This window comes from Cohnella sp. 56 (assembly GCF_037963805.1).
Lineage (GTDB): Bacteria > Bacillota > Bacilli > Paenibacillales > Paenibacillaceae > Cohnella.
Map to the genome: position 1 here is coordinate 173,015 of NZ_JAZDQE010000010.1, position 57,671 is coordinate 230,685.

The 57,671-nt window shown below is 58.0% G+C and carries 43 protein-coding genes and 1 pseudogene (2 of these 44 running past the window's edge); 33 read left to right on the plus strand and 11 right to left on the minus strand.

Features of this window, described 5'->3' with window-relative positions:
- From glpX to VQ071_RS18065, 3 genes are all read left to right on the plus strand, one after another.
- A protein-coding gene (gene glpX, locus VQ071_RS18055) for a class II fructose-bisphosphatase (RefSeq protein WP_340515509.1) crosses the window boundary here: on the plus strand, nucleotides 1-550 show its 3' portion. The gene continues 470 nt to the left of window position 1, outside the view; 550 of the gene's 1,020 nt are visible here — the last part of the coding sequence; the start codon falls outside the window, past its left edge; its stop codon occupies nucleotides 548-550.
- Nucleotides 551-712: 162 nt separating this feature from the next.
- A complete protein-coding gene (locus VQ071_RS18060; protein WP_340515510.1) occupies nucleotides 713-1,450 on the plus strand; it encodes a helix-turn-helix transcriptional regulator in 738 nt (245 codons plus the stop codon).
- 23 nt (nucleotides 1,451-1,473) lie between these two features.
- Nucleotides 1,474-2,280, plus strand: coding sequence for a pyruvate, water dikinase regulatory protein (locus VQ071_RS18065; protein ID WP_340515511.1), 807 nt, complete (start codon nucleotides 1,474-1,476; stop codon nucleotides 2,278-2,280).
- Between the two features lie 1,000 nt (nucleotides 2,281-3,280).
- Here VQ071_RS18065 and VQ071_RS18070 read toward each other — a convergent pair.
- Entirely contained in the window at nucleotides 3,281-3,433 is a 153-nt protein-coding gene (locus VQ071_RS18070) for a DUF1540 domain-containing protein (RefSeq protein WP_340515512.1), read from the minus strand.
- 272 nt (nucleotides 3,434-3,705) lie between these two features.
- On the opposite strand from VQ071_RS18070, the gene VQ071_RS18075 reads away from it, so the two are divergent.
- From VQ071_RS18075 to VQ071_RS18090, 4 genes are all read left to right on the plus strand, one after another.
- Nucleotides 3,706-4,152, plus strand: coding sequence for a MarR family winged helix-turn-helix transcriptional regulator (locus VQ071_RS18075; RefSeq protein ID WP_340515513.1), 447 nt, complete (start codon nucleotides 3,706-3,708; stop codon nucleotides 4,150-4,152).
- 177 nt (nucleotides 4,153-4,329) lie between these two features.
- Entirely contained in the window at nucleotides 4,330-5,307 is a 978-nt protein-coding gene (locus VQ071_RS18080) for a ring-cleaving dioxygenase (protein WP_340515593.1), read from the plus strand.
- 39 nt (nucleotides 5,308-5,346) lie between these two features.
- Nucleotides 5,347-5,955, plus strand: a complete 609-nt coding sequence (locus VQ071_RS18085; RefSeq protein WP_340515514.1) for an alpha/beta hydrolase — start codon at nucleotides 5,347-5,349, stop codon at nucleotides 5,953-5,955.
- Nucleotides 5,956-6,038: 83 nt separating this feature from the next.
- The gene (locus tag VQ071_RS18090) at nucleotides 6,039-6,392 is read left to right on the plus strand and encodes a VOC family protein (RefSeq protein WP_340515594.1); all 354 of its coding nucleotides are present in this window, start codon (nucleotides 6,039-6,041) and stop codon (nucleotides 6,390-6,392) included.
- 277 nt (nucleotides 6,393-6,669) lie between these two features.
- Here VQ071_RS18090 and VQ071_RS18095 read toward each other — a convergent pair whose 3' ends face one another.
- Entirely contained in the window at nucleotides 6,670-6,912 is a 243-nt protein-coding gene (locus tag VQ071_RS18095; RefSeq protein ID WP_340515515.1) for a hypothetical protein, read from the minus strand.
- Between the two features lie 82 nt (nucleotides 6,913-6,994).
- A complete protein-coding gene (locus VQ071_RS18100; RefSeq protein ID WP_340515595.1) occupies nucleotides 6,995-7,567 on the minus strand; it encodes a xanthine phosphoribosyltransferase in 573 nt (190 codons plus the stop codon).
- Between the two features lie 148 nt (nucleotides 7,568-7,715).
- On the opposite strand from VQ071_RS18100, the gene VQ071_RS18105 reads away from it, so the two are divergent.
- A complete protein-coding gene (locus VQ071_RS18105) occupies nucleotides 7,716-8,582 on the plus strand; it encodes a divergent polysaccharide deacetylase family protein (protein WP_340515517.1) in 867 nt (288 codons plus the stop codon).
- Here VQ071_RS18105 and VQ071_RS18110 read toward each other — a convergent pair.
- The gene (locus VQ071_RS18110) at nucleotides 8,528-9,298 is read right to left on the minus strand and encodes an N-acetylmuramoyl-L-alanine amidase family protein (RefSeq protein ID WP_340515519.1); all 771 of its coding nucleotides are present in this window, start codon (nucleotides 9,296-9,298) and stop codon (nucleotides 8,528-8,530) included. The genes VQ071_RS18105 and VQ071_RS18110 overlap by 55 nt on opposite strands.
- Before the next feature lie 181 nt (nucleotides 9,299-9,479).
- Between VQ071_RS18110 and VQ071_RS18115 the strand changes: the two genes are divergently transcribed.
- Complete coding sequence (locus tag VQ071_RS18115) at nucleotides 9,480-9,686, plus strand: YqzE family protein (protein WP_340515520.1); 207 nt, start codon at nucleotides 9,480-9,482, stop codon at nucleotides 9,684-9,686.
- A gap of 26 nt (nucleotides 9,687-9,712) precedes the next feature.
- Here VQ071_RS18115 and VQ071_RS18120 read toward each other — a convergent pair whose 3' ends face one another.
- The 3 genes from VQ071_RS18120 to VQ071_RS18130 form a co-directional block, all read right to left on the minus strand.
- On the minus strand, nucleotides 9,713-10,645 hold the full coding sequence (locus tag VQ071_RS18120) for a hypothetical protein (RefSeq protein ID WP_340515521.1): 933 nt from the start codon (nucleotides 10,643-10,645) through the stop codon (nucleotides 9,713-9,715).
- A gap of 123 nt (nucleotides 10,646-10,768) precedes the next feature.
- Entirely contained in the window at nucleotides 10,769-11,707 is a 939-nt protein-coding gene (locus VQ071_RS18125) for a YqhG family protein (protein ID WP_340515522.1), read from the minus strand.
- Complete coding sequence (locus VQ071_RS18130; RefSeq protein WP_340515596.1) at nucleotides 11,704-13,392, minus strand: DEAD/DEAH box helicase; 1,689 nt, start codon at nucleotides 13,390-13,392, stop codon at nucleotides 11,704-11,706. Before VQ071_RS18130 ends, VQ071_RS18125 begins: the two co-directional genes overlap by 4 nt.
- A gap of 423 nt (nucleotides 13,393-13,815) precedes the next feature.
- On the opposite strand from VQ071_RS18130, the gene VQ071_RS18135 reads away from it, so the two are divergent.
- The 4 genes from VQ071_RS18135 (at nucleotide 13,816) to pepF (ending at nucleotide 20,307) form a co-directional block, all read left to right on the plus strand.
- Complete coding sequence (locus VQ071_RS18135) at nucleotides 13,816-16,446, plus strand: adenosylcobalamin-dependent ribonucleoside-diphosphate reductase (RefSeq protein ID WP_340515523.1); 2,631 nt, start codon at nucleotides 13,816-13,818, stop codon at nucleotides 16,444-16,446.
- A gap of 285 nt (nucleotides 16,447-16,731) precedes the next feature.
- The gene (locus tag VQ071_RS18140) at nucleotides 16,732-17,331 is read left to right on the plus strand and encodes a TetR/AcrR family transcriptional regulator (protein ID WP_340515524.1); all 600 of its coding nucleotides are present in this window, start codon (nucleotides 16,732-16,734) and stop codon (nucleotides 17,329-17,331) included.
- Nucleotides 17,332-17,337: 6 nt separating this feature from the next.
- The gene (locus VQ071_RS18145) at nucleotides 17,338-18,108 is read left to right on the plus strand and encodes a glycosyltransferase (protein ID WP_445293307.1); all 771 of its coding nucleotides are present in this window, start codon (nucleotides 17,338-17,340) and stop codon (nucleotides 18,106-18,108) included.
- Between the two features lie 393 nt (nucleotides 18,109-18,501).
- Complete coding sequence (gene pepF / locus VQ071_RS18150; protein ID WP_340515526.1) at nucleotides 18,502-20,307, plus strand: oligoendopeptidase F; 1,806 nt, start codon at nucleotides 18,502-18,504, stop codon at nucleotides 20,305-20,307.
- 185 nt (nucleotides 20,308-20,492) lie between these two features.
- On the opposite strand, the gene VQ071_RS18155 is transcribed toward pepF, so the two are convergent.
- Nucleotides 20,493-21,251: a ThiF family adenylyltransferase gene (locus tag VQ071_RS18155; protein ID WP_340515529.1), complete on the minus strand. Its 759-nt coding sequence runs from the start codon at nucleotides 21,249-21,251 to the stop codon at nucleotides 20,493-20,495.
- A complete protein-coding gene (locus tag VQ071_RS18160) occupies nucleotides 21,248-21,859 on the minus strand; it encodes an N-acyl amino acid synthase FeeM domain-containing protein (RefSeq protein WP_340515530.1) in 612 nt (203 codons plus the stop codon). The genes VQ071_RS18155 and VQ071_RS18160 overlap by 4 nt, the downstream gene beginning before the upstream one ends.
- 157 nt (nucleotides 21,860-22,016) lie before the next feature.
- Here VQ071_RS18160 and VQ071_RS18165 point away from each other — a divergent pair, with 157 nt between their 5' ends.
- From VQ071_RS18165 to VQ071_RS18200, 8 genes are all read left to right on the plus strand, one after another.
- Nucleotides 22,017-23,216: an HD-GYP domain-containing protein gene (locus VQ071_RS18165; protein WP_340515531.1), complete on the plus strand. Its 1,200-nt coding sequence runs from the start codon at nucleotides 22,017-22,019 to the stop codon at nucleotides 23,214-23,216.
- Between the two features lie 490 nt (nucleotides 23,217-23,706).
- Entirely contained in the window at nucleotides 23,707-29,088 is a 5,382-nt protein-coding gene (locus VQ071_RS18170; RefSeq protein WP_340515532.1) for an InlB B-repeat-containing protein, read from the plus strand.
- A gap of 108 nt (nucleotides 29,089-29,196) precedes the next feature.
- Nucleotides 29,197-30,936 carry a sensor histidine kinase gene (locus VQ071_RS18175; protein ID WP_340515533.1) on the plus strand — a complete coding sequence of 580 codons (1,740 nt, stop codon included), beginning with the start codon at nucleotides 29,197-29,199 and terminating at the stop codon, nucleotides 30,934-30,936.
- Nucleotides 30,933-32,288, plus strand: coding sequence for a response regulator transcription factor (locus tag VQ071_RS18180; protein WP_340515535.1), 1,356 nt, complete (start codon nucleotides 30,933-30,935; stop codon nucleotides 32,286-32,288). Before VQ071_RS18175 ends, VQ071_RS18180 begins: the two co-directional genes overlap by 4 nt.
- 183 nt (nucleotides 32,289-32,471) lie before the next feature.
- Nucleotides 32,472-34,187: a sugar ABC transporter substrate-binding protein gene (locus tag VQ071_RS18185; protein WP_340515537.1), complete on the plus strand. Its 1,716-nt coding sequence runs from the start codon at nucleotides 32,472-32,474 to the stop codon at nucleotides 34,185-34,187.
- A gap of 65 nt (nucleotides 34,188-34,252) precedes the next feature.
- Complete coding sequence (locus VQ071_RS18190; protein ID WP_340515538.1) at nucleotides 34,253-35,143, plus strand: ABC transporter permease; 891 nt, start codon at nucleotides 34,253-34,255, stop codon at nucleotides 35,141-35,143.
- Nucleotides 35,144-35,161: 18 nt separating this feature from the next.
- Nucleotides 35,162-36,046, plus strand: coding sequence for a carbohydrate ABC transporter permease (locus VQ071_RS18195; RefSeq protein ID WP_340515597.1), 885 nt, complete (start codon nucleotides 35,162-35,164; stop codon nucleotides 36,044-36,046).
- 37 nt (nucleotides 36,047-36,083) lie between these two features.
- Nucleotides 36,084-38,513, plus strand: coding sequence for a glycoside hydrolase family 31 protein (locus VQ071_RS18200; protein WP_340515539.1), 2,430 nt, complete (start codon nucleotides 36,084-36,086; stop codon nucleotides 38,511-38,513).
- A 94-nt stretch (nucleotides 38,514-38,607) separates the two neighbouring features.
- On the opposite strand, the gene VQ071_RS18205 is transcribed toward VQ071_RS18200, so the two are convergent.
- Together VQ071_RS18205 and VQ071_RS18210 are read right to left on the minus strand one after the other, a co-directional pair.
- On the minus strand, nucleotides 38,608-38,886 hold the full coding sequence (locus VQ071_RS18205; protein WP_340515541.1) for an AraC family transcriptional regulator: 279 nt from the start codon (nucleotides 38,884-38,886) through the stop codon (nucleotides 38,608-38,610).
- A gap of 326 nt (nucleotides 38,887-39,212) precedes the next feature.
- A pseudogene (locus VQ071_RS18210) lies at nucleotides 39,213-39,614 on the minus strand (YeeE/YedE thiosulfate transporter family protein); the annotation flags it as partial.
- A 196-nt stretch (nucleotides 39,615-39,810) separates the two neighbouring features.
- On the opposite strand from VQ071_RS18210, the gene VQ071_RS18215 reads away from it, so the two are divergent.
- From VQ071_RS18215 to VQ071_RS18270, 12 genes are all read left to right on the plus strand, one after another.
- Nucleotides 39,811-41,325: a malate:quinone oxidoreductase gene (locus VQ071_RS18215; RefSeq protein ID WP_340515542.1), complete on the plus strand. Its 1,515-nt coding sequence runs from the start codon at nucleotides 39,811-39,813 to the stop codon at nucleotides 41,323-41,325.
- A 186-nt stretch (nucleotides 41,326-41,511) separates the two neighbouring features.
- A complete protein-coding gene (locus tag VQ071_RS18220; protein WP_340515544.1) occupies nucleotides 41,512-42,780 on the plus strand; it encodes an FAD-binding protein in 1,269 nt (422 codons plus the stop codon).
- 119 nt (nucleotides 42,781-42,899) lie between these two features.
- Nucleotides 42,900-43,802 (plus strand): glycoside hydrolase family 43 protein, encoded by a 903-nt coding sequence (locus VQ071_RS18225; protein ID WP_340515545.1) that lies wholly within the window; start codon nucleotides 42,900-42,902, stop codon nucleotides 43,800-43,802.
- Between the two features lie 154 nt (nucleotides 43,803-43,956).
- Nucleotides 43,957-45,678: a glycoside hydrolase family 2 protein gene (locus tag VQ071_RS18230; RefSeq protein WP_340515598.1), complete on the plus strand. Its 1,722-nt coding sequence runs from the start codon at nucleotides 43,957-43,959 to the stop codon at nucleotides 45,676-45,678.
- Nucleotides 45,679-46,462: 784 nt separating this feature from the next.
- Nucleotides 46,463-47,485, plus strand: a complete 1,023-nt coding sequence (locus VQ071_RS18235; RefSeq protein ID WP_340515546.1) for a LacI family DNA-binding transcriptional regulator — start codon at nucleotides 46,463-46,465, stop codon at nucleotides 47,483-47,485.
- A gap of 568 nt (nucleotides 47,486-48,053) precedes the next feature.
- Complete coding sequence (locus VQ071_RS18240; protein WP_340515547.1) at nucleotides 48,054-49,460, plus strand: extracellular solute-binding protein; 1,407 nt, start codon at nucleotides 48,054-48,056, stop codon at nucleotides 49,458-49,460.
- A 94-nt stretch (nucleotides 49,461-49,554) separates the two neighbouring features.
- On the plus strand, nucleotides 49,555-52,578 hold the full coding sequence (locus VQ071_RS18245) for an extracellular solute-binding protein (RefSeq protein WP_340515548.1): 3,024 nt from the start codon (nucleotides 49,555-49,557) through the stop codon (nucleotides 52,576-52,578).
- A 143-nt stretch (nucleotides 52,579-52,721) separates the two neighbouring features.
- Entirely contained in the window at nucleotides 52,722-53,594 is an 873-nt protein-coding gene (locus VQ071_RS18250; RefSeq protein WP_340515600.1) for a carbohydrate ABC transporter permease, read from the plus strand.
- 2 nt (nucleotides 53,595-53,596) lie between these two features.
- Nucleotides 53,597-54,469, plus strand: a complete 873-nt coding sequence (locus VQ071_RS18255) for a carbohydrate ABC transporter permease (RefSeq protein ID WP_340515550.1) — start codon at nucleotides 53,597-53,599, stop codon at nucleotides 54,467-54,469.
- 11 nt (nucleotides 54,470-54,480) lie between these two features.
- On the plus strand, nucleotides 54,481-55,962 hold the full coding sequence (locus tag VQ071_RS18260) for an NHL repeat-containing protein (RefSeq protein ID WP_340515551.1): 1,482 nt from the start codon (nucleotides 54,481-54,483) through the stop codon (nucleotides 55,960-55,962).
- Nucleotides 55,943-56,563 carry a Yip1 family protein gene (locus VQ071_RS18265; RefSeq protein WP_340515552.1) on the plus strand — a complete coding sequence of 207 codons (621 nt, stop codon included), beginning with the start codon at nucleotides 55,943-55,945 and terminating at the stop codon, nucleotides 56,561-56,563. The genes VQ071_RS18260 and VQ071_RS18265 overlap by 20 nt, the downstream gene beginning before the upstream one ends.
- 36 nt (nucleotides 56,564-56,599) lie before the next feature.
- Nucleotides 56,600-57,671 carry the beginning of a DUF5696 domain-containing protein gene (locus VQ071_RS18270; RefSeq protein WP_340515553.1) on the plus strand. 1,538 nt of this gene lie beyond the right edge of the window, so only the first 1,072 of its 2,610 coding nucleotides appear in the window; the start codon lies at nucleotides 56,600-56,602; its stop codon lies off the right edge, out of view.

The window sequence follows — 57,671 nt, forward strand, 5'->3', positions numbered from 1 at the left end:
GACGGTCATGCTGCTCGACCGCGAGCGGCACGCGAGTATCGTCAGGACGCTGCGCGACGTCGGCGTACGCATCAAATTCCTGTCGGACGGAGACGTGGCCGGCGCGCTGGCGCCTTCGTTCCCCGAAGCGGGCATCGACTTGTACGTCGGCTCGGGCGGGGCGCCCGAGGGCGTGCTGGCGGCAGCGGCGCTCCGCTGCCTGGGCGGGGAGATTCAGGGCCGTCTGATGCCTGCGGACGAGCGCGAATACGGCCGCTGTCTCGATATGGGACTGGCCGACCCGGGCAAGGTGCTGACGATGGACGACATGGTCGGCACCGGCGACGTCATCTTCGCCGCGACTGGCGTGACGCCCGGCGAGTTCATGGGCGGCGTGCGTTATCTGCCGGGCGACCGGGCGGAGACGCACTCGATCGTGATGCGGGCGAGGACGCGGACGATCAGGCATATCCGCTCGCTCCATCATCTGCCGAGCAAGCCGCTGCTGCGCGAGTTGACGGAGCGGGCCTCGCAGGAGGAGGCATCCGCTACGAATATTGCGTCATATTAATCATTCCTGTACACTATTCGTAGCCTCCGTTCCGAAGCCCGGGCTTCTCCAGGCTCGCATTATCGCGATGCGCATACGCTGGAGCATGGAGCATGGAGCATGGAGCATGGAGCATGGAGCATGGAGCATGGAGCATGGAGCATGGAGCATGGAGCATGGAGCATGGAGCATGGAGCATGGAGCATGGAGCATGGAGCAGGTGCCGCAGGGCGGAATTTGCAAACAAGCAAGGACTGCGGGGAGGGAGCACACATCGAACTGACGCCAAGGCAGTTAGCCATCATCGAACGCGTGCGCAGCCATGCCCCGATCACCGGGGATCAGATCGCAGAATTCCTCGGCGTCAGCCGTCCGACCATACGTTCGGACTTGTCCGTGCTGGTCATGCTCGGCTACCTCGACGCCAAGCCCAAGGTCGGCTACTTCCCGGGACGCCAGCTGTCCGCCGACAGCAATGTCAGAGACAAGCTCGCCGCCCTGAAGGTCAAGGATGTCATGAACAGGCCGATCGTCATCACGGAGTCGGCGAACGTGAACGACGCGGTCATCTCGTTGTTCGTTGAGAACACGGGCATTCTGTCGGTGATCGATGCGGACGGATATCTCGTCGGACTGGTCACGATCAAGGACCTGCTGAAGGTGACGCTGGGCAATCCGACCGCATCCACGATTCCGGTGAGCATGGTGATGACCCGCATCCCGCGGGTCGTGACCGTGACGCCGGACGATTCGCTGCGGGATGCGGCCAAAAAGCTGCTCGACCATCAGATCAGCGGCATGCCGGTCGTGCGTCCGGTCGACGGGGAGAGAGAGGGGCCGCGCACGCGTCTGGAAGTGCTGGGGCGAGTGTCCAAGACGACGATGACGCAGGCGCTGGTCGAGCTGACCGCTATTACATAGAAGGCAAGGATGGGGGAACCGGAATGTCTGAACAAGCGGAGCACACGATTTTCGTATGTTCGGATGCGCTCGGAGATACGGCGGAGGCGGTCGCGCGGGCGACGCTTCGCCAGTTCGCGGCCGACAAGGCGGTCATCCGGCGCTTCGGACATATCAAGTCCGAGGACGAGGTGAAGGCGATTCTGCAGGAAGCGACAGGCGGCCGGATACTCGTCGCCTACACGCTCGTACAGCCGGAGCTGCGGGACACGATGCGCGAGGAGGCCGTCAGGCTGGGCATTCGGGCCGTCGATGTGATGGGGCCGATGATGCAGGCGTTCGCCGACACGTTCAACGACGCGCCCAAGTATCAGCCGGGCCTGCTGCACGAGATGGACGAATCGTACTTCCGCAAGATCGAGGCGATCGAGTTCGCCGTGAAGTACGACGACGGCAAGGACGCGCGCGGACTGCTCAAGGCGCAGGTCGTGCTCGTCGGCGTGTCGCGGACGTCCAAGACGCCGCTCAGCATCTATCTGGCGCACAAGGGCATCCGCACGGCGAACTACCCGCTCACGATCGAAGTGAAGCCGCCCGAAGAGCTGTTCATGAAGACACCGGGCCGTCTGATGGTCGGCCTCACGATGGATCCCGAGCGCCTCACGCGCATCCGGTCCGAACGGCTCAAGGCGCTCGGTCTGCCGAGCCAGGCGAACTATGCGTCGATGGACCGGATTCGCAGCGAGATCGAGTTCGCGGACAAGATCATGGACCGGCTCGCATGTCCGGTCATCGACGTGACGGAGCGGGCGATCGAGGAGACGGCGGGATTGATACTGGAAATGCTGTAGTCGCTGGGTACCGGAGAGCGGGAGCGAGCGGTGTGGCGAGGGCGTGCGGATGGAGCGGGCAAGTGAACGCCGGCGTATCGCGCCTAAGCGCCGCGCGGCGGGAGACCGTGGCCGATAGCGGAAAAAAGTGCCGCTATGGGCGCCGCACGACGGGAGGCAGCGGCCGATAGCGGAAAAAAATTCCGCTAAGGACGCCGCACGGCGGGAGAACGTGGCCGATAGCGGAAAAAAGTTCCGCTACGGGCACCGCGCAGCGGGAAACCGCAGCCGATAGCGGAAAAAAGTTCCGCTATGGGCGCCGCGCGGCGGGAGACCGCAGCCGATAGCGGAAAAAAGTTCCGCTATGGGCGCCGTGCGGCGGGAGGCAGCGGCCGATAGCGGAAAAAAGTGCCGCTATGGGCGCCGCGCGGCGGGAGGCAGCAGCCGATAGCGGAAAAAAGTTCCGCTACGGGCACCGCGCAGCGGGAAACCGCAGCCGATAGCGGAAAAAAGTTCCGCTATGGGCGCCGCGCGGAGGGTGGCAGCAGCCGATAGCGGAAAAAAGTGCCGCTATGGGCGCCGCGCGGCGGGAGGCAGCGGCCGATAGCGGAAAAAAGTTCCGCTATCGGCGCCGCGCGGCGGGAGAACCGTGGCCGATAGCGGAAAAAAGTTCCGCTAAGGGCGCCGCGCGGCGGGAGGCAGCAGCCGATAGCGGAAAAAAGTTCCGCTAAGGGCGCCGCGCGGCGGGAGGCAGCAGCCGATAGCGGAAAAAAGTTCCGCTAAGGGCGCCGCGCGGCGGGAGGCAGCAGCCGATAGCGGAAAAAAGTGCCGCTATACATCGCGCTGACATCGCGCCGAGCGCGCGAGGAAGCGACCGGAGAACGCGGCGGGGCGCCGAGAAGACTTTTCTGCATCCGATCGCAATTAAGCTTGATAATCATTATCAGCCCTGTTATAATTCAAAAAGAAAAGAAGGAACCGGCGAAGTTCCTTCTCATCTTCAAGCGATTATTGAATTTACTTACTTAACTTCGAATGTGCCGCAGTCCGTCTCTTCGGACTTGGCAGGCTCCTTGCGGCTGTGCATAGTGACGAAGATCGTCTCTGCGCTGCAGCGGTTCTCTTCCGCCCAGAAGCGGCAGGAGTTGACTTCACAACGAACGTCCTTAGCCATGTTGTTCACCTCGCTCTCGCGAGCCGACACATCGAATATGAACGTACCCGGTCAAGTTGGCGCTTGTCCGTGATCGCGACCTCCTTCGCAGAAGGGGGATATTCGACTATCGACGGGATTTATTCTTTTATATACTACCAGATATGCTCGTCCGAATCAATTTATGTGTTGCGACGAGATCGGATGATGGAATATTGACAAATATAGTTGCGGATGATATCTTTAAATCAAGAATTATGAAATAAAGAGTAATCGCGCTCGGGGTGAATAAAATGACGGATAATCAAACGCCAAACAAAGACGTATCGCTCAAATTGTTCGTCGTATTGTCCAAGGCTTATCGGAGTCTGATGGACAAGGCGATGCGGGATATGCGGGACAATGGTCTCAGTCCGTCGGAGTTCGGTATTCTCGAGGTGCTCTACGCCAAGGGCCGCACGCCGATCCAGCAGATCGCGGGCAAGATTCTGCTCACGAGCGGGACGATGACCTACAATATAGACAAGCTGGAGAGCAAAGGTCTGATCCGAAGAGTGCTTAGCAAGGAGGACCGCCGTGTGGTGTTCGCAGAGCTGACCGGGCAGGGAGAAGCGTTGTTCGACGATATTTTCCCGAGGCATGCGGACAAAATACAGGGCATGATGGGTGTCTTGACCGAAAATGAGCAGCAAGAGGCGATCAGACTGCTGAAGCGGCTCGGCAAGGGCGGCGCGGACTAGCGCGGACTGCCCGCAACCGCGCAGTACATGCTGGCTGCCGGAGCGCCTGTCGTCTCATCTGGCCGACCACGCTCTACCCGCGATAGTCAGCCGCACTGCGTGCCCTAGTCCGCATTCGTCGCAATATTTTCCGAAGATCCACATTCTACTCAATCCGGGAGGTCGAACGATATGGAACTGAAGCTCAAGGGTATTCACCACGTGTCCGCCATCACGGGGACCGCGGCAGGCAATGTCGACTTCTACACGAAGGTGCTCGGCATGCGGCTGGTCAAAAAGACGGTGAACCAGGACGACACGTCGGTCTATCATTTGTTCTACGGGGACGAGCGGGGGAATCCGGGCACGGAGCTTACCTTCTTCGAATTCCCGAACGCCTGGCGCAGCCGGCCGGGCACGAGCAGCATCTCGTCGGTCTCGCTGCGCGTGCCGGGCGATGCAGCGCTGAATTATTGGCATCATCGCTTCGTGCAATACGAAGTGGACCACGACGATATTACGGAGCGCGCCGGGCGTCTGACGCTGGCGTTCCGCGATCCGGAGGGGCAGCGACTGATGCTCGTCTCGGACGAGCACGACACGGGCATCGCCGGCGGCAAGCCTTGGGTCAAGGCCGATGTGCCGGCGGAGTACGGCATCGTGGGTCTCGGCCCCGTGCAGCTCACCGTCTCGCGCGCCGAGCGCACGGAGCGGGTGCTGACACAGCTGATGGGCTATACGAAAAAGGGGCAATACGCCTCGGCGATTGCCGGCCAGCCTGACATCGTCGTCTACGAGACGGGCGAAGGCGGCAGCGGCACGGAGATCCATCTGGAGGAGCGCAGCGACCTGCCGCAGGAGCGGCAGGGCATCGGAGCGGTCCACCATGTCGCCTTCCGCGTCGACGACGAAGCGGAGCTGCGCGCCTGGATCGACCGGGTGGGTGCGGCCGGCCTCGCCCATTCGGGCTTCGTGGACCGGTTTTACTTCAAATCGCTCTACTTCAGAGAGGCCAGCGGCATTCTGTTCGAGCTGGCGACGGACGGACCGGGCTTCGATACGGACGAATCGCTGGACGCGCTCGGCGAGTCGCTCGCGCTGCCGCCGTTCCTCGAGCCGCACCGCGCGCGCATCGAAGCGGGACTCAGGCCGATCGGCACGGGAAGCCCGAGCTGAATCTGTATCGACATTCCGAGAGAGAGGGAGGGATTGCGTATGATTCACTTTTATGAGCCGGGAAGCCGTCAAGATGCGCCGACGCTGCTGCTGCTGCACGGTACGGGCGGCTCGGAGCGGGATCTGGTCGGCATAGGCCGGATGCTCGACCCCGAAGCCGGACTGCTGGGCGTCCGCGGCAACGTATCCGAGCGCGGCATGGCCCGCTTTTTCCGCCGGATCGCCGAGGGCGTATTCGACGAGGAGGATCTGATTGCCCGCACGGCGGAGCTGAACGCCTTCGTGGACGAGAGCGCGGAGCGCTACGGCTTCGACAGGCGCGGCGTCGTGGCCGTGGGCTATTCCAACGGCGCGAACATCGCCGCCAGCCTGCTGTACCATCATCCGGACGCGCTGAAGGCAGCCGTCCTGTTCCACCCGATGGTGCCGCGCAGAGGCGTCGTGCTGCCGGATCTGACAGGCGTGCCCGTATTCATCGGCGCCGGCCTCAGCGACCCGCTGTGCACGGTGGCCGAGAGCGAGGAGCTCGCGGCTGCGCTAGGCGCCGTAGGAGCGGGCGTCGAGACCCACTGGGAGCCGGGCGGCCACCAGCTGTCGAGGTCCGAGCTCGAAGCGGCGGCCCGATGGCTGCGGGAAGCGATGGCTTGAGCGAAGCAAGCAGGAAGGCAGCGAGCAGTTAGCGAATATTGAACGAGCTGGCATCCAACATGCGAAGGCGAGGGAGAATGGACTTGCAGGTGAAGCGGATTGTCTCAAACATTGGGGCTGCAGATGTGACGGCGGCCAAGCGGTTCTACGAGGAGGCGCTCGGCCTCGAGCTGCTGATGGATCACGGCTGGATCGCGACCTACGGCGCCGAGGCGCGGATGCAGGTGCAGGTCAGCGTCGCGACGGAGGGCGGCTCGGGCACGCCCGTGCCGGATCTGTCGATCGAGGTGGACGATGTCGACGCCGCGCTCGCGCGGATGCAGTCGGCGGGATTCGAGATCGCGTACGGACCGGTGGACGAGCCCTGGGGCGTGCGGAGATTTTATGTACGCGATCCGTTCGGCAAGCTCGTCAACATATTGGCCCATCGGCAATGACCGGCAGAGGCTGCTCCAAAGCCATGCTAAAAGTTAAAGCAGAAACCTGAAATGAAGCCAAAATTGCCAAACGGGACGAAGCGGGGGAATTTCCTGCTTCGTTCCGTTTGGCAATTTTTTCGATGCTGCCTTCCTCGACGCAGCAAGTGCCGGAATCACCGGTTGTTTGTCAGCCGGCCGATTGCGCGCAGCGCGCCGCAAACTGAAGCGGCTGCCCCTCGGGTCATTGTCATGACCCTGTCGGGACAGCCCGCTCTCTCATGTCTGCGGAGCCAAGTTACCGGCGGCGCTGAGCGCCGGCCGAGCGGGTCGCGCCGCGGAAGCCGCCTTCGAAGTCGTCGGAGTATACGTCCTTGGTCGTGCACACGGTGACATGGTGATAGACGGGGACGCAGTGATGGCGCCGGACGACCTCGACCGTCTGCACGACTTCGACGTGCTGCGGATGGTAATAGTCCTCATATACCGTTTGCGGCGGATCGTATACGGTCTTGCTTACGCATTTAGGGCAATCCGACATGCCTGCCAACTCCTTTGCTCGGGATGTCGTACAGTATACGGGTCGATCGCCCTCTTGGCCTGTTCATACGCCTATAATTCGATTATTCCTCGAAGTCGATGCCGTCCTCGGACAGCCGGGCGATCCGTGCGAGCGATTCGACGCGGTATCCTGCGTCCAGCAGCAGCTGCCGGCCGGGCTGGAACGATTTTTCGATGACGATGCCGATGCCCGCCACCTTCGCCCCCGCCTTCAGCACGATGCCGGCCATCGCCTGCGCGGCTTGTCCGTTCGCGAGGAAGTCGTCGATGACGAGCACGACGTCGCCGGCGGAGATGAACTGCCTGGACACGGACACCTCGCTCTCCTCCTGCTTCGTGAAGGAGAACGAGCGCTCGGTCCACAGATCGTCCTTGAGCGTCAGCGACTTGCGCTTCTTGGCGAAGATGAGCGGCACCCGCAGACCCAGCGCGGTCATGAGCGCAGGCGCGATGCCGGAGGATTCGAGCGTGAGCACCTTGGTGACGCCGGCGTCCGCGAACAGGGCGGCGAATGTCTCGCCGATATCGGCCATGAGGATGGGATCGACCTGATGATTGAGGAAGGCGTCGACCTTCAGCACTTCCGAGCCGAGCACGCGGCCTTCCGAGCGGATTTTTGACTTTAGCTTTTCGATGACTGGCAGCCCCTTTGACGCGAAGATTCCCTCATTATATAGGATATATTCCGATTTTTCTTGTTCGGATGCGCATAATGGCTGTAATTTCCACGCAAAATGAGACAGCCGAATGAACTAACGGACTGGAGAAAGGCGGGTGGCCGACATGAAAAAGAGCTTGCGGTGGAGAAAGCGACTGCTGATTAGAGGGGGCATTCGGCTGGCGACGGTCACGGCGGCGGCGGTGTTCGCCCTGTCGGCGGCCGGCGGCCGCGCCTGGGCGGAGGAAGGAGGAGCGACGGGGAGCGTCGTCGCAATCGTCATCGACGACTTCGGCAACCGCATGAAGGGGACGGACGAGATGCTGCGCCTGCCGATCCCGATCACGGCTGCGGTCATGCCGTTCCTGCCGACCTCGAGGGCGGATGCCGAAGCCGCCCATGCCAAGGGGCGCGAGGTCATCGTCCATCTGCCGATGGAGCCGGTCAGAGGCAAGGCGAGCTGGCTCGGACCGCGGGCGATACTTACCTCGCTGTCGGACGAAGAGATCCGCTTGCGGACCGAGGCTGCGATTGCGGACGTTCCCCACGCGGTAGGGATGAACAATCATATGGGCTCGCGCGCGACGGCGGACGAGCGCGTGATGCGGATCGTCCTTCAAGTTTGCAAGGAGCGCGGCCTGTTTTTCCTGGACAGCCGCACCTCCCACAAATCCGTCGTGCCCCGGATCGCGCAGGAGCTGGGCGTCCCGCTGCTGCAGAACGATCTGTTCCTGGACGACGTCTATACGGATCGCCATGTGGCAGGCCAGGTCGCTCTGCTCAAGGAGCGCGTGCGCAAGCATGAGCGGACCGTCGTCATCGGACATGTGGGCCCGCCCGGCTTGATCACGTCGGGACAGCTGGCGTCGTCGATTCCGGCGCTGCGGGCGGAGACGAAGTTCGTCAGACTGTCAGAGCTGCTGCCGCCGCAGACGCCTTATTCGGTGCCTGTGCCGCCCGTCGAGCGCGGGGACAAGTCGACCAGCCGGTAGGCAGCGATCCCGTTGGCGATGGCGGTGGCGACCGCCGTCTGGCCGGCCGAATCGGTCAGCATGCGCAGATCGCCGGCATTGCTGATGAATCCGGTCTCCACGATGACGCTTGGCGGCCCGGCTTGCTTGAGCACATAGAACTGGTCGCCGGCGACCGGCGGAATGTTCGTGTGCTGCTGCCGGTTCAGGCTGTCCTGAATCAACGACGCGAGCAACGCGCTCCTGGCCTCGAGCCGATGCAGGACGACGGGACCGTGCACTTGCTTTCTTTTCGACCAGTTGACATGCACGCTGACGAAGATGCCGGCGCCGATGTCGCTCGCCAGCGACTTGCGCTGGGACAGATCGCGCTGATGCCGCGAAGATCGGAGCCACCGATTGTCATCGCTCAGCGCATAGTCGCCCGTCCGGTTCAGTACCGCATGCATGCCTCTGCTCTTCAGAATCAGGTACAGCTTGCGCGAGATCGCCAGATTGATATCTTTTTCCATGATGTCCCCGCTATGTGTGCCTCCGTCGATACCGCCGTGTCCGGCATCGATCAGCACGTCGGCGGCGGGCAGCGCATGCCTGGCCGGAGGACTGCTCGCAGAGGCGTGAGGATCGCCGTGGGGCGCAGCCGCCGTCCCGGCCGAAGCGTCGTGGGGGGGAGTCCCGTACGCTGTGAGCAGGCACAAGATCGCAGCGCAAAGACCGTAACGACAAGATTGAAGCATATACGCGTCCGGCTCCCTTCCAACTAAAGTTGAACAACTTGTGGTTAGCGTGGCTCGGGAGGAACGATCTCATTCACGGTCTCCGCCGCTGCCGCCATGACGCTGTTTGCGATGCGGGCATAGCGGGAGGCACGAGCGGGCATACTGATGGCATCAGCTCCAACAGGGAGGGAAGCCGCCGATGAGCGATACGACGGATTATATCAAGTTTGTCGCCGACCGTACGGTCGCCTATCTGAGCCTGCCGGCCGAGGAGAGGCGCCAGCGCCGGCACAGGAGGCGGGAGCCGTGGATCGTTCGCTGGTTCGGGCTGCTGCTGCCGCTGGGCATCCGGATCTGGTGGAGCGGCCGCAAAAAAAACGAAAAGCCTGCAGCGCCGGGTCAATGACCGGAGCTGGCAGGCTTATTTTCTTATTAGCGATAAAAAAGGCCGTTGGAGGGGGCGACCAGCGATTGAAGCGGGACAAAGCGTTGACCGTACATATCGAGCGCGAGATCGAGTCGTCCGTCCTGCCAGCGGTGATAGCCGACGACGGACAAGGCGTACAGCATTTTGTCTCCGAGCGGCTCGGTGACATAGACGAGATGGGACTTGGCGCGCAGGCGGGCGACCAGCTTGTCGGGCTGCGGCGCGAACGGCTTGTCGCCGAGCAGCCATGACAGCCGCTCGTACGGATCGAACGTCTCCGCTGCGGCCAGCAGCCGAATCTCGCCGGGCTTGCCCGCGGTTGCCCCGCCGTCCGGCGCCGTCTTCACGGGGACAGCGGTCGCCTGCAGCCACTCGGCTTCGTCGCGGATGGGGAGCAGCTCCGCTGACTTGGCGTCGAGCCAGATCGTCTCGTCCGGCAGCCGGACCTCCCACGCAGCGGCGAACGGATGAACATAATGCTTGACGGCCCGATAGCCGTCCGCGCCGGCCTTGCGGAGCCAGCCTCCCGCAGTGAGCGCCTGCCGCAGCGCCGCGGTGTCGAACAGCGTCTGCGCGCCGAGCCCGTATTCGCCCAAGCGGCATTCGCCGTTGTCGGCGGCGTAGAGGACGAGGTAGCCGAGCGGCTTGCCCTTGGCTCTGTCCGGGAGGATGGTCGCCAGCCAGCCGTGCGTCCCGGGGCCGAGCGCCTCCAGACGGACGGTGCCTGACTTCCAGGCCTCGAAGCCCGGCTTGGCCGAGAGGGCGGACATATAGTCGGAGGCGCAGCGCGACAGCAGGGCGCGGGCTGCGCCGTCTGCGGCGGGCGCGGCTGCCACGGCGGACGACCGGGCGGCTGCCAGTCCGTTCAGGATGGAGAGCAGCAGGACGAGCAGCAGCAGCTTGCGAGTTGCCGGACGCGGACGAGGCTCCTTGCGCATCTTGTCACCTTCTTATCGGAAATGTATGCTTGTCCGTTTATTGTACCGAAGCCGGTTCGCCGATGGTGCCGGATGGTGTACCGCGCCGGGCCGGTTCGCGCTTCTATTTTTGTCGGATACGCGCTAATGAATGCCCGGCAGATGGAACAGCCCGCAGTTCATGACGGATAACGTCACACGCGGACGGTACTGCCAGTCGATCTCCGATTCGCGCTGCGCCAGCCGCTGCGTGAGCGCTGCTTTTTCTTCCTCCGTCACGGCCCTGCCGATCATCGGCTCGTAGTAGGCGCGAATCCGCTGCAGCTCGTCCTGCCTGCGCTCCTCGGCTTCGGACGCCCAGACGAAGTCGCCGCCCTTGAGCTTGCGCTCGAGGGCGTGCTCGAGCTGGGTCATCGCTTTCTTGAGCGAGAGACCGTTCGGCAGCAGATGAATGTTGGAGGGCAGGCGCGGCGTCAGCTTGCGATCGCGCAGCCCGTCGAGAAACCGCTCGTCGATATATCCGGTCGCCAGCGAGATGCCCCACCCGTATATCTCCTCGCGCTTCATGTCGCATTCGTAGTCGACCTTGAAGTTGACCCCGAGCCAGGCCGTGTACGGGTTGGACCCGAGCCGGTCGGCACTGGCGCGGCCGCGGGGCGGCTCCTCGAACATGGCGACACAGCGGCCGCCGTCGTATACCGCGCCGAAGATCTGGGCGAGCCGGCCCGAGCCGAAGTACAGCTCCTCGCGCAGCACGCGCACCGGCGGGGCGCCGAACGGCGCAGGCTGTGCCGGCGCGCTGCCCACCGCGCTGCCCGCCGCCTGCTGTCCGCCGTTCGCCGGGGCGCCCGCGTCTGCTTCGTCCGCCGCATCCTCCTGGGCGAACTGCCAGTGAAACGTCAGCGTCTCGGGCGGCGTGCCCGTGCGCTCGACGAAGCCCCAATAATACGGCCGATTCGTCAGCCGTTTGTCGGCTTCGGGCGACAATCGGACGGTTACGCCGCCTTTCGATTTCTCGATGATGCTGCAGCCCGTCGCCTCCAGGTAGGACATGACGAATTTTTCAACCTGTCTGGCGTTCATGTCTCGCCCTCCGTTTCGACCTGCGCCTTGGTGCGCAGCAGCGATTCGCCGAGATTGTCGATGCCCGCGCGCAGCTCGCCCTCGTCCTTGGCGCCGATCAGCATTTTGGCGAGCCGCTTCTCGAGCGATTCCTCGCGTTCCATCCGTTCCACGATCTCGTCCAGCTCGCCGATGACCGTCTCGAACATGTTGATTTTCTCATGCAGCAGATGCACGATATGCTCCTCAATCGTTCCGTACGTGCACAGATTGTAAATTTTCACATCCTCCGTCTGTCCTAGCCGGTGCACCCGGCCGATCCGCTGCTCGACGCGCATCGGGTTCCACGGCAAGTCGAAGTTGATGATGTGGTGGCAGAACTGCAGGTTGATGCCTTCGCCGCCGGCCTCGGTCGCGACCATCACCTGCGCGCGTCTGCGGAACAGGTCCATCATCCAGTCCTTCTTGCCCCGGTTCATCCCGCCCCGATAGGGAACGGCGATCAGCCCGTGCTCCTGGAAGAAGCGGAGCAGATACTCCTGCGTCTGGCGGTACTCGGTGAACACGATCACCTTGTCGCCGATCTCGCGGATCAGCTCCATCGTCGCCTCCGCTTTCGTATTGGCCTTCACCTGGCGGATGAATTCGACGAGCTCCCAGATCTTGGCGCGGCGCGGCGAATCCTCCGGCGTTTTTTTGAACAAATTCACGAGTGTCAGAAAGACGGCGTCCCGGCTCGAGCATACCTCGCGCTGCAGGGTGACAAGCGACAGCATGCTGGACATGTCCACGCCCTCCACGGTCGCATTCTCGCGCACGTAGCGGGTGACGGCTTCGTAGAGCGCCTGCTCCTCGGGCGACAGCGTGAGCGGGACGTTGGCGACGAAGCGCCTCGTGAACTCGACGCCGCCGTCCGAGCGCCGGTTGCGGATCATGACCTGGCCGAGCGCCGCCTGGAGCTTGTCCTCATTCTTCGCGATGCGCTTGCCCGCCACATAGTTGGCCGAAAAGTCGCCTTCTCCGCCGAGCTGGCCCGGCTTAAGCAGCGTGATCAGGTTGTACAGCTCGTTCATATCGTTCTGGACAGGCGTCGCCGTCAGCAGCAGGCAGTACTTTTTGCGGATGTCGCTGACGAACTGGTAGTTGCCCGTCTTCTTGTTTTTGAGCTTGTGGGCCTCGTCGATGATGAGCATGTCGTACTCGGCATCGAGCAGCAGCTCCCGGTGCGGGTCGCGCTTGGCCGTGTCGATCGAGGCGACGACGATGTCGTTGTTCCAGTGATACGCCTTTTTTTGCGCGATCGCCGGGATGCCGAACTTGGCGTTCAGCTCGCGAACCCACTGCAGCACGAGGGAAGCGGGCACGAGGATGAGCGTACGCCTGACGAGTCCCCGCACGATATATTCCTTGAGGATGAGCCCGGCTTCGATCGTCTTGCCGAGCCCGACCTCGTCGGCCAGAATCGCCCGGCCGCGCATCTCGTGCAGTACACGTCTTGCCGTATCCTCCTGGTGAGGCAGCGGCGTGAGTCCGGGCAGCACGCGCATGCATTGCAGCTCGTGGAAGTCGGTTACGAGCTGGGCTTCCTCGGCTTCCCACGACATTTTGTACAGCGTCCAGTCGTCCCACGGCCCGCCCCGGTCCGCGCGTCGCTCCAGCTCCTCGAAGGCGGAGCGGTCGATGTGCAGATCGACGAGCGGATGCAGCTTGCGGGCGGCGGGGGCGCGTGTCGCGCCGACGGCGTTCTGCGTGGCATCGGCGGACGAAGATAAGCCCGGCGGCCGGACTTCATCCGGCTGGGCGGGAGCGCCCGCGCCGGCAGCCGGCAATGCGAAGGCTTCGGGGACGGCCGGAGATATTTGCAGTTCGGCCTCGGAGCCGTGCGGATGGTGGAATGGGGGGCGCAGACGTTTCTCCTCCTCTGGTCGGTCTATCCTTCTAGTATGAGCAAGCGCGGCATTTTCATAACCTGTTGGCGGGAATCGCCGGCTCGCGGTCGCTTGCGACGAAGGATCGAACTTTTTGAGACAATTGGCGGAATTCGATTCAGTCCTACTCGAATATCAATATTTCGTAGAGTATAATGGGGAAAGTCGCAATATATTGTGTCCTATGGGGAGAGTGGCGAAGTGAGCGTCCAATTGGAGAATAACGGGGCGAACAAGGCTGCGGGCCGTCGTCTCGAAGGCTTAAGCGAGAAAATATTCCTCGACCGCTACGCGTGGAAAAACGCCGACACGAATGCCGTCAAGGTCGGCGACACCGTGCTGGCGCTGACGAAGGACGATCCGAAGTTCCCGGCCAAGGAAGTCGGCGAAGTCATCGCGCGCGAGGGCAAGCGCGTGACGGTGCGCACGCGCGCCGGCGAGCTCGTCGAGACGTCGCCCGAGAAGCTGACGCTGACGATCGAGCAGACGCCGGAGGAGATGTGGGACCGGCTGGCCGGCGCCATGGCGTCGGTCGAAGCGCCGGAGCGCCAGGAGCTGTGGCACGAGCGGTTCCGCTGGCTGCTCGACGACTGGAAGCTCGTGCCGGGCGGCCGGATCGCTGCAGGCGCCGGAGCGAGCGACGAGCTGACGCTGTTCAACTGCTACGTCATCCCGTCGCCCAAGGACAGCCGCGGCGGCATCATGGAGACGCTCTCCGAGATGACGGAGATCATGTCGCGCGGCGGCGGCGTCGGGATCAATCTGTCGTCGCTGCGCCCGCGCCGCTCGATCGTGCGCGGCGTCAACGGCTCCTCGAGCGGCGCCGTCTCGTGGGGCGGCCTGTTCAGCTACACGACCGGCCTCATCGAGCAGGGCGGCAGCCGGCGCGGCGCGCTCATGCTGATGATCAACGACTGGCATCCGGACGTCGTCGACTTCATCACCGTCAAGCAGACGATGGGTCAAGTCACGAACGCCAACCTGTCGGTGTGCGTGAGCAACGGCTTCATGAAGGCGGTCAAGGAGGACCTCGATTGGGAGCTGGTGTTCCCGGATACGTCCGACGCCGAATACGACGCGCTGTGGGACGGCGATCTCGACAAGTGGCGGTCGCTCGGCAAGAACGTCATCCCTTACCGCACCGTCCGCGCGCGCGAAGTATGGCGCACGATCATCGAGTCGGCCTGGAAGTCGGCCGAGCCGGGCGTCGTGTTCATGGAATACTACAATCAGATGTCGAATAGCTGGTATTTCAATCGGATTATATGTACTAATCCGTGCGGGGAGCAAGGACTGCCGGCCTGGGGCGTCTGCAATCTGTCCGCGATCAATCTGTCGCGCTTCTATGACGAGGAGAAGCATGACGTCGCATGGGAGGAGCTCGGCCGGGTCGTCCGCTACTCGACGCGTTTCCTGGACAATGTCATCGACAAGACGCCGTACCACTTCCCCGAGAACGAAGCGAACCAGAAGCTCGAGCGCCGCGTCGGCCTCGGCTCGATGGGGCTGGCCGAGCTGATGATCCGGCTCGAGGTTCGCTACGGCAGTCCGGAGAGCCTGGAGTTCCTCGACAAGCTGTACGGCTTCATGGCGAAGGAGGCTTACCTTGCTTCGACCGAGATCGCGGCGGAGAAAGGGTCGTTCCCGGCGTTCGACGCCGAGCCGTTCCTGCAGAGCGGCTTCATGCGGAACATGACGGAAGCTTATCCGGAAGTCGGCGCGGCGGTGCGCGAGCGGGGCATCCGCAACGTCACCGTGCTGACGCAGGCGCCGACCGGCTCGACCGGCACGATGGTCGGCACATCGACGGGTATCGAGCCGTACTTTGCGTTCGAGTTTTTCCGGCAGAGCCGGCTCGGCTACGACAAGCAGCTCGTGCCGATCGCGCAGGAGTGGCAGGATGCGCATCCGGGCGAGCAGCTGCCGCCATGGTTCGTCACGGCGATGGATCTGTCGGCCAAGGATCATATCCGTGCGCAGGCCGCCATCCAGCGCTGGGTAGACAGCTCGATCTCCAAGACGGCGAACTGCCCGTCGGACTTCACGGTGGAGGAGACGGCCGAGCTGTACGAGCTGGCGTTCGAGCTGGGCTGCAAGGGCGTCACGATCTACCGCGACGGGAGCCGCGACGTGCAGGTGCTGAGCACGGCCAAGGACGACAAGAAGGAAGAGAAGAAGGACGAGGCGGCGCCGATCGCCGAAGCTGTGGCGGCCGTGGAGGCCGTACTGCCGACGGCGGCTGCGGCTGCGTCGGCAGTGCCGGCTGTCTCGGCACCGGTCGACAAGGCTTACAAGAGTCGGCCGAAGATTTTGCGCGGCGCGACATACAAGTTCAACACGCCGTTCGGCATGGCCTATATCACGGTCAACGACCTCGACGGCACGCCGGGCGAGATCTTCCTGAACGTGGGCAAGGCCGGCTCCGACGTATTCGCGATGGCCGAGGCGCTCGGACGCGTCTGCTCGCTGTTCCTCCGCTACGGCGACCACGGGGACAAGGTGCAGCTGCTCGTCAAGCACCTCAAGGGCATCGGCGGCTCCGGCGCCGTCGGCTTCGGGCCGAACCGCGTCGAGTCGATCGCCGACGCCGTCGCCAAGGCGCTCGAGCTGCATGCAGGCATGCTGGCCGAGGAAGCGGCGGCATCCGAAGAAGTCGGCGGCGAAGCTGACGTCGCGATCGCTGCGCCAGCCGCGGTATCGCCGCCGGCGAACGGCTACGGCAAGTCCGGTCACACCTCGACCGACCTGTGCCCGTCCTGCGGCTCGGCGTCGCTGATCAACGTCGAAGGCTGCAAGACCTGCGCGAACTGCGGTTACAGCAAGTGCAGCTGATGTAGCGCCAGTCGGGTGACGGCTGTTGAGGGTCGCATCCGGGCTCGCAACTGCGAGAACAACGTAGGTGGACGGTCTACGTAACCGAAGTCGACGCGTTGGTTTACTAGGCTGCGCTCGGGCCACAACTTTCTCTGAAAAAGCATACGGCGAATGGGCTGTCCGTTCGGTCATGCAACATGACCGAACAGACAGCCCGTTTATTTTGTTGCATATTCCACAGTTTTCCATTATACTAAAAATACCGAACGTTCGGTTTAATTCCAAAGGCCAGGAGCAGGAACAATGACCCCTAGAAGCTATGATGCAGAACGCACCAAGAATTTGATTATTCAGGAAGCGAAGAACCTCTTCGGGAAAAAGGGCTATGCCGCTACTTCGATCGAGGATATTTGCGAGGCTGCCGGATGCAGCAGAGGCAGTGTGTACTACCATTTTAAAAGCAAAGAGGACATCTTCGTAAACCTGGCCGAGCAATCGTTCGGGGATGCTGCCGCCGCTTGGTCCGAACTGGCCGGCACCTTTGCCAGCGCCACCGACAAGCTGTACGGCTACGCCGAGTACTTCGTCGCGAGCCACAATCGGCCTTTGAACAAGGCTGGAGAGGAGTTCATCGCCAAGGTAGGCGCGGAGTCCGAGATCGGCATGCGCTTCTTCGGCATCGTCATGGGCGCGATGGACAGCATGGAGGCCATTGCGACCGAAGGCATAGCCAGCGGCGAATTCAAAGCAGAGAATCCGAAGGAGCTCGCCTTTACGATCATGAGCTATTATTCCGGGTTAAGCGACAGCCGCATGTTCATGGACGAGGACGGCATGAAGGCACTATTCCGCAGAGCAACCACCCTCCTCCTAGAAGGCTTGAGCGCCGGCAAACCAAACTAGGGAGTGATGAAGTTGAGAGGAAACGTATTCGTACCGCCAAGCGATACAAGTCCGGTTCGTTTTTCCGTGTTGGTCCCTGCTCGCAATGAAGAGCATTACATCGGGAAATGCCTGGATTCTCTCGAGGAAGCCGCAGCGTCGTATCAAGCGAGCGTCGAGGTCATCGTCATCGTCAACCGCTGCACGGACCGTACTGAGGAGATTGCCAGATCGTACGGATGCGTCGTGGTGCAGAGCGAGGAGCGCAATCTGTCCATGCTGCGCAATGCCGGCGCGCGGGCAACGCGCGGCGAAGTGCTGCTGACCATCGATGCCGACAGCCGGGTAGAAGGTCCTCTCTTCTCGGAGATCGACGAGCACCTTCATACCGGCCGATTCGTAGGCGGCGGCACGATGACCAAGTTCGAACGCATGTCGCTCGGCATCGCCTGCTCGGCCATCATACTGATCGTACCGCTGCTCTTCAAATATGGTCCCGTGTCGGTCGGCCTCCTCTGGTGCCGGAAGACAGACTTCGATACCATCGGCGGCTTCGACGAAGCGATGCTCATGGCCGAAGACGCAGACTTCGCCTCTCGCCTCAAGTCCCTGGGCAAGCGAAGCGGACGGAAGTACGGAACGCTGCGCAAGACGAAGATGATCACTTCCTGCAGAAAGTTCGATGCGGGCGGCGATTGGGTGCTCGTGAAGAGACCCAGCATCGTACGCGCTTATCTGAACGGCAAAGACACTCAGCAAGCCGAGGAAGCCTATTATGGAGAGAACGCGCCGAGATGACGAGACGCTCCCTCGTGTCCCGGGGAGAGCGTATTTGATCGACATTCCTTGTTGCGAAAATACAACAAACAGACTTTTGATGATACAGTTGATGTCATTTAGATCTTACAATAGCGGGGTAAAAGGCATTCATTTAGTGACAAAAAGAAGATACAACGGACACGATAAATTTCCGACAGCCGGTCAAAGCCGGTTGTCGTTTTTTTTGTGATCAAAAACCATTGGGCCGTTGCTAACCCACCTTCAGAACCGCAAATGAATAGGAATGTCTCATAAGACTTAAAAGCAGACATATATTCCGAACGGGATGTTTCCAATACACTGTATTCATGAGCATGGGTCCGTCTTCACGCGAGGGAAATTCGAGCAGCGTTCGAATATCGGAGGTATGTTATGCACGGACGGATGAGGCGAGACGAAGTTCCGGAGTCTGGCACATGGGATTTGAGCGACTTGTTCCCGAATGCTGAAGCGTGGGAGCAGGAGCGGATTCGGGTACAGCGTCTATTGGATGAGCCGGCTCCGTGGAAAAGGCATGAAGCCTGGGATGCGCAAGCGCTGCTGGCTGCGCTGACTGCATCCGAGGCGTTGGGCCTGCGGGTCAGTCACTTGGCGGCGTATGCCCGCCTTCGTCTCTCGGAAGACAGCAGCGATGCCGAATCGCAAAGTATGGCCGGGAAAATCGGGGAAGTTACAGCTCGGTATCAGGCCCATACGGCCGATTTACAATCGCATGTGCTCCGAATGGAGGACGGCAGCATCGAGCAGGCAATACGGGAGGAAGAGGCGCTGGCGCCTTTTCGCAAATATTTGCACGACATGCGGGCGGCAAAACCGTACCGCCTGTCGGAGGAAAGCGAATACGTGCTGGCTTCGCTACAGGAAGTGCTCCACCTGCCGTATCAATTTTATCAGCGCAGCAAGCTGTCCGATATGGCCTTCTCCGCTGTTCGTGACAGCGAAGGCGCCGTTCGTCCTGTGTCGTTTGCGTTGTTCGAGAACGATTGCGAATTGAACCGTGATCCGGTCCTGAGACGGGAAGCTTATCGATCTTTTACAGCTACGCTCGGGGCCCACAAGCATGGCATCGCCGCGGCCTATGCCGGAGAAGTAAAGCGGCAGACGGTTATCGCCCGGCTCCGCGGGTACGACTCCGCGACACATATGCTGCTTCATTCCCAGCAAGTCAGCGTGGACCTGTACCATCGGATCGTCGGCACCCTCTTCAACGAATTGGCGCCGCCTATGCGCCGCTTCGTCCGTCTCAAGCAGAGAGCGCTTGGGTTGGAGCAGCTTTCATTTTGTGACTTGAAGGTCCCGTTCGACGACGCTTCCTTCATGGCGGCCATTTCCTTTGAAGAAGCGGGTCAATTTATCGTCGAAGCCAACCGGGTGATGGGAACGGAATATACGGAGCTGATGAAGCAGGGCGTATCCCGTCGGTGGGTCGATTGCGTCGATAACATAGGCAAAACCACCGGAGCTTTTTGCCTTACGCCCTATGGGAAACATGCGCGCATCCTGCTGACTTGGGCCGGCAATATGAGCAATGCGTTCTTGCTGGCTCACGAGCTCGGCCATGCGGGCCATTTCATGCTCGCCGGGCGTCATCAGCGCTTCGTGAACTACCGTCCGTCGTTATTGTTCATTGAAGCGCCGTCGACGCTGGGCGAGCTTCTCCTCGCCGAACATCTGCGCAATCGGACGGACAGTCGGGCAATGAAGCGTTCGGTCTTGATGTATCAGTTAAATCATACGTTCTATCATAACTTTGTGACGCATCTGCTCGAAGCCGAGATGCAAAGACGCGTATATGCGGCGGCGGATAAAGGCGTGCCGCTCACAGCGGATTCGTTGTCCGCGATGAAGGGCAGCGTGTTATCCGACTTTTGGGGAGATGCCGTGCAGCTCGATGAAGGCGCCCGATTGACCTGGATGCGGCAGCCTCATTACTACATGGGCTTATATCCGTATACCTACGGGGCGGGGTTGACTGCTGCGACGGTCATGATGGCTCAAATTCGCGAGGAAGGGAGCGCTGCCGTAGCGCGCTGGCTTCGTGCGCTGAAGGCGGGCGGGTCGATGGGACCGCTTGAGCTGCTCCAATCGGCCGGCATAGACTTCTCGGATGCTCGGCCGCTGCACAACGCGGCGGCATTCGTCGGCAGTCTCGTAGACGAACTGGCAGCCTTATCGTAACATAAGAACAATCAGGGCAGAAAAGGAGAAATTTTGAGGGTTTGCCGGAAATGTATCGAGCAGAACGAGGGCTCTCGTTCACGTTCCGGCAGACGAGACCTTCTGGAGCTGCTCAGAGCGCCCAAAAAGGCCGCCGTTCGCATGGACGGCGGCTTCTTGGCGACGCTCGAAGGCAGGACCGACCGTTAATCCTCGAATTGAATGCGATATGAATCCGGCACGAGGATCGGTGTCTTCCTGCCGAGCAGGTGAAGCACGAGCTGAGACACGAGTACGCCCGGTCCGAGCGCTTGTCCGACGCTGATCGTAGGGATGGAGCGATTGTCTAGCCAGGTGCGCACATGCTCCATCGTGACATATGAAGGCAGCTGACTGGCATAGCCGGAAGGAGGGAACGCCGCCCCCTTCAACGCCTCGATCGGCATGTCTTCGGGGATGCCGGCCATCTGCTCGATCGTCACGCCGTCCGGGGCGAACGTCAGCACGGTTGTGCCGAAGCCGAGCGCAGCGGCGGTCATGACATACAGGCCATGCCGGCGCGCCGCCCGGTGCAACGCGACCGCATCGTGGAATGCAAAATAGTCGATACCGTCGATCACGTAATCCGCGCCGGCGACGAATTCATCGGCGTTGCTCTCGTTGACACCGCTGTCATATTCGCTCACTTCCAGCTCCGGATTAATCGTCAGCAGATGATCCCGCAGCGCGGCGACCTTCGGTCTGCCTACGGTCAGATGCGTAGCCGCGCATTGCCGATTGATGTTGGTTAGATCGAACGTATCGGGATCCGACAGCCGCACCTTGCCGATGCCCATCCGGACGAGCAGCTCGGCAGCGAAGCCGCCGATGCACCCGCAGCCGGCGATCGCGATGGTCGCACCTTGCAGCTTGTCGATATCTTCCTCGGACATAATGCCCAGATTACGGGAAAATTGCTCTTTCATTGTTGACCGACCTCCAAATAGCGAGATTGACGATCTACGAAATATTCGTAGAGAGGGACGCGTTCGACTTGGATGGTGGCGAGAATATCTTCGAGGATCAGCACGCAAGGAATGGAATTCGAGCCAAGATACACTTTGGGATCGCCGATCTTGCGGAACGGAAACTTGAACACGCGGTTCATGTAGTTGAACACACGCTCGTCGACGCAGCATACCCAGTGGGTAATACCGGACTTTTCCGAATAGTGGAACACCGTCTTGATCAATCCGAGCGCGACATCATGAGCCGACAGCTTCGTGAAGGCGCTAAGCTCTGCATAGCGGTAGCCTTCAAGCTGCGCCAGGCGCGCCTTTTCCAGATCGTAGATTCTGAAGTTATGGAGCGTAGGGAGCTTGTCCAGCTTGCCGAAGATAAGCCTCGTCACGCCGACGACCTCTTCGGTGGAACGGCACTGCGAGATAAAATACACCGAATCGTCCCGGTACGGGTCTTGTTCGTCCTTGTCGAAGAAACCGACCTCCATGTATCTCTCCGTATGTAGTTTGATCGCTTTCTCCCGCAATTTGCCGCTGGCAACGCCGAACAAGTAGTTTGAATCGTTTTTCATTTCTAACACTCTCCTTTTTAGTTGAATTAATCCTATTATCCAGCAATTTATTGGCAAATGACATGAGATCTTTTGACCGATATTGTTGAATGAACGGGATGGATGTAAACTGAGGGAAGTGGTTCGATCAATTTAGCAATCGGATAGGATGAGATGATTGAACGAACGACAAAAGCTGCTTGATTCCTACTATCAAGAGCATCAACGGAACCTCAACCTTAATATTCTTAAAATAGCCTTCGCATATCTTCTTCTAAGCCTCGGCTGGAATGCGGTGTTCGCTATTTTCAACATTCATTATTCACGCGCGAACATCGAATACTTGCTCACCCCGGTCGTCCTGCTGCTTGTTCTGCTGGCCGCGGACCGGCGGTTTCGGATACGGCCGATCGTGATGCAGCACATCGTGATGCTGTTTCTTCTGTTCGTGGCGAGCTGTCTCTATCTAGGCTCCGGCTACCATGAGGCATGGGCTTATTTCCTCGCCATTCCGATTCTCGCGGGACTTTACGGCAACCTGCGCATACTGTTCTTCTATTCTGTAGCGGGCCTGGCTGCCATGTTCGCGTTCACGAAGTTGCAGCCCCAAGTGGTCGGCGGACTCGATTCGATCGACTTGTCCAACCGGATACTGCTGTATATCGTACTGGGAACGTTCAGCTACCTGCTCTCCAAGCAACTCAATCGGCTGTACAACAATCAAGTGAACCTGGTCGAGGAATCGATGGCCACGACGATCGAACAAGTCGTCAAGACATTTATCGTCTCTGTCGAAGCCAAAGACAGCTACACGTTCGGCCATAGCGAGCGGGTCAGCAAGTATGCCGTCGAGCTTGCTTCGCTCCTGCCCGAATTCGCGGACAAGCAGCGGCTGGAGACGCTTCGTCTGTCCGGCTTGCTGCACGATATCGGCAAGATCAACATACCCGAGGCGGTGCTGACGAAGCCGACGAGGCTGACAGAGGAAGAGTACGCGCTGATCAAGACGCATACGATCGTCGGAGGGAAAATGGTGGAGAAAATATCCGGGCTCGGACAGCTGAAGCCCGGCGTATTGTATCATCACGAGAGATGGGACGGAGGAGGCTATCCGTCGGGGAAAACAGGCACGGAAATTCCGCTCGAAGCGCGTATCTTGAGCATCGCAGACACCTTCGACGCGATGACTTCCAACCGTTCGTATCGCGCATCCGCTTCCGTCATGGACGCCGTGAAGCAGTTGAAGCAGGGCAGCGGCACGCAGTTCGATCCGCAGCTGATCGCGTATATCGATGAAGTGCTCGTCAGCTGGCTCCGAATTTACAAGGAATATAATGAAGACTTGATCGAGTTCGAGACGATGTTCGACCTAATCTAGCCGCTTAGTTTTTTAAAAGGGATTGAGTTTATTGGAAACGCTTATCCAGGCGACAGAATTGAAATGAAGTACGAAGTTATAAGGAATAGAAGAGGTTTTGTGTTGGGTAAAGGAGAGGCCAGTGTTGGAAAAGAAGTAATCGTTAGAGCGTAAGAAATTATGATATATATACAAGGCTCTGTGTGAGGCAGTAGAACGACGATGAGGAGCCTGTCAATCCGCTTAGGCGGACGGCAGGCTCTTTTTTGATGCCAGCAATTACGCTCGCCGGCGGCCCTGAAGGTTGTTTCTGATGCGTCTCGGCAAAATAGGGGATTCCACCGCCATAACGAGGTTAGGCATTTCGACGAAAAGAGGATAGAAATATTTCGCATGGACTTGTTGTAATCGCTTAATAATCGTCTACATTCGAAATCGATATCTACCACGAAAAAAAATGGGAGGTGTTATATTTACTGGGCAAAAGAAAATGGTTGAAAGGGGAATTTATTTGAGCAGGAAATTCAATAAAATGATGGCCCATGTGCTTATTTGGTGCATGGCAGTCGTATCGTTCCCGTGGGGCGCGACTTCAAATCCGGTTTATGCGGAAGAGCCGATAGAGGTACCGGTCGCGGCGTCGGCCGCCGCAGCGGGCGGCGCCACCCCGGATCGCATCCGGGATGGCGTTATACTGCATGCCTTTGACTGGAATTTAAGCGTCATAGAGGAAAATCTGCAGGCGATCGCCGCTGCCGGATTTACGGCGATTCAGACGTCGCCTGTGATGGGCAGCTCCACCGGAGGGGCCAACTGGGCTTCATCCTATTCGCCCCGCAATATGATTGCCGGCGGCAACGGCAACAAATTCGGCGACAGAAACGCGCTGGCCAGCCTGACCAGCGCCGCCAAAGCGTTCGGCATCAAAGTAATCGTCGACGTGATTCCTAACCATATGGGCAGCGCCGCCAACTCCGACGCCCCGTGGAATGACAGCACCTATTTCCACGATGTGACGGGCAGCGTAGGCTATAATGACCGCTTCCTCCTGACGCAGCCTGAGATGATCAGCGGGCTGAGGGATCTGGACACGCACTCCAAGTTTGTTCAAGATTCCTACATTGCGTACTTGAAGGATATGATCGATGCCGGCGTGAGCGGCTTCCGCTATGACGCGATCAAGCATATCGAGCTGGACGACGACTTGCCTTCTCCGGCGAGCATCGCCGCAGGCGCCACGAATGCAAGATATGCCGACGGCAAGTTCGCAAGCGACTATGTGAAAAATGTGACGGGCGCCGCCAAGGCGTACCTGCAGGAGAAAGGCAAGGAAAACTTCCAATACGGCGAAGTGCTGCAAGGCGGAGATCCTAAAAACGACAGGATGCAAGGCTATGCCAAGTACATTGACCTGACCGCTTCCATGTACGGGCATCATGTACGCGGCGTCCTCGAGGTAGGGGACATCGGTCGTATCGACAAATGGGCGGATTACGATGCCGAGGGCCTGACGGCCGACCGGCTGGTGCCTTGGGTGGAATCCCACGACACCTACAACAACGAAGGGGAGTCTCTGAACTTCAGCCCCAAGCAGATCAGACAGGGCTGGGCGATGATTGCGGCCCGCAAGGACGCCTCGCCCCTGTTCTTTGCCCGTAATATCAATGCAGACGGAACCCGCAGCACCGGCGTGCGAACCGCTGACAATGTGGAAAACAGCAAGCCGCAGTGGACGCATCCCGAAGTCGTCGCTGTCAACAAGTTCCACAACGCGATGGCGGGACGGGACGAGAATCTGGTCAGCCTCGGCAACAACGCCGTCATGATCGAGCGCGGCACGACCGCGGACGGCGGCGGCGCGGTGCTGGTCAACACCGGCACATCCGACCGCGTACTAGGCAGCGTGCCGGTGAAGTTCATGAAGGATGGCTTCTATGTCAACGCCCTGAATCCGTCCAACGTCTTCACCGTATCGAGCGGCAGGATCAGCGGGACCATCCCCGGCAACCCGGCCAAGACGTCCAGCACCGACACGAACGCCAACCCGGGTCTTGTCGTGCTGATGGACAGGAATGAAGCGGCCTCCGCCATTCTGGCCGCGCTGCCGAGCGACGACGATGTGATCGCCGGCAACAGCTTCACCGGCAGCCAGCTCCGGCTCAGGATGTCGGCCATCCATGTGACCGATGCCGTCTACGCCGTCAACAACGGCGAGGCCGTGAGCTTCGCCCATGACGACATCATCACCGTGAGCGCCAACTACAACGATCCGATCACCGTCACGTTGATGGGCCGGGCTGCCGGAGGCGCCTGGATCACCAGCCAGTTCACCTACACGAGGGTCGAGCCTGAAAAAGCGGTCGTTCCGCCGGTCGAAGAGCCGACCCACGTCAACGTGTATTTCTCCATCAACCGCAATGCGAACTTCCAGGCATGGGCCGGCTACAGCTATGGAATAAGGGCCTACACGTTCAACCCCGAGCTGTTTGGCGGCTGGCCGGGCGGCACGATGACGAGAATGAAGTACAATGGCGCAGACACCCATTGGTACAAGATCAAGATGCCTCGCGCCGCCGTCGGCGGGATTATCTTCAATACGCAGAACAACTCGGGCACGCAGCAGCAAACGAATCAACCGGCGATTACCGCCTCCATGCTCAACAACGATCAATTGTATTTTTACGGCACCGGAGCCTCGAACTTTAACATCAACGGCTCCTCCGACAGCGGCAACAACGCCCGCGCCAATTGGGACACGGCGTTTGCGGCAGGCAACAATATCGGATACGCAGCGAGCGGCATATTCCCGCCGGGCCGCAACGGCGTGATTTTCGATACGTCGGGCGGCAGCTCCGTTGCCAATCAATATGTCCGGGACGGGGATAAAGCGGCCCGGCCGACGACCGACCCTACCCGCAGCGGTTATCTGTTCGACGGCAACTGGTACACCGATCCGTCGTTTACACAGGCATATGATTTTAACAAGCCCGTAGTCAACACGCTGGGCGAAGATTATATTTATGCGATGACGCTGTATGCCGGATGGATCAAGCTCGATGCCGACAAATACCTGGTCGAGTTCAACTCCCAGGGCGGCAGCCCGGTCATGTCCATCCCCAACGTCGTGAGCGGCGCCAAGATCGCCGCACCGCAGCAGCCGCCGGTCAGAGCCGGCTATACGTTCAAGGGATGGTTCAAGGATTCGTCCTACAACAATGCATGGAACTTCGGGACCGACACCGTGACGTCGGCGACGACGCTCTTCGCCAAGTGGGAGCTCGTATCCTACACGATCAGCTACAGGGACGGCGATGTCACCGCCGTTATGCCGGGCAGCGAGCCCACCACTTATACGATTGTTACGCCGGCGTTTAATCTGAGCGATCCGAGCCCGAAGGACGGGTATGCATTCGACGGCTGGTTTACCGACCCGCAGTTCCGGCCGAGCTCCAGGCTCACCGGCGTTGCTGAGGGCTCCGTCGGCGATCTGACGCTCTACGCCCGCTTCAAGGCGAATACGTACAGCATCGCGCTGGACCCTCAGAGCGGTACGGGCGGTACGGCAAGCATATCGGTGTCCCACGGCGGCAAGCTGCCGCTCGGAATCGCACCTCCTGAGCGGGAAGGCTATTCTTTCAAAGGATACTTCGCGGACGCCGAAGGCAAGGGCCAGCAGTATTACAACAGCGGCGGCGTCAGAGTGTACGCGGGCAATTGGACGACAGCGTCCGTCGGCAGCCTCTATGCGCACTGGGCGCTCGCAGACGATCCGGACGCGGCTGCCGTAGCGGCAGCGGCGGCCGTCCTCGAAGTGGGCTATGCGGCCGGCAACGATGCGGCGCATGTCACGCAGGACGTCACTCTGCCCAAGACAGGATCGGACGATGTCGCCATTTCGTGGTCCAGCGACCAGCCTGCCGTCATCGGCAACAATGGCGCCGTCGTTCGTCCGCTGGCCGGCGAGGCAGACGTCACCGTCACCTTGACCGCGACTTTAACGAAGGGCGAAGCGACCGATACAAAAATCTTTACGGTCATCGTCAAGGCGATCAGCCCCGAGGCGGCAGCAAGCTTAAGTGGCCCGTCTACCGTATACACCGGTCAGCCGGTCCATGTAACCGCATCGGTTGCCAGTGTCACTTATGCTTTCAATACGTTGGAAGTTACCGTTAACTACGATCCGGCCAAGCTCGAATTTGCAACGGTTGCGAACGAAGACGGCACATTGTCGCTGGCCGAAGGCGCCATCGCTGCTTCCCATGCACAGCTGCAACTGCTCGGCACGAGCGTCAAGCCGGACCCGGGTCGAATTCACGTTAAGATGACCAAGACAGACGATTCGTCCCTAAGCGACGGCACGCTGTTCCGGCTGCAAGGCACCGTGAAGACGGGAGCTTCCGCCGGAAAAACAAGCTTGTCCCTGTCCGAGCTGAAGGTGTCGCTGGAGGGCGGCTCATCTACGGTGGATACGGCAGGCGCCACGGTGGATATCGTCATCATGGACCAAGCGGATCGGACCGCGCTCGGCCTGGAGATCGCCGCAGCGCAGCGCCTGCATGACGAGGCAGTCGAGGGCACGAGCCCCGGACAGTATCCGGCCGGTTCAAAGGCTGCGCTGCAACAAGCCATCACAGCGGCTGCGGCCGTATACGCCAATCCGGCTGCAACCGAGCAGCAGCTGAGCGATGCTGCGGCAGCGCTGGTGTCGGCAGCGAATGGATTCAGAAATGCTGTCATTGCTTCGATACCGGGCGGCACCTACGTACCGCCGCCAGTCGCGGTCGATAACAAGGATGTGACGGCCTTTAACGAAGACGATCTGAAGCGGTTAGGCGAGGATCGGTCCCTTGCCGCGGGGAAGGATGCGACGCAGGTTCTGCTGCCGATTCAAGCGTCCGATCTGACCGGCAACAAGCCGATTCGCATCCAGTTTAACGCGATCTCGGTCGAGCTCCCTGCAGAAGTGCTGCGCGAAATGCAAGCAAGCGCCGCAGGTCAGCCGACAGATAAGACGAAAATAGCATTGAAGGTTGTGCCTGTAGCGCAATCCAAAGTGGATGCGTTCCGGAATAGCAACCCGTTGACCGGCGCTGCCGTAAAAGTCGTCGGCAGCATGTACGAATTGTCTCTGTCCGTCGTAACCGACAACAACGAAGTGAGGAAGTTCGGCGAATTCGCGAAGCCGCTCACACTTCGGTTCGCGCTGGAGGGAACCGTCGACAAAAATCTGACCGGCGTGTACTTCATTGGTGATCACAATCAGCTTCAGTATGCGGGCGGTACGATCGACGGCAGCGTCATTACCGCGCAGGTCAAGCATTTCAGCGCCTATGCCGTGCTGGAGATCAACAAAACTTTTAATGACGTCAGCGATGCCAACTGGGCTTCGCCGGCAATCAAGTCGCTTGCTGCGAAGCTCATCGTCACCGGCACGACGGATACGGCGTTCTCTCCTGATCGATCCGTATCGAGAGCGGAGTTCGCTGCATTGCTGGCCCGATCGCTTGGCCTTCAAGCGGCAGGCTCGAATCCGTTCAAGGACGTCAAGAGCAACGCATGGTATGCAGACGCGGTGACGGCTGTATATGAAGCGGGTATCGTCACCGGCCGCGGCGGGCAAATGTTCGAGCCGGCCCAGTCGATCACCAGGCAGGAAGCAGCCGTGATGCTGATGCGCGCCTATGCGCTGCGAAGCGGCAATCATGAGGTTCCGGCGGCGGCAGGCTCGCCATTCGCGGACCAGGCCAGCATTAGCGCCTGGGCCCAGGATGCCGTGACGCAGGCCCGTGCGCTGGGTCTCTTGAATGGGAAGGGCGTGAACAAATTTGTGCCGCATACGTCCTTGACGCGGGCCGAAGCCGCACAAATCATCGATTCGCTTTTGAATATGTAACAATGGCAGCCATAAGCCCTCTACCGGAAGGTATTGGGTTTATGGCTTGCCTACAGTTCAATATGCGCAACCCGTGATAAAATAAAAAGAGATTAGGAGGGGCATAAATTGAAATTAGGTGTTATTTCAAAGCGCTTTCGACAATTCACGTTCAAACACAGAATAATTTCAATATTTTTCCTCATTGTTCTGATCCCTTTCGTTTGTCTCGGGTTGGCTTCTCTGATCACCATCAACTCGATTCTTGTCAATAAAGTCGGGAGCTCCTTTCAGAGCAGCTTGAAGCAGGATTTATTGATTATGGACAATACGTTAAACAACCTGAACCATGTCTCTCAGCAGCTCGCTTTCGGAGGCGCCACGAACAGGCTTTTGGAGCAGCTGCAAGTAGAGACGGATCGCTTCGAGATTATCAGACTTCGCAATGAGATGAAGTACGATCTGAACGTCGTTACCTTTTCGAACCCGAATGTAGGCTTAACGTTGTATTACAACCCCGAGACCGGCGAGCATGACTTTGAAAATTTTATGGTCAGGGAATCGTTCGATCCCAAAAAGCTGCCGATTATGGCGGAATATCCGGAAATTACTTACTTTGGCCCGCATCTGAGCAACAATCGCTCGTCCAATCAGATGGTGTTCAGTACGATGCGCAAAGTAAATGTGTCAGACCAGGACGTATTCTTATACGTAGAGACAGGCTTTAATACGGCTCAGAAAATATTGCATTCCAAATCCTCGGGCAAGCCGTCGCGCAATCTGCTCATTCTTAACAACGACGGGAAAATTACGTACACCCAGGATGAGGAGCATTTTCCTCTATACAGTTTGTTTCCTTCCGGCAGCAGTAAAGCAACGTCGGGCATATACGGGCAGAACGTATGGTATAAGGAGACGAGCAATCAAGGCTGGAGCATCGTGTCGATCGTGCCCAAAAATGAATTGAACAGGGAGAAAAATCAGTGGTTTTTGCAAATTGCGATTTATTTTTTATTGTTTGAGCTGGTTGCGCTCGGCCTCGCGTTATTTTTGTCGCGGATGGTGTACAAGCCGCTTGAAAGATTCAATACGGAAATTAAAAACCTCGTACAATCCAATGCCAAGGATAACACCGAATTAACAAATATACCGGAATTTGATTATCTTCTCTTTAAGATCCGTGATATAAAGAAAAAAGTGTGGGATTTGTACGGAGAAATTGAACAAAAAGAAAAGAGGCGGGCGGATTTAGAGGTAGAGAAGCTGTTGTATCAGATCAATCCGCATTTCCTGATGAATACGCTCGACACCGTACATTGGCTGGCGATGATGAACGGGCAAGACGAGATAGACAAGCTCACGTTGTCTCTCAACAAGCTGCTGCAATATAACCTGGGCAAAATGGGCGAGGGTACGACCATACAGGGCGAGGTGGAGGCCTTGAAGGAATATTTGCAGCTGCAAAAAATCAGATACGACTTCCAGTTCGATGTGGACATCGATGTGGATGAGGAAGCGATGCAGCTGGAAATTCCCCGATTCATCCTGCAGCCGCTGGTGGAAAATGCGCTCTATCATGGCGTGAGCGACGACGGTTATATTCATGTCGATATTCGGTTAAATGATGAACTGGAAATTAAAATTCAGGATAACGGGCTGGGCATGACACCGGAAAAAATTCAGCAGCTGCTTCAAGACGACCCGCTGGACAGCCGGAAAGTCGGGATGGGCATCGGCATGAAGTATGTCATCCGGATACTGGAGTCGAACTATGGCGATCGGGCCAAGTTTGCGATCAAGAGCGAGATCGGCAGCGGCACGATCGTTTCCTTGAGCTTGCCCGTCTATAGAAGGGAACAACAATCATGATACGTGTCCTCGTTGTCGATGACGAAAAAATTGTCCGTATAGGCCTGATCAGCTTCATGCCATGGAAGCAATTCGGTATGGAGGTCGTAGGAGAAGCCAACAATGGCGAGAATGCCCTGAAATTCATCGAAAACAACAAGGTGGATTTATTGCTGACCGATCTCTCGATGCCGGTCATGTCCGGCATTGAGTTGATGAAGGAAGTAGGCAAGCACCATCCGCATATCCAGGTTGTCGTGCTGACGCTGCATACCGATTTCGAATATGTGCAGGAAGCGCTCCGGCTCGGCGCCATCGATTATATTGCCAAGACGCAGCTTGAGAAGGAACACTTCGAGGATGTGCTCGGGAGAATCGCTTCCCTGCTGGATAAGAAGAAGCTCGGGGTTCAGCAGCCGGAAATGCGTCAAGTCGACAAGATTTATGTCGTCTATACGCTGAACCAGCAAAGCGACGATCCGAAATGGGATGCAGCGCTGCCCAAAGACGCCGTAGAGGTTGAGCAGGGTGTCTGGTACTGGAGCGATACGCCTCCGGCAGCCTGGACCGCAAGCGCAAGCCATGCCCTTGTTTGCTTTTGCGATCTCCAGGAGTTGGATCGCAAGGCGATTGTGCAGCTCATTCGGACCTACCGGAGAAACGGCTTTTTTTACGATCACGACCCGCAGCAGGCACTCCCCGTCGTTCATCGGGATGAGATTGTAAACATAGGGAAAGATAGCGGCTACGACTTGAACGATTTGAAAGAAAAATGGCTGACTCCGGATTGGATCTACGAGGATCACATTTACGATCGGATGCTGCAGGAGCTGAAGGCCGTCAAGCTTCCGCCGATTCGATTGACGCGCTTGTTCTTCTCGCTGACGGACGAATGGAATCGGCTGTACGGCCAGACGATGGGGATTCATATCGCGATGGAAGATACGTTCCAGTACTTCTTGCAATTTGCAGGCTGGCTTGGCGGCGCGAGGGATGCGATCCGGCAGGCGAACATCAAGCCGCAGTTCTCGATCGAGATTCAGAACAGCATTGCGAAGGCGACGAATCTGGCCCAGACGATGATGAGCCAATCTCTGACGGCAGGAGAGATGGCGCAGATGGTCAATATGAGCAGCAGCTACTTCAGCCAATGCTTCAAGCAGATTGTAGGCAAGACCTACACCGACTATTTAAGGGAAATTCGCATGGAGCGGGCCAAGCATTACTTGTCGAACACGTCCAAGACGATCCAATGGATCGCGGAACAAGTCGGCTACAACGACGATAAATACTTTAGCCGATTGTTTAGAGAGCATGTCGGTGTGCTGCCGAGCGACTATAGACAAGCAAGCATGCACGACAAGCACCACTAATACCGATTCGCCAGCCAAGTAGGAATTCGTCCGAAAACAAGATAGATTGTTTTCGGACGAATTTTTTATCTTCATCGTATTGTCATCCTCATTCGCAAGGATCGTCTAACACGGTCGGGGCGCACGGGACCTTATAATGAGGCTGTAAGCAAGCGAAGTTAATAAACAATCAGGGGGAACAAAATGAATAAGAAGAGTCTCAAAACCTTGGCGGTTGGTCTGACGGTTGCTTTTAGCTTGAGCGCATGTGCAGGCAACAATGCCGGCAACAACAAGGACAACAACGCGAGCAGTACGGCAAGCAGCTCTGCAAGCAACAGCGCGGGCAGCACCAAGCAAGCGGACCCGGCCGTCGATCCGTTGGGCAAATTCCCGGAACCGATCGAAGTGTCTCTGGGCAGAGGCGTTGATCCTACGTACAAATACGAAGGCAACGATACGGCAGAGGACAATGTGTATACCCGCTGGCTGAAGGATTCCTACAACATTGTCGTCAAGGACGAATGGGAAGCCGCTCCCGCCGACTACGGTCAAAAGGTCAGCCTGGCGATCGCCAGCAACGACCTGCCGGATGCGATGCTCGTTAACGAGACGCAGCTGAGGCAGATGGTTAAAGCCGGCCAGCTGGCCGACCTGACCGAAGTGTACGAGAAGTACGGCGCAGACCGGCTGAAGGACATTTATAAGACCAACCCCGGCCTGCTGGAAGGCGTAACGTTCGACGGCAAGCTGTACGCTCTGCCGGAGACGACGCTGCCGTCGGCGCCGCTCACCTGGATTCGCAAGGATTGGCTCGACAAGCTCAAGCTTGATGCGCCGAAGACGCTGCAGGATCTCGAGAATGTCGCCAAAGCCTTCATCGACAACAAAATGGGCGGGGACCATACGCTCGGTATTGTCGGCACACAGCAAGGCGGTTCGCTGTATTCCACCTTCCTGTCGTCCAGCGATCACTTCATGAACTTCTCGTCCATCTTTTTCGCCAATGACGCCTATCCGGGCATCTGGGTGAAGGATGCCAGCGGCAATGCCGTATACGGCTCGACGACAGCCGAGACGAAGGAAACGCTGGCGCTGATGCGCGACTGGTATGCCAAAGGAATTCTGGATAAAGAAATCGGCTTGCGAAAGAGCACCAAGGAAGCGCTCACGAGCGGGCAAGCGGGCATCTTCTTCGGACCTTGGTGGTCGCCGTACGATCTGCAGGATGCGATCAAGAGCAATCCGGAGGCCAACTGGAGACCGTATGCCGCGCCGCTGGACAAAGCGGGCGTGTTTAACTCCAACCAGGCAACCGGCAGCAACTTTATCGTCGTGAAAAAGAAATACGAGCACCCGGAAGCGGTCATCAAAATGCTGAACCTTCATGTATCCGAAAAAGCGGAAAGCTACAAAACCGCTGTCGGCAAAGAAATGACTTCCCAGGAGATTCCTCTGTTCCTCATCATGGGCCACGGCGATCAGCTGGAATATGCGGTCAAAACGACGCAGAAGGTGCTGACGGGCGAGATGAAGCTTGAGGAAGTGGACAAGGTTAACTACGGCTTCACTTATGAGCTTGCATCCCATGTTAAAAATATCAAAAAAGAGCCCTTCGACAACTACGATATTCAATACTGGGATCAAAAAACGGATCCGGACTTCTTCGCCCACATCTATGCGCACTTGAACGGCGGCTCTACATTTGTAAATGCGAACATCAACTACGTGAAGAGCCTTGCAACAGCTCAAACCAAAACGATGCAAACCAAATGGACCAACCTGAAAAAGCTGGAGGACGAAACCTTCCTGAAAATCATCATGGGCGTCTCTCCGATCGATGAGTTCGATACCTTCGTCGCGAAGTGGAAGCAGCAGGGCGGAGACGAAATTACGGCAGAAGTAAATGAATTGAAATAAAGCAGAACGTTCAAGGCGAGTGGCTGCTTCACTCGCCTTGACGATCCTGCTAAGGAGATATGGCCATGCTTAACCGAGGCGTTTCTAAACATTACTTCCTGATGCTGCTGCCAGGATTGATATGGCTGGCGCTTTATAATTTGCTCCCGATGTACGGCGTGCTGATGGCTTTCAAAGACTTTAATCCCGGACTCGGCATATTCAAGTCGGCATGGATCGGCATGGACAACTTCAAGTACATGTTCCAGCTCGACGACAGCAAAGTCATTTTCAGAAATACGATTGTGATCGCTGTATTTAAAATGATCGGAAACCTGATCGTTCCGCTCTTGTTCGCGCTTATGCTCAATGAAGTAAAAAACAGATTTTTTACCCGGTCCGTGCAGACGATCGTGTACCTGCCGCACTTTTTGTCCTGGGTTATCATTGCAGGCATCATGCTCGATTTATTCTCCTATTCCGGCCCCATCAATCAGCTTCTTTCCTCGTTCGGCGTGGAGCCGACGCTGTTTTTCGCCAACCCGAACATATTCCCCTGGCTTGTCGTTCTGAGCGATATCTGGAAGGAATTCGGTTTTGCGGCGATCATCTTTTTTGCGGCCTTAACCTCCATCAACCCTGAAATGTACGAAGCGGCAGCCATAGACGGCGCATCCCAGTTTAAACGGTTGACCAGCATTACGCTGCCGAGTATATTACCGGTTGCCATTTTGCTTGGTACGTTAAGTCTGGGCAATATTTTAAATGCCGGATTCGATCAAATATTTAATCTGTACAATCCTACCGTATATTCGACCGGCGATATTATCGATACCTGGGTGTATCGGGCAGGTCTGCTCGATATGCAATATGGGCTTGCGACCGCGGTTGGCTTGCTTAAATCGATTGTCGGCCTCGTTCTCATTTCGGTCTCCTACACGCTGGCCTACCGGTTTGCAAACTACAGAATTTTTTAACAGAAAGACGTGATGATGGTGGTTGAAGATCGTTCCGTTGTATCCAAGCTGTTTAACGGTGTCAATATATTTCTGCTGATCGGAATCACGCTGCTTTGTATACTGCCTGTCTGGTATACGTTGGTCGTGTCCTTGAGCGACAGGGCGGCCGTAGCGGCAGGCGATGTATTTTTCTGGCCCCAAGGCATAACGTTCAATTCTTATGCCACGATCATCGAAGACGGACAGTTTTCCCGGTCGTTTTTCATCTCGGTGCAGCGTGTAGTGCTCGGCGCGTCCATTACTTTTTTTGTTGTGCTGCTCATGGCCTATCCGCTCTCAAAGACCGCCAAGGAATTTAAGCCCAGAAACATTATTATGTGGCTGTTAATTTTTTGTATGTTGTTCGGCGGCGGACTGGTTCCATGGTACATGACGATGAAATCTCTGGGCATGATTAATAATATCTGGGGACTGGTGCTCGGAGGCGGCTTGCCTGTCTTTAACGTCATCCTCGTCATGAACTTCTTCCGCAACCTGCCGAAGGAAATGGAGGAATCCGCCTTGATTGACGGAGCCGGCCCGTGGCGCATTCTGTTCGGCATTTTCCTGCCTTTGTCTACGCCGGTGCTGGCGACGATTCTCGTATTTACAATCGTAGGGCATTGGAATGAGTTCTTCCAGGCGCTCGTGCTCATGACCAAAAACGAAAACTATCCGCTGCAGTCCTACATCCGTCAGGTCACGATTGTGCTCGATCCTTCCAAAGTGGATGCGGACACGGCCAAGCGGCTCTCGAGCATGTCGAACCAGACATTGAATGCGGCTAAAATCTTCATCTCGATGCTGCCGCTTCTGATTATTTATCCATTCCTGCAAAAATATTTTGTAAAAGGCATCACGCTCGGCTCGGTCAAGGGCTGAGCGCAGACCATGAAAAGATCGGATAGGAGATACTGCGATGCAAACAAGTGAAACGATACATCCGGATAAAGGTGAGCTGCAAGCTGCCGCCAAGCGCGATTGGCGTATCGGCGCGATTCAGTCGGTTCGAAGCGAGCAAGGCGTATACTTGTTCCGGGGAGAAAACGCGTCTATCATGCTGCAGCCGGTCAATGAGAATGTTGTTCGCGTGAAGCTGCTGCTGGACCATGCGCTTGCATTGAAGACAACGATTGCGGTACAACAGGAAGCCTTCGCCGCGGTTGACGCGCGCTTGGAGGAGACGCCGGAGCAGTACAAGCTCGTGCTATCGGCTATTACGGTTGTCGTGCACAAATCGGATGCCCGCATCGACTTCTACAATGCCGGCGGCGAATTAATCTCAAGCGAAGAAGAGCTGTACAGGGCGGGACGAGGCGAGTACGGCGTTCGCAAATCGATGGAGCTGCACTCCCATATTTACGGCCTGGGGGAGAAGACGAGTTTTCTGGACAAAAAAGGCGAGAAGTACGACATGTGGAACTCGGATGTTTTCGACCCGCATGTGCCCGAGATTGAATGCCTGTACGTATCCATTCCGTTTCTGATCCACTTCCGCTACGACCAGCCCGCTTACGGCATTTTCCTCGATAATCCGGGACGTTCGTCGTTCGATATGAGATCGGACGGTACCTCCTACAAAATCCAGATCAACTCCGGTACGCTCGATTATTATTTCGTATACGGGCCTGAACTGAAGGATGTGGTGCAGCGGTACAGCGGACTGACGGGCCGCATGGAGCTGCCGCCGGCATGGGCCATCGGGTACCACCAATCCCGCTACAGCTATATGGATCAGGAAGAGGTCATGACGCTCGCCGGCAGCTTCCGGGAGAAGAACATCCCATGCGATGTGATCTACCTGGACATTCACTATATGGACGAATACCGCGTGTTCACCTTCGACCCCGTACGATTCCCGAATCCGAAAAAGATGATCGGCGAGCTGGCCGAAATGGGCATCAAAATTGTGCCGATCGTCGATCCGGGCGTCAAAAAGGACCCCGAATACGCGCCCTATGTAGAAGGGACGAAAAACGATTACTTCTGCCGCAAGCTGGAAGGCGAAGTGTTCATCGGCAATGTGTGGCCGGGAGCCAGCGCGTTCCCCGACTTCACGGAGGAGCAGGTACGGTCCTGGTGGGGCGAGCAGCACCGGTATTACACGGAGCTGGGCATTCACGGCATCTGGAACGATATGAACGAGCCTGCCGTTTTCAACGCTTCGAAAACGATGGACCTCGATGTCGTGCATGGCAACGACGGCGATATGAAGACGCATCGCGAACTGCATAATCTGTACGGCATGCTGATGTCGATGGCGACCCAGCAAGGCCTGAAGCGGCAGCTGGAGGGGGAGCGCCCCTTCGTGCTAACCCGTGCCGGCTATGCGGGCATACAGAAATACGCGGCCACCTGGACCGGGGACAACCGCAGCTTCTGGGAGCATCTGGCGATGGCGATCCCGATGGTGCTGAACCTGGGCTTGTCCGGACAGCCGTTCGCGGGTCCCGATATCGGCGGCTTCGCCCACCATACCACGCCGGAGCTGCTGGCTCGCTGGACACAGGCGGGCGTCTTCTTCCCTTACTGCCGCAACCATAGCGTACTGGAGTCGATCCGCCAAGAGCCGTGGGCATTCGATCCGAATGTCGAGGACGTCTGCCGCAAATATATCCGTTTGCGCTACCGGCTGCTCCCATATTTGTACACGCAATTTTACGAAGCGCACAAGACGGGGCTGCCGATTATGCGCCCGCTCATTCTGGAGTATCCGGGCGACCGCAACGTCTTTAATTTATGCGATCAATTCCTCGTCGGCACAAGCCTGCTCGTAGCGCCGATTGTCCGTCCGAGCACGGAATACCGCGCGGTTTATTTGCCGCAAGGAGAGTGGATCGATTATTGGACAGGCGAACGCCATGCAGGCGGCCGCACGATACTGGCGCATGCGCCGATCGACGTATTGCCGCTGTATGTCAAGGCGGGAAGCATCGTGCCGGAGCTTGCGGAGGATCGGTGGAAGCCGATTTTGAACGAGCAGGCGAACGTCGCGCTGAGCATGTATGCCGGAGCGCCGGGTACGGCGTCGAGCGGTCGCTGGTACGAGGACGACGCTCGCACCTACGCTTACGAGAACGGCGTCTACAACCTGCTGGAGACAACGGCCGCATTTAATGAAGACAAACTGTCATTGCAGCTGGCTTATCGGTCCAAAGGGTTGGACAGCGCGCGCAAGCTGCTTCAGCTTCAAGTGAAATCGATGAACTTCGCACCCCGAGCCGTTAGCTGCGGGCAGACAAGCCTGGAGGAAGCCGGCGGCAGCTGGTCTTACGATGAACAGCATCGGGAGCTCCGCCTGCAAGTGCCGAATACGTTTGAGGAGCTGGAATTGGTTGTAAAAGGATAATCCGTTCTAGCGATATGCCTGGTGGCGGACATAATAGCAGGAAATTCAAACAAATAACAAAACGGAGCCATCATGCTTGATGCGCTCCGTTTTGTTATTTGGAAAATAAATGATATAAGCGGTGAAGCTTGCGGTGGGCGGACGGCGTCATGCCCAGCTTGGCGGTGAATACGCGGCTCAGGTAGAAGCCGTTCTCGTAGCCGCATTGCTGCGCGATCCGATCGAGCGGCTGCGCCGTCCCGGCCAGCAGGCGGCACGCGCGGCCGAGCCGCAGGCCGGTCACGAACTCGGTTGGCGTCATCCGATACGCCGCGCGGTAGCGCCGCGTCAGCTGCACCGGGCTGATGCCGAGCGCGTGCGACAGCTCGCGCATCTCCAGCCGTCCGAAGGCATGCGCGAGCAGCCAGCGGCGAGCCTCCTGCATATCCGGCCCGGGCACCGTCTCCTCCTGCTGCGCTCCGGCTGATCTGGCCGGAACGGACAGCGATCCGGAAAGTCCACGTGACGTTCAACGATGACGTGAACGCGGACCTGATCAACCTGCATCATCATACGACGCCGTACGAGACGATGCCGACGCTCGTCCGGCATTACCGCATCGAGGCCGGCGTCTCGGGCGGCTGGCAGACGATTGCCGAATGCCGGGACAATCGCAGGCGCAAGCGCATCCACCGTCTGGACGAAGCGATATCGACGGACCGCCTGCGCATTGCAGCCCAGCGCGAGCCGCGCGCCGAAGCCGGCGACGATGCCGCCGGCGAAGCTCTGCACCCAGCGCCGCTTCTGCCGCGGCAGGCGGATCTTGAAGTTGTTGCTCAGCAGCAACATGACGAGCGCGCCGATGAACATGCCCCACACGATCCAGCCGTCCGTCCGGGTGAATGTCGTGCCTTTCATCCCGATCAGCTTGAAGTAGCTCCAGCTCGAGACATCCGCGCCGAAAAGCTCCATTGCGTGTCCCGCCAGCCTGGTGAACTCGCCCGTGACCGCCCATACCGTGGCGGTGATGCCGAAGTACAGCGCGCTCAGCACGCCGGCCAGTGCCATGACGAGATAAGGGCTCCAGTAATTTTGGAATAGCTTGGCATATATGGACTTCATAATATATTCTTTTCTATATTTTAATCGTTATGTCGCTCCCCTTTGTACTATAAATAGGCGACCACAATAGCTTTATAACGTATAACTATCATATGGATAGTAAATATTTATTAAAGACCCTAAATAATAATGATACACTATAATAGTGATGTTGTTGAATGCATAGCTGCAAATTAAGGATACGAGGAAGGTTATAATGAGCAACGGACAAACGAAATCAGACGTCATCTTGATCGGTGCCGGGATCATGAGCGCGACTTTGGGGGCGCTGCTGAAGGAACTGGTGCCGGAGTGGAAAATTACGGTATTCGAAAAACTCGCAATCCCGGGCGTCGAGAGCTCGAACGAATGGAACAACGCGGGTACGGGGCATGCGGCTCTGTGCGAGCTTAACTATACCGTCGAGAAGCCGGACGGATCGATAGATATCAGCAAGGCGATCAGCATCAACGAACAGTTCCAGGTTTCCAGACAGTTCTGGTCTTATCTGGTCGACAGCAAGCTGATCCGCAACCCGCGCGATTTTATCGCGCCGCTGCCTCATATGAGTTATGTGCACGGCGAACAGAACGTCGCATTTTTAAGAAAACGTTTCGAGGCGCTCTCGAACAATCCGCTGTTCGAGGGCATGGAGTTTTCCGACGATCCGAACCGCCTGGCGCAGTGGGTGCCGCTGATGATGAAGGACCGCAAGCTGAGCGAGCCGATCGCGGCCACCAAGATCGACTCCGGGACGGACGTCAACTTCGGCGCGCTGACGCGTATGCTGCTCGATCATCTCCAGAGCCAGGGCGTCGACATTCACTACAACTACAACGTGAATACGATCAAGCGCGCACGCGACGGACAATGGGAACTGAAGGTGAAGAATCAGACGAACGGCGCCGTCGAACGGCATAACGCGAAGTTCGTCTTCATCGGCGCCGGCGGCGGAAGCTTGCATCTGCTGCAAAAATCCGGCATACCCGAGGGCAAGCACATCGGCGGCTTCCCGGTCAGCGGGTTGTTCATGGTGTGCAAAAATCCGGCGATCGTGGAGCAGCATCACGCCAAAGTGTACGGCAAAGCCTCGGTCGGCGCGCCGCCGATGTCCGTGCCCCATCTGGACACGCGGTATATCGACGGCAAAAAATCGCTTCTGTTCGGTCCCTTTGCCGGCTTCTCGCCCAAGTTCCTGAAGTACGGTTCCATGTTCGATCTGATCACATCCGTCAAGCCGCACAACCTGCTGACGATGCTGGCCGCCGGCGCCAAAGAAATGCCGTTGACCAAGTATTTGATTCAGCAGCTGATGCTATCCAAGGAGCAGCGGATGGAGGAATTGCGCGATTTTGTCCCGAACGCCAAAAGCGAGGACTGGGACCTGATCGTAGCGGGCCAGCGCGTGCAGGTCATCAAGGATACGCCCAAGGGCAAAGGCACGCTGCAATTCGGCACGGAAGTCGTGACGGCCGCGGACGGCTCGATCGCCGCGCTGCTCGGCGCTTCTCCCGGTGCGTCGACCGCCGTATCCGTCATGCTCGAGATTTTAAAGAAATGCTTCCCGCAGCAGATCAAGGGCTGGGAACCGAAGCTCAAGGAAATGATTCCTTCGTACGGCCAGTCGCTGCTTGCCAATCCCGAGCTGATCCGCGAGCTTCATGCCTCCACCTCGAAGGCGCTCGATCTTGGCGGCAGCCCGTCCGTGCAGAACGCTAGGCAGACCGTATAGCTCTATATTAACCGCTCTTATCTCGCAGCCGTCGTCCTCTGGGACGATGGCTTTTTTTGTCGCTTCAAGCCCGATGCCGCTCCTATAGCAGGCAGCGCTTGCATCGCGAATCTGATAAAATAGGCTTAGTTGTCCTCATCAAGCAGATTAACGAATGGGCCAATCATTCATCGGGAGCGTGCGGACGTGCAAAATAATCGCAATTGGGCTGGCAATTACAACTATGCTGCCTCCGAGTATTATGCGCCAGATCGCGTGGAGCAAGCGCAGGAGCTCGTGGCCGGCAACAGCCGGATCAAAGCGCTCGGCTCGCGGCATTCGTTCAACGGAATCGCGGATACGACGGGGGCGCTGCTGTCGCTCGAAAAGTTGAACCGGGTCATCGGACTCGACCGGACGAATGGACGGGTAAAGGTGGAAGGCGGCATCCGATACGGCGAATTGTGCCGCTATTTGGACGCGCACGGCTACGCGCTGCCCAATCTGGCTTCGCTGCCGCATATATCCGTGGCGGGCGCATGCGCAACCGCGACGCATGGTTCGGGCGACCGGCTCGGCAATCTGGCGACGGCGGTCCATGCCATGGACATCATTGACGCCAGCGGCGATATCGTATCGTTAAGCCGCGATGACGGGGACGGCGATATCGCCGGCGCCATCGTCGGACTAGGGGGCATCGGGATCGTCGCCAGCCTGACGCTGAACGTCGTGCCGGCATTTCGGATGAGCCAGGCCGTCTATGAGCAATTGCCGCTGGCTCGGCTTGCGGAGCGCTTCGACGAGATTTTCTCCGCCGGCTACAGCGTCAGCCTGTTCACGGATTGGCGGCAAGCGGGCTTCAACCAGGTTTGGTTGAAGCGGGCGGCGGCGGACGATGTCCCCGGCGAGCCGGAGGCATCGTTCTACGGAGCGGAGCTTGCGACCGCGCCCCGGCATCCGGTGCCGGGCTTTGCGGCGGACAGCTGCAGCGAGCAGCTAGGCATTGCCGGGCCCTGGTACGAACGGCTGCCTCATTTTCGCATGGACTTCACGCCGAGCGCCGGGGAAGAGCTGCAGAGCGAATACTTCGTGCCGCGGCGGCATGGGTACGAGGCGCTGCTCGCGCTCGACGGCATCCGGGACCGCATCGCGCCGCTATTATACATATCCGAGGTTCGGACGATCGCCGCGGACGATCTGTGGATGAGCCCCTGCTTCGAGCAGGATTCAGTTGCCGTTCATTTTACTTGGCGGCCCGAATGGGAGGCTGTGCGGCAAGTATTGCCGATGATCGAAGCGGCGCTGGAACCGTTCGGTGCCAGGCCGCATTGGGCCAAGCTGTTCGCCATGCCGCCCGGACGGCTTCGTTCGTCCTACCGCAAGCTGCCGGACTTCCGGCGGCTGCTGGCACGGTTCGATCCGGCCGGCAAATTCCGCAACGACTTCCTGAATGCGTTCCTCGACAGCGCGAATTAAGGTTTTCACTCGCTGACGTCAATCGCAGATACATTGATGCCGCTCCTGGACCTTTTCACCGCGCGCCTGCTCGTCTAAGCTTAGGATGACTATTCATAACCTGAGGAGTGTTCATTCAAGTGACTGCCATCTCCAATCCGATCGTGCCCGGCTGGTACGCGGACCCCGAAGCGAGGACATACGAAGGCCGTTACTGGATCTATGCCACGCGCTCTCATACCGACTATACGAAGCAGATGAATCTGGATGCCTTCAGCTCCGACGATCTCGTGAACTGGACCAAGCATGAGAGCATCATCGAGATGGGAGACTTCCCGTGGATCTGGCGGGCGGTCTGGGCGCCCACGATCATTGAGCACAGTGGGAAATACTATCTCGTCTTCGCTTCCAACGACATTCAATCGAACGACGAGATCGGCGGTCTCGAGATTGCGGTGGCAGACACGCCGGCCGGTCCGTTCCGGGGTTATCTGGGCAAGCCGCTCGTCGACAGATTCATCCACCATGCCCAACCGATCGATGCCCATCTGTTCAAGGACGACGATGGGGCCGTTTATTTGTATTATGGCGGCTGGCGGCATTGCAACGTAGCCCGGATGACCGGCGAGATGACCGGCTTCGTCCCGTTCGACGGCGCAGAGACGATCCTGCCGATCACGCCCGACGGCTATGTCGAAGGACCGTGCATGATCAAAAAAGACAACCTCTACTACCTGATGTGGTCGATGGGCGATTGGGTGGACGGCTCCTACAGCGTGGCATACGGCGTCAGCAGCAGCCCGCTGGGCCCGTTCGCGAATGAAGGCACCATATTGCAGCGGCAGGACCCGATCGCCGAGGGGCCGGGCCATCATGGCTACCTGCATTTGCCGGAGTCGGACGATTGGCTGATCGTCTATCACCGTCGGATCATCGGCGACCGGGACCCCGGCAGCCGCATCCTGTGTATCGACAGGCTGGAGATCGACGATGGCGTCATCCGGCCGATCGTCATGACGGATGCCTGGGAGCTGCAAAAATAAAAAGCGTAACCGGGGAAGCTTGCCTTGGACAGAGGGCAGGCTTCTTTTTCACGGGGGCGAGCTGCCAGGCTCACCGCTCCAGTCAAACTCAGCAGGAAGGGAAGAAGCGAACGTGGCACAGCGATATCGGCAAGAGCATCCGAACCCGCAATTTATGCGCGCGAACTGGATCAATCTGAACGGACAATGGGAGTTCGAATTCGACGACGATAATACGGGGATTCGCGAAAAATGGTATGACGGCAAGAAGCCATTGCCAAGACGCATCCACGTACCTTTCGCATACCAAAGCCAATTAAGCGGCATTAACGACCAGGCGTTCCACGAAGCCGTATGGTACCGGACGCAGCTGCACATCCCGGCTTCCTTCAAAAACAAGCGGATTCTGCTGCATTTCGGCGCGGTCGACTACGAAGCCTCCGTCTGGGTGAACGGCATGCTCGTAGCCGCGCACCAAGGCGGCCATACCCCGTTTTGCGCGGACATTACGGACGCGCTCGATGGCGATGGCGGCGGCACGCTTGTCGTAAAGGCGGCCGATTTCCATACGGATATGACGCTGCCGCGCGGCAAGCAATATTGGAAGGAAAAGTCCGATACGATCTTTTACACCGGGACGACGGGCATCTGGCAGACCGTATGGATGGAAGCCGTGTCCGCCATACACCTGGATAAAGTCAAGATGACCCCGGATGTCGACCGCAAAGAGATCGCGATTACTGCGCATGTGAAGGGCGCTATGCCGAACAAGTCGAGACTGCGCGTCAAAGCGGAAATTTCGTTCAACGGGCAAGCGGTTTCCGAGGACGTGTTCACGCTTGCGAACGGCTCGGCAACACGCAAGATTCACATCGGTCCATTCAATGAACATGGCTTCGGCGGCTGGTGGAGCCCCGAGCATCCGCATCTGTATGACGTGAAGTTCTCGTTGCTGGACGGCGAAGATGTGCTGGATGAAGTCGAGAGCTATTTCGGTATGCGCAAGGTATCCGTGGAAGCAGGCAAGCTTTGCCTGAACAACCATCCCTATTTCCTGCGGCTGGTACTGGACCAGGGCTACTTCCCGGACGGCAATCTGACGCCGCCGAGCGACGAAGCCATCCGAAAGGACGTCGAGCTGACGAAGGCGATGGGCTTTAACGGCGTGCGCAAGCATCAAAAGCTGGAGGATCCGCGCTTTCTCTACTGGTGCGACAAGCTCGGGCTTGTCGTTTGGAGCGAGGCGGCGAATGCTTACGATTTTTCTGACGAATACGCACGCAAGTTTACAAAAGAATGGATGGAATCGATCGAGCGTGATTACAACCATCCTGCCATCATCGCATGGGTGCCGCTGAATGAAAGCTGGGGCGTGCCCAACATACTGGTCGACAAGGAGCAGCAAAATCATGCGTTGTCCCTGTACCATCTCACCAAGACATTCGATCCGATGCGCTTCGTTATCTCCAATGACGGCTGGGAATCGGTGAAGACTGATCTCATCAGCATCCACGATTACGAATGGCGGCGCGAGGTGCTGCTGGACCGATACAGCTCGGCAGAGCAGGCGATCGGCTCTGCGCCGTCCGGGCGCCGGATTCTCGTCGAGGGCTATCCGTACGAAGGCCAGCCGCTGCTGGTCACAGAATTCGGCGGTATCGCCTGCAAGAAGAGCGAATGGGACGGCTGGGGCTACTCCGGCGCGACATCCGACGAGGACTTTATGGAGCGGCTCCGCAACGTTGTGCAGCCGATGTACCTTGCCGCTGCCGTTCAGGGATTCTGCTACACGCAGCTAACCGATGTGGAGCAGGAGATTAACGGTCTGCTGACGTACGACCGGGTGCCGAAGCTCCCGCTGGAGACGATCAGGGAGATCGTAACGGGAAAGAAATGAAGATTTAAAAGCCTGTCAGATGCCCTGACGGGCTGTTTTTAACATTATAGAATTTATAACTTGGTGACGGTGGACAGGATGAGAAAACGAGAAGAGGGCCGTGCATGGCATGGCATTGCATTGCATCGTATACGCTCAAGTGCACCGCGCGAAAGTGCGATATAGCCAAGCGAGGATAGGCGTTCCCCAAGTGTACCGCGCAAAAGTGCAGGATGGATACGGATGATCAGACGAAATGCCGTTGCTGAGGCGCGCTATCCTGTACTTTTGCGAGGTAGCGGCCTGCGCTCCTTCCAAACGCGGCGCTACCCTGCACTTTTGCAGGGTAGACTTCATCGTTATCATGCTCAGCACCGTCTCGTCGCAACTTGGGTGATCTAACATCACTACCAATAAGCCGCTATTTCTCGCTGACGAGACAGCCCGGCTGCGCCTCCGAATCGCATATGATCGGGTAACGTTTTTTCGTGCTGCAAGTGCGGCTGCAGGAGCGGGCCGTCGCTGCAAGCGAGAAAATGGACCTCTGTCCATAAAAGAGAAACTCTCTAAGCTTACTTGTCTTTCTTGTGTGAAAAGGCAATAACATGCGAGTAGGTTAAAGATGGAAATGTTAGATAACATTCACCCTATTTTAAATGGAGTCGTTAATGATGTTTGAAAAATCTTGAAAAACCTGCTATGGTTGCTTTGAGTGTTTATGAATAAACATAACATTTTTTAGGATTAGTTGAGAAAACGTTATGATAAACTATCGGATGTCACTTATTGAAGGGGTTGCCACAGTATGCGCAACAAAGTCACCATTCAGCAGATCGCTGACTTGGCCGGCTTGTCGAAGTTCGCGGTCTCCCGGGCACTGGCCGGCAAGCCGGGCGTCAGTCCGCAGACGCGGGATCTGATCATTAAGACGGCGGGACAATTAGGCTACTTCCACGAAGCTTCATCCGCCCCTGTGGCCCGAACAGATAGGAACGAGAGCATGACCGCGGGCGCGGTGGCCATTTTGTTTCCCAATATTCGATATCAGAATCAGGAGAATGAATACTGGGGCTCCATCTTCAGCAGCATCGTTCAGCGGTTGGAAGAATTAAGCTTGGATGTGTTGACGCTGACGCAGCCTGCGCGGGATAACTTGTCCAATATTTTGAACCCCGAAGGTATTTTGGGCGTTATAACTGTCGGAACCGTGTCCACGCAGGTGCTGCTTGATATCCGGCAATTGGGCATTCCGATCGTCATGATCGATCATAGTGACCCGGCGATTCCGTGCGATAGCTTGTTCGCGGACAACCAGGCCGGTATTCATGAATTAATGACGATTCTCATCAGCAAGGGGTACCGCAGCTTCCAGTTTTTTGGACCGACCTCCTTTTCCCGCAGCTTCTACGAGCGCTGGCAGAGCTACCGTTCCGCGCTGGAGAGCTTTCGAGTCCCCTATCGACAAGACGAGAAGCTCATAACGACTGAAGGGGAAGAGTTGCACGCGCATGTTCAGCAGCTCGTCCGCGATTCACAACTGCCGGAAGTGTTCGTTTGCGCCAATGACTGGGAAGCCATGATGTTGACAGAATGGCTTCGCGCCGAGGGCAAGGCGGTGCCGGACGATTGTGCCGTCACCGGGTTCGACGACTCCCCTGATGCAGCGGCGATGACGCCGGGCTTAACGACGGTCCGTGTCTCCAAGGAGCTGCTGGGATCGAGGGCCGTCGATCAGCTGATATGGCGGGCTTCCAACCGCGGCAGCAATCCGGAGCGCAAGCTGATCGCCGGGGAAGTCGTGATTCGCGATTCGATCGGCAAAAAATAAAATGGAGGGACCTGCATCCACTGCGCTGCAGGTCTTTGGCTGTTACTCCCCTCGCAACGACTCCAGCAATTTTAATTCCCTAGAGACATCTCTCTATTCCTGCGTGATGCAGCACAAAATAACCAGCGCCATAAAAAGAAATTGGGTTGACAGGATTTGAGTTCATTTGATGAGGAATTGTTATCATAACGATGTTATTTGATGCGAGCTGTCGTTATTATAATAACATTGATCGAATGGAATAGTAACCTCCTCTGAAAACGCTTAAAAATATTTTTTTATAAATTTTAAAGGAAAAATGATGCCTATTTTGTATAAATTCACTCGAAAAATGGCCCTTTTCTGAATCTAGGATAATAATTCTGAATTTTTGATAACAAATTAAATAACAACAATTAATAAAAACACAATTTAAGTTATTTACAAATGAAAAACACGGTGATAACATGTGGGTGAAAATGGAACAGCATTCCGTTGGATCGAGCAGGAAAGCGAGGGGTTGAAAAAGCGAAAGGCAGCAGGCAACCGGCAGCAGGAATATCTAAAGAAAAATTTGAGGAGGTTCAACATGGCAAAAAGTAAAGCGCTTACAGTAAGTGCGGTAGGTCTTAGCGTGATGCTGGCGCTCGGCGCTTGCAGCAATGGCAACTCATCATCGAACGCAACAAAGACTGCTGCTCCTGCAAACACAAGCTCCGCATCCGCGGACGCATCGGGCGACAATGGCGGTACGGCGACGGCTTCGCCGTCCGACAGCCCGCCTAGCGACAGCTTCGATATGGGTGGCAGAGAGATTCGCATCGCAACCTGGTGGGACGCCACGCCGACAGCCGATACGCCTGCAGGCAAGGCGTCGCTCGATCAGCTGAAGGCGGTTGAGAAAAAGTACAACGTCAAGATCAAGTATTTGAACGTGCCGTACGACCAGTTCACGAGCAAATTCACCTCGACCGTGCTGGCGGGTGATCCGTTCGCCGACATCGTGAACTATGAGTACAGATGGGCGATTCCGGCGATTGTCAACGGCCAGATGCTCAAGATGAGCGAATACACGGATCCGGAGGACGACATCAATACGACGCAGAAAATTCTGGTCAAGTCGCTTCCGGTGCTGGGGGACGACTATGCGATCAGCGGAGCTCCCGGCGCGGGCGGCGGCGGTTTGTTCTACAACCGCGACCTGTTCAAAAAAATGGGTCTTCCGGATTTGCACGAGATTGTCGATCAGGGCGATTGGACATGGGCCAAGTTCGAAGAGATCGCGAAGGAGGCGACCCGCGACACCGATAACGACGGGAAGACGGATGTATGGGGAACCTCCGGCTGGTCGGAGGAACTGGCGCAGTTCCTGATCTCGTCCAACGGCGGGGCGAAGATCGCCGATGACGCTACGGGCAAAGAAGGCATATCCGATCCCCGGACGGTAGAGGCATTGAACTTCCTGAATCAGCTGTACGCGGACAAGGTCGTCAGGGTGAAAGGCAAAGAAATCAACAATTATACGGAGCGGGACACGTTTACGGACGGCAATGTGGCCATGGCCTACGGCTGGGACTGGATGGCCGGCGCGTATCAGGGCAAGTTCGATTATGGTATGGTGCCTTTCCCCAAAGGTCCGCAGGGCACGGATTATACGTTCCCTTCCGGCGGCGGCGGCTGGTTCATGCCGAAGGGGGTCAAGGACCCGATCCAGGTGTTCAAAATATACGAAGAACTGGCCAATATTCCGCCGGTCGACGAATATCCGGGTCAAACCTGGCTCGAGCAGACCGTGTTCAAGCATCAGGACGACGTTGATACGATGCTGAAGGATATTAACGGCAAGCAGACGCTCCAGGTATACGGCGCGTTCGATGGTCTCAAGTTCGGCGACGCCATCACCGACATCGTGTCGAAGCACCAGTCGGTATCCTCGGTGGTCGAGAAGTACAAACAACCGTTCCAGGACGCAATCGATAAAATTTATAAAAAGTAAGCGGCAGCGCGACGGAGGAGCCCCGGTTCGTCCGGCGGACGGGGCTTCTCCTGCGCAAGCAGGCAACACGCTCGCGAGGGAGGGAGGCGCTGAAATGGCAAATCGAGCACGCGTATGGCGGCGGCGGACGATCGCGGCGCTTGCCGCAAGCATCATCATCGCCTTGGGAGGGGCTTGGCCGCCCGGCTTCGCCAGCGGCGGCGACGTCAAAGGTGCGACGCTGGCGGCCTTGCCCGAATCTGCCTTGAACGACGCGGATCAAGATGTCGAACGGCTCTTGTACGAGGCCTCCAAAGGGGAAGATTACGACGCCTATCTGAGCAAGCACGCGGACCAGCCGCATCCGGACCGGAATATAACGCTGGAGGGAGCCGGCTATTCCGCTGCCGACGGAATGACGCCGGAGCTGAAGACGGACTTTGAAGGCAGAGCAGGCCATTCTGTTCTGACGACGGAGCAGGGCTCCATCTCCTGGGATGTGAACGTGCAGGAGGCAGGTTTGTACCAGATCGAGGTTGCCTACTACCCGATTGCGGGCAAGAGCGCCTCGATACAAAGAAGCTTGCTTCTGGACGGCAAGGTGCCTTTTGTCGAAGCGGACAATCTGGCATTGCCGCGGGTCTGGGCGGATGAGACGCGTGATCCCGTCAAGCTCGCCAACGGCAGCGAACGGAGGCCGGAGCAGGTGGAGCGTCCAAGATGGCAAGAAGTAACGCTTGCGGATTTGCAGGGGTATCACGACAGGCCTTTCTCGTTTTACTTTTCGGCAGGTTCTCATCGCGTCACGCTCGTTTCCAGACGCGAGCCGGCCGTGATCGGGCAGATTCGGATTTTCAAGGCGCCGGAACCGCCGGCATACGAGGATCTGGCCGCCGGTTACGCGGCGACAGGACTGCGGGATGCAGATGCCCGGACGCTAATCGAAATTCAGGGGGAGCGCGCCGCATTCAAATCTTCTCCCTCATTGTATCCGATCTCGGATCATTCCAGCCCCGCCGTTACGCCTTACAGCGCATCCGCCATGCTGCTCAATACGATCGGCGGCAACAACTGGCGCGTGCCGGGAGATTGGATTGAATGGGAATTCGACGCCCCGGAGTCGGGCTTGTATACAATCGGCATCAAAGCCAAGCAAAATTCGCTGAAGGGCATGAATGTCACGCGGAAACTGATGCTTGACGGCGAGGTTCCGTTTCAAGAAATGAACCAGGTTGCTTTTGAATATTCCGGCGACTGGAAAACGAATGTGCTGGGCGGGAAGCAGCCCTATCGCTTCTATCTTGCCAAAGGCAAGCATTCGATCCGTCTGGAAGTCACGCTGGGGGGCATGGCTCCGATCATCAACGAGGTCAAGGCGAGTCTGGTTCGGCTCAATGAGGCTTATCGCCGCATTATTATGCTGACAGGCACCACCCCCGACCCGTTCCGCGACTACCAGGCCGATCGCAAGCTGCCGGGACTTGTGCAAGCGCTCTCCGAGGAGCACGAGCGGCTAGCCGAAGCGGCCGACCGGATGGAGCGGCTGTCCGGGAAGCGAAGCGACAAGCAGGCTGTACTGGAGACGATGGCCGACCAGCTGGTCCAGCTGCAAAAGCATCCCGAATCCATTCCGAAGCGTCTGGCCTCCTTCAAGGCAAATATCGGAGCGCTCGGAGATTGGATTCTCCAGACGTCGGAGCAGCCGTTGACGATCGACTCCCTCTACGTCGCTTCGCCGGAGGCCGCCCTGCCGACAGCGAAGGTTTCCTTCTGGAAGAAGCTCAAGCATTCGGCCCTGCAATTCTACTATTCGTTCACCATCGATTACAACGAGATCGGGGAAGCCGGCACCGCCGGCGCTAAGCCGGAACGGGATCTGACCGTGTGGGTCGGCACGGGGCGGGACCAGGCCGAGATCATCCAAGGCATGATCGACGATACATTCGCGGCGGATACCGGCATCCATGTCAAATTGGAGCTGATCCCGATCAATGTGCTGCTGCCGGCTACGCTGTCGGGCGCAGGACCGGACGTAGCGATCCAGATCGGCAACGCATCCGGTTCGCCCGCGGGCAACGATCTTCCCTTGAACTATGCGATGCGGGGGGCTGTCCAGGACATCTCGCAGTTCCCGGGCTACGGGGATGTCGCGGCGCGCTTCCGGGACAGTGCGCTTGCTCCGTACCGATACGCAGACGGCGTCTATGCGCTGCCCGAGACGCAGTCCTACCCGATGCTGTTCTACCGGAAGGATATTCTTGAAGAGCTGGGATTGTCTCTCCCGCAGACGTGGCAGGATGTCGAGGATATGCTGCCGGTACTGAACCGCAACCATATGGAGTTCGGATTGCCGCAGCCAATCGCGTCCTTGCCGGCGGTGGACGGACAGAGCATCGCGTCGAACAGTGTACAGAACCTGGCTCCGAATGCCATGTTCTCCATGCTGCTCATGCAGCAGGGCGGCGAATTCTATCGGGACGGAGGCAGGAGGTCCGCTCTGGATTCCGATGTGGCGGCAAGCGCATTCAGACAATGGACGGACTATTATACAGACTACAAGCTGACCAAGGAATACGACTTCGCCAATCGGTTCCGCACGGGAGAGACGCCGATCGGCATTGCGGACTTTACCGCGTACAACCAGTTGTCCGTATTCGCTCCCGAGATCAAGGGCCTGTGGGGCTTCGCGCCGGTACCGGGCGTGAAGGGAGACGACGGGGTTATTCGCCGGGACGTCCCGAGCGGCGGTACATCCGTTCTGATGATGAGCGCGGCGCATGACAAGGATGCGGCGTGGTCGTTCATGAAGTGGTGGACGAGCGAGCGCAGCCAGACCCGGTTCGCACGGGAGATGGAAGGCTTGCTCGGCGCCGCGGCGCGGTATCCGACCGCCAATCTCAAGTCCTTCGAATCGTTGCCCTGGCCGAAGCAGGATTATGACAACCTGATGGCGCAGGCCGAGTGGGTCAGGGGCATTCCTGAAGTGCCCGGCGGTTACTTCACGGGCCGTTATGTGATCAACGCGTTCTACCATGTCATGAACGACGGCATGGAATCCCGCGAGGCGCTGGACGAATCGGTAGACTATATCCAGGAAGAGATCAAGCACAAGCGGGAAGAGTTCAAGCTGCCGAATTAACGATTCAAGCGATCGGCGAGTCGGCCGTACAGTTCGCGAGGAGGGTAGGTCACATGCAGCCACAAGCGGCTATCGACAGTCAACAGCCTGGGACGCAGGCCTCTCTTCGAACGGAGGGACGCCTGGGGCGGCTGCTGCGGGGGATGAAAAAGAACAAGCATGCATACTTGCTGCTCGCTCCTTTTTTCCTGTTGTTCACCTTATTTACCATACTGCCAGTCGCGTTGTCCGTTCTGCTCAGCTTCACGTCTTTCAACATGCTGCAGCTGCCGCACTGGGTCGGTTTTCAAAACTATTCACGACTGCTGCTGGACGACGACATTTTTCTGATTGCGCTCAAAAATACGCTGCTGTTCGCCGTCATCACGGGACCTGTCAGCTATATTGCCTGTTTTCTGTTCGCCTGGCTCATCAACGACATGCCCCCGAAGCTCAGGGCGTTCATGACGCTTGTCTTCTATGCGCCGTCGATATCGGGCAATCTTTATTTCATTTGGCAGATCATGTTCTCCGGGGATCGCTACGGCATCGTGAACGGCTGGCTGATCCAAGTCGGTATTTTGCACGACCCGATATTGTGGCTGAAGGATCCGCAGTTCATATTGCCGATTCTCATTGTGGTTCAGCTGTGGCTGAGTCTGGGCACTGGCTTCCTCGCTTTTATCGCCGGGCTGCAGACGGTCGACCGTACGCTGTATGAAGCAGGAGCGGTCGACGGCGTGCGCAACCGCTGGCAGGAGCTGTGGTTCATCACGCTGCCTTCGATGAAGCCGCAGCTCATGTTCGGTGCCGTGATCCAGATTACGACCTCCTTCGCGGTCGCGGACGTATCGATGGCGCTGGCCGGGTTCCCGAGCGTCAATTATGCCGCGGAGACGGTCGTCACCCATCTGATCGATTATGGCTCCATCCGCTATGAGATGGGGTATGCTTCGTCGATCGCGACGGTGCTGTTCATGGTCATGGTAGGCTCCAATATCCTGATCCAAAAAATGCTGCGCAAAGTGGGGGATTAACGATGAGCCGTGCAGCCGCTCTGTTCATTCGCCGCAAGCGCGTCAACAGGTCCTTCATGGGCAGCTTTTCTTTGTTCCTTTTTCTGGCCGTCGCCGGGGTATTCATGATCGTCCCGCTCGTATACACGGTCAACAATGCATTCAAACCGCTTGACGAGCTGTTCCTGTTCCCGCCGCGGCTGTTCGTGCACCGCCCGACGCTGGACAATTTCTACGATCTGTCGTCGCTGATGAGCACGTCCTGGGTGCCCTTCTCCCGATACTTGTTCAACACACTGTTCATCACAGGCGCAGGTATTGTCGGACATGTGCTGCTGGCTTCCGCAGCGGCCTACCCGCTGGCCAAGCTTGTGTTTCCCGGACGGAAGCTGCTGTTTTCCATTGTCGTGCTGTCGCTGATGTTCTCGGCGCAGGTGACGGCGGTTCCGAATTATATGATCGTCTCCTGGATGCATCTGATCAATACTTACGCCGCCGTCATCGTGCCTGCATTTGCCTTCCCGCTCGGACTGTATCTCATGAAGCAGTTCATGGAGCAAATTCCCGATGCCATTCTGGAGGCTGCGAAAATCGACGGGGCCAGCGAATACCGGATTTTCTGGACGGTCGTTATGCCGAACGTCAAGCCGGCCTGGTTCACGCTGATTATTCTGCTGTTCCAGATGCTCTGGGGAACGGACGGCAACGGCTTTATATTCAACGAATCGCTGAAGCCGCTGCACTATGCGCTGGGCCAGATTGCGGCTGGCGGCATTGCCCGCTCGGGCGTCGGAGCTGCGGTCGGGCTGCTGCTCATGGCTGTGCCGATCGTCCTGTTCGTACTTTTTCAGAGCCGCATCATCGAGACGATGGCGTCCTCCGGGATGAAGGATTAGGAGGGGAGCATATGCGAGCGATTCGATGGCTGACACTCGGCTGCCTGTCCGCGCTGACGGGCGCACTCCTGACCGTCCCGGCCGTCGGGAAGGCTGACGCCGCGGTGCCGTACGAGAGCTATACCTACAATTACTGGATGGACGATGTGAAGTCTCCCGCTCCCTACCTGCCTGTCAAGACGGTCGAAGGGCAGAGTCTGGGCCTGGGCGCCTTCAACGAGCCGAAGGATCTCGTCGTCGATGCCGCCGGAGACGTATACGTGCTCGATTCGGGCAATAGCAGAATCGTTGTGCTGGATCGGGATCTGCAGCCGAAGCGGACGATCGACGCGTTCGACAACGGGGGCAAGCAGGATCGTCTGAACGAGCCGGGCGGGATGGCGCTGGCGCCGGACGGCACCGTGTACGTCGCCGACACGGGCAACTCGCGCGTCGTGGCGATCGGCGCCGGCGGCGAGCTGGTGCGTACGATCGCGAATCCGAAGTCCGACCTGCTCGGCGATGGCTTCAAGTTTATCCCGCTCAAGCTGGCCGTCGACCGTTCGAACCGGGTGTTCGTCATTGCGCAGGGCGCATTCGAGGGCATCTTGCAGTTCGATGCGGACGGGACGTTCATGGGATATGTCGGCACCAACAAGGTCAGCTTCAATGCCGAGGATTACTTGTGGAAGACGCTCTCTACAAAGACGCAGCGGGACAAGATGATCCTGTTCGTGCCGACGGAGTTCTCGGGAATCTCCCTCGATCAGCGCGGGTTCGTATATGCTACGAACGTCGACGAGAACTCGGAACATCTGGTCAAGCGGCTGAATCCGTCCGGGGAAGACACGCTGAAGCGTCTCGGTTACTTTTCGGTCAGCGGCGACCTTCGCTACAGTAATACCGGCGTTAACGGCGGGCCGAGCAATCTCGTCGACGTCGCTGTTCGGGACAAAGGCATCTACAGCGTGCTCGACAGCCGCAGAGGGCGCGTGTTCACTTACGACCGGGAAGGCGATCTGCTGTACGTGTTCGGGCAAATGGGCACGCAGGCCGGCACGTTCCAGCAGCCGGTTGCGCTTGACGCCTTCCAGGACCGCATCTATGTGCTTGACAGCGGCAAGGCCCGTATTCACGTATTCCAGGAGACGCTGTTCGGGAGCCTGGTCGACAGGGCGACAGGCTTGCACTTCGACGGCAAGGACCAGGAGGCGGCTGCCGGCTGGCGGCAGGTGCTAAGACTCAATTCCAACTACGATCTCGCTTATATCGGCTTGGGCAAGGCGCAGCTGCGGAACCAACAATACAAGGAAGCCATGCATAGCTTCAAGCTGGGCATGAACCGGACGTATTACTCTGCCGCCTACAAGCGGTATCGCAAAGCATTCGTCCGCGAACACTTCGAGGCGGGCTTCGCGAGCCTGCTCGCACTGCTGGCGGCAATCGTCGCCTACAGGCTGGTTCGAAGACGGCGAATGGGGAAGAGAGGTGCGCATGAGACAGGATTTCATTAAATTTCCGCTGCATCTGATCGTTCATCCGTTCGACGGCTATTGGGACATCAAGTTCGAAGGGCGGGGCCGGTTCAAGGTGGCGGCGCTGCTGATCGCGCTGCTCGTGCTGGCCCGGATCGCACAGCGTGAATACGGCGGATACCTGGTCAATTACACGGATATGCGTCATTACAACAGCCTGAGCGAGGCGCTGTACGTCCTCGTCCCGCTGGCGCTCTGGTGTGTCTCGAACTGGTCGATGACGACGCTGATGGACGGAGAGGGGAAGTTCGGCGAGATCGTCAAGGCGACGGCCTATGCCGTCCTGCCGCTCATTCTGATCTACGTGCCGACGACGATCGCCAGCCATGCGATGGTGCAGCAGGAGGTCGCCTTCTATTACTTGCTGAACTCGATCGCGGCGGTCTGGTGCGCCTGGCTGCTGTTCGTCGGGACGATGACCGTGCATCAGTACAGTGTCGGCAAGACGGTGTTTACGATGCTGCTGACCTTAATCGTGATGGGCATTATCATCTTCCTGGCGCTGCTGTTTTTTACGCTGGTGCAGCAGATGATCGACTTCCTGCACAATTTGTACCTGGAATACGAGTATCGCAATTAGGTTGAGCCTTGAGCAAACATAAGGGGGAAGCGAAGCATGCGCGCAAGACGAATACAAGCGGCCGCCCTCATGGCCGTCCTGCTCGCCGGCGGCGTAGCCGCGTTGTCCGGCTCCTTCGCCCCGGAAAAAAAGGAACGGCAGACGGCCCATGCCGCGGAAGCGGACGGCATCGCGGACGTCCGGACATCCGGCGAGGCGGCGAGAGCGCCGGCGGCGACGCTCGCGTCGAATGGGGCAGCGCAGGTGGACGGTATGGATCTGGTAGCGGAAAACGGGCGTCTGGGCTTGTATCTGAATCGGAGCACGGCCGAGATCGCGGTCCGGGATGCGCAGAACGGGCAGGTATGGTTCTCCAATCCGCAGCACCGGGATGCCGATACGATCGCTTCTTCGTACGAGAAGGATGCCTTGGCCTCGCAAGTATCTCTGACGTATCTGGACGTGAAAAACACGCGGGTGACACTGTTGTCGTATACGGACAGCGTCAGCAAAAAGCAGTTCGAGGTTTTTTCCATTCCGGGCGGCATCCGGGTCGAGTATACGTTCGGAGACAACTCCAAAGGGATCGACGCACTGCCCAAGCTCATCAGCAAGGAGCGGATGCGCACGCTTGTCACCGACAAGCTGACCGAGTCCGAGGCCAAGTACCTGCTGCGCCAGTATCCGCTCAATGACCAAGGCATTCACGAGCGCTTCGATCTGTCGCTCAGCAAGGGACTCGTGCTGGATCGGGTCGTGAAGGACTTCCAGGAGGCGGGCTACACCGAGGAGGATCTGCGGCAGGACAACGAAGAGAACCAAGTGACGGAGCAGACGGCTAACGCCAGGCCGTCGTTCATGATTCCGGTCGAATACCGGCTGGACGGCAATCAGCTCGTCGCAACGATCGTCGGCCAGGATGTGAAGGAGTCGGCGGGCAACAAGCTGACCCGTCTGGAGCTGCTGCGGTTCATGGGTGCGGCCGGCCCTTCGGACGAAGGATATATGCTGATTCCCGACGGCTCAGGCAGTCTGATTCATCTGAACAACGGCAAGACGAAGGACGATGCATACGTCCAGCGGCTGTACGGTGCGGACCTGACCAACAGCGACCGCAACCGGCCGCAGA

Bases quoted from the DNA above. Each gene is read 5' to 3' on its own strand.
- VQ071_RS18185 (WP_340515537.1), top strand. From the start codon at position 32,472: ATGAATAAGAAGAGTCTCAAAACCTTGGCGGTTGGTCTGACGGTTGCT.
- VQ071_RS18140 (WP_340515524.1), top strand. From the start codon at position 16,732: ATGACCCCTAGAAGCTATGATGCAGAACGCACCAAGAATTTGATTATT.
- VQ071_RS18255 (WP_340515550.1), top strand. From the start codon at position 53,597: ATGAGCCGTGCAGCCGCTCTGTTCATTCGCCGCAAGCGCGTCAACAGG.
- VQ071_RS18205 (WP_340515541.1), bottom strand. From the start codon at position 38,886: ATGCGCGAGCTGTCGCACGCGCTCGGCATCAGCCCGGTGCAGCTGACG.
- VQ071_RS18260 (WP_340515551.1), top strand. From the start codon at position 54,481: ATGCGAGCGATTCGATGGCTGACACTCGGCTGCCTGTCCGCGCTGACG.
- VQ071_RS18105 (WP_340515517.1), top strand. From the start codon at position 7,716: ATGAAAAAGAGCTTGCGGTGGAGAAAGCGACTGCTGATTAGAGGGGGC.
- VQ071_RS18075 (WP_340515513.1), top strand. From the start codon at position 3,706: ATGACGGATAATCAAACGCCAAACAAAGACGTATCGCTCAAATTGTTC.
- VQ071_RS18190 (WP_340515538.1), top strand. From the start codon at position 34,253: ATGCTTAACCGAGGCGTTTCTAAACATTACTTCCTGATGCTGCTGCCA.
- VQ071_RS18245 (WP_340515548.1), top strand. From the start codon at position 49,555: ATGGCAAATCGAGCACGCGTATGGCGGCGGCGGACGATCGCGGCGCTT.
- VQ071_RS18120 (WP_340515521.1), bottom strand. From the start codon at position 10,645: ATGCGCAAGGAGCCTCGTCCGCGTCCGGCAACTCGCAAGCTGCTGCTG.
- VQ071_RS18110 (WP_340515519.1), bottom strand. From the start codon at position 9,298: ATGCTTCAATCTTGTCGTTACGGTCTTTGCGCTGCGATCTTGTGCCTG.
- VQ071_RS18240 (WP_340515547.1), top strand. From the start codon at position 48,054: ATGGCAAAAAGTAAAGCGCTTACAGTAAGTGCGGTAGGTCTTAGCGTG.
- VQ071_RS18200 (WP_340515539.1), top strand. From the start codon at position 36,084: ATGCAAACAAGTGAAACGATACATCCGGATAAAGGTGAGCTGCAAGCT.
- VQ071_RS18265 (WP_340515552.1), top strand. From the start codon at position 55,943: ATGAGACAGGATTTCATTAAATTTCCGCTGCATCTGATCGTTCATCCG.
- VQ071_RS18235 (WP_340515546.1), top strand. From the start codon at position 46,463: ATGCGCAACAAAGTCACCATTCAGCAGATCGCTGACTTGGCCGGCTTG.
- VQ071_RS18070 (WP_340515512.1), bottom strand. From the start codon at position 3,433: ATGGCTAAGGACGTTCGTTGTGAAGTCAACTCCTGCCGCTTCTGGGCG.
- VQ071_RS18160 (WP_340515530.1), bottom strand. From the start codon at position 21,859: ATGAAAAACGATTCAAACTACTTGTTCGGCGTTGCCAGCGGCAAATTG.
- VQ071_RS18095 (WP_340515515.1), bottom strand. From the start codon at position 6,912: ATGTCGGATTGCCCTAAATGCGTAAGCAAGACCGTATACGATCCGCCG.
- VQ071_RS18250 (WP_340515600.1), top strand. From the start codon at position 52,722: ATGAAAAAGAACAAGCATGCATACTTGCTGCTCGCTCCTTTTTTCCTG.
- VQ071_RS18125 (WP_340515522.1), bottom strand. From the start codon at position 11,707: ATGAACGCCAGACAGGTTGAAAAATTCGTCATGTCCTACCTGGAGGCG.
- pepF (WP_340515526.1), top strand. From the start codon at position 18,502: ATGCACGGACGGATGAGGCGAGACGAAGTTCCGGAGTCTGGCACATGG.
- VQ071_RS18180 (WP_340515535.1), top strand. From the start codon at position 30,933: ATGATACGTGTCCTCGTTGTCGATGACGAAAAAATTGTCCGTATAGGC.
- VQ071_RS18065 (WP_340515511.1), top strand. From the start codon at position 1,474: ATGTCTGAACAAGCGGAGCACACGATTTTCGTATGTTCGGATGCGCTC.
- VQ071_RS18230 (WP_340515598.1), top strand. From the start codon at position 43,957: ATGCGCGCGAACTGGATCAATCTGAACGGACAATGGGAGTTCGAATTC.
- VQ071_RS18060 (WP_340515510.1), top strand. From the start codon at position 713: ATGGAGCATGGAGCATGGAGCATGGAGCATGGAGCAGGTGCCGCAGGG.
- VQ071_RS18215 (WP_340515542.1), top strand. From the start codon at position 39,811: ATGAGCAACGGACAAACGAAATCAGACGTCATCTTGATCGGTGCCGGG.
- VQ071_RS18085 (WP_340515514.1), top strand. From the start codon at position 5,347: ATGATTCACTTTTATGAGCCGGGAAGCCGTCAAGATGCGCCGACGCTG.
- VQ071_RS18155 (WP_340515529.1), bottom strand. From the start codon at position 21,251: ATGAAAGAGCAATTTTCCCGTAATCTGGGCATTATGTCCGAGGAAGAT.
- VQ071_RS18115 (WP_340515520.1), top strand. From the start codon at position 9,480: ATGAGCGATACGACGGATTATATCAAGTTTGTCGCCGACCGTACGGTC.
- VQ071_RS18145 (WP_445293307.1), top strand. From the start codon at position 17,338: ATGAAGTTGAGAGGAAACGTATTCGTACCGCCAAGCGATACAAGTCCG.